This window comes from Carnobacterium sp. GW821-FHT04C06 (assembly GCF_059420345.1).
Map to the genome: position 1 here is coordinate 56,059 of NZ_JBWKTN010000004.1, position 57,671 is coordinate 113,729.

Sequence of the window (57,671 nt, forward strand, 5' to 3'; positions counted from 1 at the left end):
CAATTTCCACCATCCGTGCATAGAATGGAGCTGCTGAAATAATTAGGGCAGGTAACGCAGCGGTTGGTCCGATAATGCTTCCTACAAGTGCTTTGGTGAAAGGCAATAATAGAACAATTAAAATAATAAAAGGAATTGAGCGGAACACATTGACTAAGATCGCAACGCCCCAATACAATAGTCGCGCCAGTGGGTTGCTTTTTCCACTTGTTTGATAGAGTAGCAAGCCTAGTAAAATACCTAATACAAAGACCAATATCAAAGAACCTGCTGTCATTCCTAAGGTTTGAAGTGTCGCACTTTTGATTTTTTCTGGATCTACTTGTGAAAAATCAACGGTTCCTATTTTAAGATTCTGCATTTGTAATCACCTCAACTTCAACACGTAATGTTCGTAAATTTTTAATTGCATCGTCAATTTTAAGCGACTCTCCTGTTAATTGAACGTAAAGAGAACCGATGGCACCTTCTTGTGTCTGTTGGATACTGCCTTGAATAATGCTCAAATCAATGCCATCTTCTTTGACAACCTTTGAAATGATTGGCAATTTTGCTTGCTCTCCGTGGAAGGTTAGACGGACAACCTTGCCTTCTGGGTATTGCTGTACTAACTCCTCAACCACTAAATTGGTATCTCCAAGATCTGGATTGCTGTCTTGTTGAATGAAGCGCTTGGTCACAGCTTCTTTTGGTTTTGTAAAAATATCTAACACGTTTCCTTGTTCAACAATTTTCCCGTCTTCCATCACAGCCACTTGATCACAGATTTTACGAATCACATGCATTTCGTGAGTAATCAGTACAATTGTTAGGTTTAGTCGTTTGTTGATATCTAATAATAAATCTAACACTTCATCCGTTGTTTGTGGATCTAAAGCACTTGTAGCCTCGTCACAAAGGAGCAAACTAGGATCATTCGCAAGTGCCCGCGCAATTCCCACACGTTGCTTTTGGCCACCAGATAATTGAGCAGGATAAGCATTTTCACGACCTTCTAAACCGACAAGCTGAATCAGCTCTTTGGCTTTTTTTAAGCGTAATGCTTTTGGAAATTGTGCGATTTCAAGAGGAAACATAATGTTTTCAATCACGGTTCTTGACCATAATAAATTGAAATGCTGGAAAACCATGCCGATATTTTGACGTGCTTTACGTAGCGCTCCGCCTTTTAGGCTTGAAATCACTTGCCCATCCACTGAAACGGTTCCTGTTGTTGGTGTTTCTAATCCGTTAAACATGCGGATAAGCGTACTTTTCCCAGCCCCAGAATACCCAACGACTCCATAAATTTCGCCGCTTTTAATTGCTAAATCAACGCCATTTACTGCATTGATTGTTCCATTTTTTGTTTGAAACGATTTTTTTATTGCTTTTAATTCAATCATGTCATTAACCGACCTTTCCTCTTTTTTACTTATGGAAAAATAAAAAAACTCCCATCCCTAAATCAAGTTTCACTTGATTCAAGGACGAAAGTTTTGACGTTTCGTGTTACCACCTTGGTTTATTGATTCATCACTAAATCAACCTCAATCAGTACTTGAGCTTTACTGCAACTCGTTATACTGTGGCACTGTAACGGGTGCACCCGTAATAGATTTACGATTATTCGCTCATCTACTCTGCTCAAAGACCATCTTCAGTTCTACGTACATTTCCTCTTTTCAGCTACCGAGGCTCTCTTATTAAATGCGTGTCAAAACTTACTCTTCTTATCATTGCTTTGTTATTTGAATTGCTCTTAGTGTAGCAGACTGGAAAGTTATCTGTCAACCTATTTGTGGTTCTTTTTCAGATAGGGCATTAAATTCCGTTTCATCTACATCGCTTAATACGGCAATCCAGTTTTCACTAAAATCGGTACTATTTAAAGCTTCTGGATTTTCAGACAAGCCTTCATTTTTTCTAACTAATTTACCCGCAAAAGGCGCGGTTAATTCTGTTACTGCTTTTGCTGCTTCCACACCGATTAAGGTTTCGTTTTTTTCGATTGTAGCTGCTGTATCTGTTAAATCAACGAACATCACTTCACCTAAATCGTCTTGTCCTTTAATAGACAACCCTAAAGTATATTCATTTCCTGCTTTTTGAACCCAAAGTCCATTGTCGCTATATCTGATTGTCATGAATTATCGCTCCACTCTATTTCCAATTTGCTTCGTAATCTGCTTCTTTGAAACCTAAGGTCAATTTTTTTCCATCGGTTGTTAACGGACGTTTGATCAACATTCCATCTGAAGCTAGTAATTCGCAAGCTTCTTCTAAATCCATCTCATCCAATTTATCTTTTAAACCTAACTCACGGTATTTTCCACCACTTGTATTAAAAAAGCGACGTATTGGCAAGCCTGACTGCTCAATCCAAGTCTTTAACTCCGCTTTTGTTGGAGGTGTTTCTAATAAATTGATTGGCTGATAAGCGACTTCGTTTTGATTTAACCATGCTCTGGCTTTTTTACAAGTTGAGCATCTTGGGTGTTCGTAAAATTGAATCATTATTTGGTTCCTCCCGTTTGTCATTTTATTTAGTATAACATGAGGGTGCATTTCATTGTACTTATTTTAAAATTCTCGTTCTTCATCTGAGAACATATAACTCTTATAATGGTACCGCATCGACATAATCAAACCGATGCCCATCATATTGCCAAGTAACGCCGTTCCACCTTGAGAAATAAAAGGTAGCGGAATTCCTGTTAATGGCAACAGCCCGATACTCATTCCAATATTTTCCAATACGTGGAACAAAATCATCATAATAACACCCGTCGCAATGTAGGCATAAAATTCATTTTTTGTGTCAAAACAAATGCGAATCATTTGATAAATTAATAGGAAATAAATAAAAATCAATAAACAGCTGCCAATGAAACCAAAATTTTCAGCAACTGTTGAGAAAATCATGTCTGACTCTCGGACAGGTACATAGACTTCAAAAATGCCATAGCCTTTACCAAATACCTTCCCAGAACCAATTGCCTTCATACTTTGAACAAGCTGGTATGCTGCGTCTGCTGCATCGTGATACGGATCTAACCATGAATCAATTCGGTCAAATTGATATTCATGAAACCCCATTTTTAGTAAGAAGGGTCTATCGTTCATTACTAGCCACAATGCTCCGCCAAATATCCCAAAAGCAGCAATAAACAGAGGCGCAATAATACGCCAAGTAACCCCTGACATTAAGACCATTCCACCAATAATCGCTAAAAATACAAGCGTCGTTCCTAAATCATTTTGCAATTGAACTAACACTAATGGAACTAATGACGTCAACAACATTTTTCCTAATAATAGAAAATCCGTTGAAACCTGATGCCTTGCATACTCGCTATTGTGCTTTGTTACCACTCGCGCCATCATTAAGATAAACGCAACTTTCATGACTTCTGATGGTTGAAAGGTTAAAGGACCAATCTTGAACCAACTCTTTGCACCGGTTACTTTTTCGGTATCTCGATCGTATAAAAAGAGAACAAGAACCAGTAAAATAATACCGCCCCAATACGCAATGGGGGCGAGCTTCCATAACTGCTCGGAATCAAACTGCATAATAACAGCAATTGCTGCTGCACCAACAACATACCACGCAATATGCATGATGGTTGGTTTTAGACCGTTGTCTTGAGCGATTACGGTCGTTGAATAAATTGTTGCGATACTGATGACACACAACAACATAACCGATAAAATAATGCCGTAATCTATTTTAGACTCTCTTTTTCTTTCCATGTTATCAGTCATTTTTTCAAAAATCTCCTTGTTTTAAGCATTTATCTAATCATACCTTATTTTTATTGCTATTTCTATTAGAAACCAGAACTTCTAGAATGCATTTATTCCAAAAATTGGCTAGAATTCGATTCCTATATTATATAAGACTCTCTCTTTAAAAAAAAGAATCCTTTGCAATTCTTAGCAAATTCTTACAACATCAAAAAGAGTTTGTTCACATTTTATGAACAAACTCTTTTGATTGATTGAACGCACTTTACGTAGACTTTTCAGTTTCTTTTGCGGCTGGGTCGGGTGCTGGGTTGTGATCATGCTTGTACAATCCAGAGACTTCCTTGTACCAATCGAATAAATAGGTGATTAAGACTTTTAAAACAGCGTATCCAGGAATTCCTAAAATAACCCCTACGACACCAAATAATTTTCCTGACGTCAATAACACGATAATAATCGTTACCGGATGGATGTCTAAATTGCTCCCCAAAACCTGTGGAGAAATCACGCGACTTTCAATCGTTTGCTCAATTGCAAAAACAATTAAGACTTTAATTAACATTCCTGGTGAATCAACCAAGCCAATAATAACGGCTGGAACCATCGCTAAAAATGAGCCTAAGTATGGAATCAAATTCAAAAATCCAGCTAAAATTCCTAACGTTACCGCATACTCTAACCCACTCACCGCATATCCAACAATAAACATAATGGCAACAAAAAAGGCGACCGTTAATTGACCTCGAATGTATTGACTGATTTGGGTATTCATTTCTTTTAAAACGTTATAGGTCGTGTCCCGCATTTTACTTGGAACTAGCGGCATGATAAAATGCGGCAATCGTTTTCCATCTTTCAATAGATAAAATAAGATAAACGGCATTGTAATCAAGGCGACGATAATATTGGTGACTGTTCCAACAATACTTCCAATACTAGAAAAGGTTGAATTCACCATTCCATTTAATTTGCCTGCCGTAGATGAAAATAAATCTTTGTTTACTGAACTAATTTGAGTCTGTACTTGAGAAAACAAATCGCTATTTAGTAAGCCATCTACTTCCGTATTGATTTTTTTCCAATAGTCAGGCCAATTGTCAATAAAGCTCATCGTCTGCTTTTGCATCAATGGAATCAAAATAGCAATTCCCCACACAATCAGACCAATAATTAAGATAAAGACAATGGTAATGCCTAAATTTCTTGACACATGACGTTTTTCAAGCCAATCAATTAATGGATTAATCAAATAATATAAAATCCCCGCTAAAATAATTGGCAACCCGACAACACTAAAAAAGCTGCCAATAGGTTCAAAAAGATAACTCATCTTAGAAAGCGTAAAAACATTAAGTAAAATCAATAAATTGACTAATAAAACAGTCACAAACTTATTATTTAAAAACCATTTCCAAAACCAAGAAAAAGGTTTGCGATTTGTTTCTGTTTTTTCTGGATTTTCCATTGATTCCAGTTCCTCCTTTTGATTGTAATGTTAATCTTGATAGTAATGAATGGTCGTTCCTTCTTTTATCTCTGGCAAGGCGAATGGGGTTAAGTAGATTCCATTTCCAAGCATGTCCTCTGTTGGTACTTCTGTAAAGCTCAAAGTAATATGTCCAATGCTATTTAAATTATCAGAAGCTAAACTGCCTACCGCAGTAATCGTGTACACAGTGTCGTCAAAGGCTACCTTTTGTCCTACTTCTAAAGTAATCGCTTCTTTATCTGATGGAAAAGCTTGGATGACTGAAACTTCTCGAATATCTTCTGTTGCTTCTTCTCCAAATAAAATAATAATAGGATCTTTTTGACTGATGGCTTGCGTGCCAATACTCGTTACGGTTCCGGTTAACATGATGTGTTTCCTTCTTTCTATAATTCGTTTTAGTTCCTTTTATTTTAGCATAGAATGAATGGATTTGTTAGGCAGGGGCACTCAACTACGAGCTTCTATTAAGAAAATCGGTTTTCTAGTCACATTACAGTTCCTTTACATTCCCTAGATTTATTTGCCACAGGTTCTCGATACTGGTATTATTAACGTTGGATAATTAGGTAGCAAATCGATATCGGAGGAAACTATTATGTCATTGAGAACATCAATTAGAGATTCTCACTTATTATTAAAAAAGAAAGCTAATGAACCAAGTCTTACCCACCCCACGTTTTCTATCAGTAAACAGGAAGAAGACATTGTCACGAGTGTTTCACTGTCGAAAGAACATCCGGTTTATTTTAAAGAATTCTTTATTTTACATAGAGAAACTGGAAAGCGCTATACCTTTGAAACCATCGTCAGCCAAACGGATACCTTTTCTTTCCGTTTTAATTTAATAGCGTTTATCCATCAAGTATTATCAACTGGGGAACGTGCCCATTTTGAATTTTATTTTGAGATAAGCTATTTTATCGATGGTGAGTGGATTGAAAAACAAGAACCTCTTTCACTTGATTTATTTGATTACTTTGATTCCTATGGAATTACTCAATTTAAAGATCGTGAAGACTATATCTATCCTTATATTAGTCGTAAAACAAATGGGTTTTGCTTTACTGTAAATATTCCTGTTCGAAGCATTCGTTATATTCAAGATAGCCATATTACTCAGATTAAAACGAAGAAAAATAAAATAGCAATTTCTGGAGAAATTGTATCAAAAGCCATTGCCATCAACCGAATTGATACAGTTATGGTGGGTCGTAAATCAGGCTTAACCCATGTGATTCATTCAAATCATATGCTTGAAGAATTAGAAGCTGGGACACATTTGTATCGTTATGGATATGATCTTTTAATTGATGTAAAAGATTTTGCAATGGAGTTGCTTTTAAATGACTTGGCAGACGAAGAATTTGATCTCTATTTTGATGTGTATTTGAATGGACTTTTTGACCCGACGGTTGTTCGCGTTGCAAATCCTGAAAAAATGCATTCACAAAAAATTTATAAGCACACTTATTTTTCTTACGGCAATACCACGTTTGCCTTTTCACCTAAGTTTAGTACGCAATACCAAGGGCTAAGCATTTGTTCGACTCGTTTTGAAAAAGAAGTGTTTGATTACTTTAAAGAGTTATTATGGACTTTTTGGTTTATTCGTCCTTTTTATTTACGTCGAAAAATTTGGATTGTGGGCGAAAAACCTACGCAAGCATCTTCTAACGGTTTTGATTTTTATCGTTACTTACGTCAGCAGCATCCTGAAAAGGAAGTTTATTATGTCATTGATCCAGCTTCTGATGCTTATCAAAAGCTTCAGCCATTTGGTGAAGACCATCTTTTAAAATACAAATCTAAAGAATACATTTGGCACTTATTGATGAGCGAGACTTTGTTGACGGCCTTCGCCCCTTACGACATTTATCCAACCAGAACCAAGCCTTTATTAAACTTTGTTCGCGCTAAAAAAGTGTACTTGCAAAACGGCATCGTTGGCTTGCAAGATGAGACCAAGACGCTAGGTCGTGGCTCTCTTCAATTTGAAACAGATTTATTTTTGGTGAGTTCTAAAAATGAAAAACGACTCGTACAAGATGTTTTAGGCTATACTGATAAAGAAGTAGCTATTACAGGCTTGTCACGCTATGATCGTCTTTTTGATAATAAGGAAACGCCTGAAATGAAGCAGCAATTGCTCTTTTACCCTATCGATCATGAAACAGGTTTGCATTTCCAAACTGAGTTTATCGATGTCCTTGCTAAAAATTATTTGGCTTTGATTGCTAGCACTGACATGCAAGAGTTTTTAGCTCGTCATAAGCTTGAATTTGTCATCGCTTTACCTCATGCTTTTGAAACATATGTAACAGAATTTGAGGCCTTAAATTGCACTGTTCGTTTGCAACGTATGGATGATCCTATGACTTTAATCAAAGAAAGCAAACTGATGATTACCGATTACGCTTCAGAAGCCTTTGATTTTAGCTTCTTAACTAAACCGGTTGTCTTTTATCAATTTGAAAATAATTTTTACCAACAAAAAGACTCCCTTCAATTGCAGCAGGCGTACCAAAATGAATTGCCGGGTGAAGTAACCGTAAATGCAGATGATTTGATTTGTATTCTTGAGCGGATTGCCTCTGATAACTTTAAAATGAGCAAAGCCAATCAACAAAAAGCAAATTTACTGATTGAGCATAAAGATACGGCGTCAAATGAACGGATTTTTGAAGCAGTTACGCATTTAAAAAAAGGAATGCCTTTCTTATAATCATTTACACACGTTGAAATCGTCTATTTCAACGTGTGTTTTTTTCATAAGCCTTCTCCAATAAATTGTTAACCCTTTCAAAATTTTATGCTATACTAAAAGAGTTCAGATGAATACGCAAACATTGGGAGGAATTCAATCATGAAAGAGACTATTTATTTAGGAACTTATACCAAACGCGCTAGTGAAGGTGTTTATCAAATTACATTAGATACTGAAAAAAAACAATTAGAAAATTTAACCGTTGTCGCTAAGGCTGATAGTCCAACTTATCTTGGCTTATCCCCTGACTACAAGACGCTTTATCCTGTTGTAAAAATCGATGGAAAAGGCGGCATGGCATCTTACCGTAAAAATGAAAACGGCGAATTTATTTTCGTCAATGGCGTTACTGCTGAAGGCGCTCCGCCTTGTTACGTTGGAGTAGATGCAACTAGAAACTTCTTATATACGGCTAACTACCACAAAGGCGAAATTGCTGTCTTGCAAACAGCTGCTGATGGCACTTTAACGTTACTGGATACAGTGACCCATCAAGGTTCAAGTGTTCATGAAAATCAACAAACGCCTCATGCTCATTATGCCGACTTAACTCCAGATCAACACTATGTTGTCGCTTGCGATTTAGGAACTGATGAAGTTTATACTTACAGCGTTTCAACCGAAGGAAAGCTAACTGAAGTGGCGCGCTTTAAAGCTGCTCCTGGAACTGGTCCTCGTCATCTTGTTTTCCATCCAAATGGAAAAGTAGCTTATCTTTTTGGTGAATTAGCAAGCGTTGTCGTTGTCTTAAGTTATGATGCTGCGACTGGTCGTTTTAAAGAATTAGAAACCGTGCCGACAATTCCTGAAAATTTCACTGATTTTAACGGTGGCGCTGCTATTCGCCTATCAAAAGATGGAAAATTCCTTTACGCATCCAATCGCGGACATGATTCGATCGTTGTTTACGAAGTTCAAAATGACGGTGCTTCACTAAAACAAATTCAATTAATTAGCACAGAAGGTCAAATCCCTCGTGATTTCAACTTAACTGCAAGAGATGAGTTTGTGGTTGTAGGTCATCAAGAATCTGACAACTTAACCTTATTTGAACGTGACCCTCAGACTGGATTATTAAGTCTTGTTCAAAAGGATGTTTATGCTCCTGAATGTGTTTGTGTCTACGTTTAATAAAATTTCCTTTTTTATAAAACACTGAAACCTCTTGGTTTTCAGTGTTTTTTTACATACAAAAAACAATTCACTTCCTTTTTGTAAGTAAATAAGGTATACTCTATTTATCAGATAAAAAGGAGGTTCTTTTATGATCAACCAACTTCATCACATTTCAGCATTTACAAAAAATGCCACTGAAAATTATGACTTTTACGCAACTGTTTTAGGTTTACGTCTTGTAAAAAATACAGTAAACCAAGAAAATACAACGATGCGTCATTTATTTTATGGAGATTACGAAGGCACACCTGGAACCTTGCTGACTTTTTTTGAAATTCCAAAGCTAGGTCATCGTGTCGATAAAAAAAGTTATTTTTCAACGGTTTCATTAGCTGTCCCTTCTCACAGTCTAGATTATTGGCAACGTCGCTTTGCTGACTTTAAGATTCCGACAACACTAGAAAATAATGAGCTTTTAGTAGAAGACAACGATGGTTTTAAAATCGCCTTAGTTGAAATGGAGGAACAAATTGCGCCACACAAGGCTACAAAACACACTTCTATTCCTGCTAACAAGCAAATTATTCGGATTGCTAAAGTAAGCATTGTTGCAGATCAATTTAAAGAAACGCAACGCTTTCTTTCTGATTATTTAAGTCTAAAACAAGAAAATGACACTTTTTTTACGGAGCAATATTTGGATCAAACAACCGTCCTTGCCAGTCAGTCAAAAGATCGAACTCGCTTTGGCCGTGGAACAATTGACCACATCGCCTATGGAGTTGACAGCAACGATGAACTAGAAGGCTTCTATCAACAAGCGTTAACGGATCACTGGACTATTGAAGAATACGTCGATCGTGGCTACTTTAAAAGCTTGTATATTAAAGAGCCTAGTGGCTTAAGAATTGAATTAGCTACTCTCTCTCCTGGCTTTCAATTAGATGAATCCCTTGAAGAATTAGGAACCCATTTAGCGTTACCCCCATTTTTAGAAAAAAATAGAATAGCCATTGAGGCTCAACTGGAGGAAATAAAATGAACGAATTAAAAGGAATACACCATGTAACAGCAATGACAAGTAGCGCTGAAAAGAATTACCATTTTTTCACTGAGGTATTAGGGATGCGTTTAGTAAAGAAAACGGTAAATCAAGATGATATTCAAACATACCATACTTTTTTTGCAGATGATCGAGGAAGCGCCGGAACTGATATGACTTTTTTTGATTTCCCTGGGATTCCAAAGGGAACAAAAGGAACAAACAGTATTTCAAAAACTTCTTTTCGTGTTCCAAGTGATAACGCGTTAGACTACTGGTTAGAGCGTTTTGATCAACATAACGTGACTCATACGGGCCTTACATCTCAATTTGGCAATAAAAGCATTCAATTTGTCGATTTTGATGGTCAGCAGTATCAATTGATTTCTGATGAACACAATCCTGGTGTTCCTGCAGGAATTCCTTGGCAAAAAGGTCCTGTTCCCTATGATTACGCTATTGTTGGCTTAGGACCAATTTTTCTTACAGTTTCTTCTCTTGATGCAATGCGTTTAATGCTTGTTGAAGTGATGAAAATGAATGAAATTGCTCAAGAAGAAAATGCCTATTTATTTGAAGTTGGTGAAGGTGGAAATGGCGGTCAAGTGATTGTGGAGCATCGTGACGATTTACCACAAGCAATGGAAGGGTTTGGCAATGTGCATCATGTCGCTTTTCGAGTTGAAGATCGTGCTGCTCTTGAAGCTTGGATTAGTCGGATTCAAGATTATAGTTTGCCTCAATCAGGTTACGTCGATCGTTTTTACTTTGAGTCCCTTTACGTTCGAGTAGGTCCGCATATTTTATTTGAGTTTGCAACCGATGGTCCTGGCTTTATGCAAGATGAGCCTTATGAAACAATGGGGGAAAAATTATCATTGCCGCCATTTTTAGAAGCTGAACGTGCAGAAATTGAAAGAATGGTACGCCCATTTGATACAACAAGGAGAGATTAAGATGGAATATATTTATCAAGAAGGCCTTCAAACTGCTCCTCCTCTACTGTTGCTTCATGGAACGGGGGGAGATGAGCACTCTTTAATTGATTTGGCCAATGCCTTGTCTCCAGACTCAACCGTTTTATCTTTACGTGGAAGGGTTTCTGAAGCAGGGGCAAATCGTTTCTTTCGTCGGTTTGCTGAGGGGAAATTTGATTTAGTTGACTTAGAGGTACAAACCGATTACTTGCTTGCCTTTTTAATTGAATTTTCTAATACCCACAATATCGCCCTTTCCGATTGGGTGGTTGTAGGTTATTCTAACGGGGCTAATATTGGCGCGCATCTTTTGTTAGAACGAATGGAGAGTCCAAATCGAGGGATTTTCTTTCACGGGATGTCTCTTGGAAAACACGAAGCTGATTTTGACTTAGCTAAAAAAAGTGTTTGGTTTTCGGCTGGAATTAACGACCCTATTGTTCCACAAGAGGCAACGAAAGCTCTTGTCGATGCTTTTCAAATGCGACACGGACAAACCGACGTTCTCTGGACCAAACAAGGACATCAACTGACCTATGAAGAAGTTGCCTCTGCTAAGGAATGGCTTGCAACTAAAGGAGCACTAAAATGATTCATTATCGTAGCCAAGATCTTTCAAAGAAGCAGCAGTACAAATTTTTAAGTGGCAGTGTGATTCCGCGACCAATTGCGTGGCTAACAACCCAATCAAAGGATGCTGGTGTGTTAAATATTGCTCCCTTTAGCTTTTTTAGTGGTGTTTCTAACGAGTTGCCCTTGCTTTCTATCGCTATTTTAAGAAGAGATGGCAAATGCAAGGACTCTGCGCGAAATATTTTAGAGACTAAAGAGTTGGTGGTTCATATTGTGGATGAAACGCTTGTCACTGAAATGAACCAGACTGCTGCTTCGCTTGCTTTTGATGAGAGCGAACTCGCCTTAACATCTCTTACTACGACCCCTAGTAAAACGGTAGCTGTGCCAAGTATCGCTGAAGCTAACATTCGTTTTGAAGCTACTTTGCATCAGCACATCCCGGTAACCAATGAGGATGGACAAGTGATTACCGATCTTTTTTTAGTAAAGGTTACTGATTTTTACTTTAAGGAATCTGTATTTGATCAAGAGCGTGACTATATTTTATCTGATAAACTACACCCTGTGGCGCGTTTAGCAGGGAACCAATACGCTACTCTCAAAAAAGAATACACGATTACTCGACCTGAGTAATAAGAAAGACTCCCTTCAACGTGTGAAGGGAGTCTTTCTTATTAGTTAATTAAGCTATTGCCTTCCTTATCTTCCAACCATTTTTCTTTTAATTGACTGAAAGGAATCGCTGCATCAAAATAAAATCCTTGATAAATATCGCAACCTAAATCATCCAGAAACTTTAATTGTTCGATTGTTTCAACACCTTCTGCAACCACCTGAATGTTGAGATTGTGGCTTAATTGGATGATTGCGCGAATAATTTCTTGCGTCTTCCAACTGACTAATGCCTCTTGAACAAAAGATTGATCAATCTTTAACGTGTCAATGGGAAAAGCTTTTAAATAGGCTAATGAGCTGTAGCCTTTTCCAAAATCATCTAAACTCAGTTTGATTGCGAGTTCTTTTAATTTAGTCACATTTTTTTGTGCCTTCATCAAGTCTACAATTTCTTTTTTTTCAGTAATTTCTAATTCAAGTTGGGATGGATTAAGCAGTTCTTTCTTTAACTCCTTGATAATACCTTCAATATAATGTTCATTTACCAAGTCTTCTGCATTGATATTCACTGAAATAGAAAATTCTTTATGGATAAGCGTTTCAGAATTGAGTTTTGCAACAACTTCTTTGATCAGATACGCTTGCATCTCAGCCATTTTCCCTAAACGAATTACTTCATTTATAAATTCAAATGGAGAAACAATATCAGCTTCGACTTTTAAACGCATTAAGGCTTCTGCACCAATGATTTTTCTGGTTTGTTTTTCAATTTTAGGTTGGTAATAGACACTATATTGTTTTTGTATGATGGCCTTTTGAATCGCTTTGATTTTATGAAGTTGTTCCATTAACCTGCTCCTTTCTGGCGCTTTTCTTATGTAGTGAAGCTACGTATTATCATAGCATATTTGCTTTTAATAAAACATTCAAAAGTGAAGAAATCAAAAAAAACTTGTTATCTTAGGATAACAAGTTTTCCTTTTAAATTAGGCAACTGTATATGAAGCAACTTCTGTGCTTGCTTTTGTTTCACCAGTAACTGTAAGATGATAGTCGGCTACTTTTTCCATATTCGTAATAACAACAACCATCGCATTGTCTTTACCTGCCGCTTTTAATTGCTCTAAGTCAACAGTTGAAATCAATGTTTCTGGCGTAATTAGTTGTCCTTCTGTCACGACTGTATCAAATGGCGCTCCATTTAATTCGACTGTATCTAACCCCATGTGCAATAGAATTTCTACGCCATTATCCATCAAAATCCCCACAGCATGCTTCGTTGGAAAAACACTTAATACTTTGCCGTTTACTGGAGAATAGATTTTTCCGTCGGTTGGAATTACTGCATAGCCATCTCCCATCATTTTTTGTGAAAAGACTGGATCACTAACCTTATCAATTGCAATCACTTCGCCGTTTGCTGGTGAAAACAATTTCCCTTTTAATTCTGAGACTTCTTTTTGCGCTTCTTTTTTCTTAAATAATCCAAACATCTAAATCCCTCACTTCATTTGTTTAAATTTTATCTAACCCGTCTAGGCTTACACTTTATCATACCATAAAGTGACCATTGTTGAGAATCAAAAAACGAGCAATTTAACAATTCCTTAATTGCTTTTTAAATCAATTTGATTTAGCATTAAAAGTAGTCAAATTTAGGAATTAGGAAGGAATTTCTCAATGAAAAACAAGTTGCTTTTTTTTACGTATGCTGTGGTGAATACAACTTTATTTTTACCTTATTTTTTATACTTGCTAATCGGCAATCATTACCCTACTTTTTTAAACGGTTGGTTTCCATTAATTGTTTTTTATGTGTGTAATTTAACTGGCACTTTTTTGGTTCGTTCTTTTGGAAAAAAGGTCTCCACTAGAGAATTGTTGCTCTTCTTTTTACTCTTAGCTTCTGTTGGCTCTTTCTTAGGGCTATTGGTTTCTATAAATGCTTTATGGCTAGACCTATCAGCTATTTTACTCGGCTTGTCTTGTAGTCTTTTATTGCCACTCTACTTAACGATTCAATACCATGAACGCCGACTATTTCATCGGTCTTTTTCTGGAAAAGATTATGGCTTTGCTTTTTTAACCATACTTTTGTTCATGCCTTTAATTATTCTTTTAGTAAAAGTAAACCTTCCTGAATTAGCCTTTGGTCTGTATGGAATCGCTTTTTTAGTTAGTTTCTTTTTACTAAGAAACTTGCCGCATTACGATCATGGAAAAATGCCAAATACCTCATTTGATAGTCGTTTCTTTCTTTTATTTTTAGTTTTAGCAGGTATGACTTTTGCTGTAAAATCCCTGAGAGTGTTAGCTGATAATCATTTTAGCTTGATTTTAATGACCTTGCTTGCCATTCTTTTGATTGGAGTGTTTTATTTAATTCAACACTCTTCCTTTAAATTTAGCTTACCTCGTTATGTTTATCTATTCAGTTTTTTACAGGGAATGTTAACAAATTTCTTTATTTTATTTGGAACATTTTATCTTTTCTCTTTACAAAAAGGAGTATATCTCTATTCATTTATCTATCTAGCTTACGGGTTAGGAATTATCAGCTCGTTATTTATAGGCTCTAAAGTTTTAAATTTGTTTCCAAAAGTAGAAAAAGTAACGCTTTGTGGTATTTCCTTGTTAGTGGGAACCGGATTGATTTTTATTCCAGTTTGCATTCCAGTTGGTGGATTTTTAATTGGTTTTTTTAGTAATCTTAATAGTTCATTGCTTAATAAAGTTGCTTACACAAAAACCACTGGACTTAAGGATAGCAGTTTATTGGTGAAAAATAGATGGGGAAAGTTAGGGAGTATCTTTCAACAAAGTCTTTTATTTTTATTGTTTATTAGTTTTTGTCATTTCTTTGAAATCCCTATTCTTTCTTTACTAGAAACAATTACAGGTAAATCCCTTGCGCCTCATTTAACGAGCATTGTATTTGTTTTAAGAATAACGGGCGGAGTTATTTTATTTGGAATTTCTGTTTGTTACCTGATAACTATCTATTTTTACGAGAAGGAATTGAAAACAAAGCAAGCCCCTATTAATTAGTTTTTTTAAGGGTTATGAGAAGAAATTTTCTGCTTCTTATAGTATGCTTATTAGGTACTTACTTAACTAGGAGGCGAAAGCTCATGAAGAATTTTTTTAAAACCTTATTATTACTGAGTGGCATCTTAATGATTGTCTTAGGTTTTTGGTTTATTTTCAACCCAAGCGGTTCTCTGAAAACAGCTATTATCTTGATTGGGTTATTATTAGCAGCAAACGGTGTGATTGAAATCTTTTCTTATATTCAAGAACGTAGAGTATGGAATATATCCAATTGGGTTTTATTTGATGGGATTGCTTCTCTTGTAGCCGGTGGCTTTATTTTATTCGATACAGCAATCGCTCAAAAAACATTGGTCTTATTATTTGCTATCTGGGTTTTATTTTCAGGTATTATGCGTTTAATGACTGCTGTTGCAATGAAGAATTTCCCTGGATGGACTTGGATTTTAACCTTGGGTGTTATTGCTGTAATTGTAGCAATTATTTCTTTCTTTAGTCCCATTTTGATTGGAATTGGGATTGGCTTAATTTTAGGAGCATTCTTTATTATCCAAGGATTTAGCTGCATTATGGTTTATCTTGCAATTAAAAATTATCGTTAAACAAAGAATCGTTTGTCTTTAGAGGCAAACGATTTTTTTATGAATTATTTCCGGGGAAATAATCTACGGTTTTTTTTAAGGTTTAGGATTTCTTAAAAATCTATAAATATTCATTATTTCATTAGGAATATTTACAAAAAAAGCTTATACTAATAGTTACTGAGCCTATTTTAAAATAGGAAATAATTTTGAGAGGAAGATATATCACGTATGATTGAAATTCTAAAAGCCGTACTTTTAGGAATCGTTGAGGGAATTACTGAATGGTTACCGATTAGTAGTACAGGTCATATGATTTTAGTAGACGAATTTATTAAGTTAAATACTTCTGCTGCCTTTAAAGAAATGTTTTTTGTTGTTATTCAATTAGGAGCTATTTTAGCAGTTGTTGTCCTCTATTTTCACAAGTTAAATCCTTTTTCCCCTAAAAAAACAAAGGAGGAAAAATCAGACACCTTCTCCCTTTGGTTTAAAGTAATCGTAGCTGTATTACCTGCTGCTGTCATTGGGTTAAAGTTTGACGATATGTTAGAAGCAAAGTTCTATAACTTTCAAACCGTTGCATTCACATTAATTATTTATGGTATTTTATTTATTGTTATTGAAAATTGGAATAAGGACAGAAAGCCGGCAATTACTACCTTCAATCAATTGACTTATAAAACAGCCTTATTGATTGGTGTTTTCCAAGTGTTGGCCTTAATTCCTGGAACTTCACGTTCAGGCGCGACCATTATTGGTGCAATTATTTTAGGAACATCCCGTTACATTGCTGCTGAATTTTCATTCTTCTTATCAATTCCAGTTATGTTTGGTGCAAGTTTACTAAAACTTGTGAAATTCGGGTTCCACTTTACTGGTATGGAATATGCTATTCTGTTTACCGGCATGATCGTGGCCTTTGTCGTATCTATTATCGCAATTAAATTCTTAATGAGCTATATCAAACAAAATGACTTTAAAGCCTTTGGGTACTATCGTATTATTTTAGGTGTAATTTTGATTGGGTATATGGTCTTATTTAAATAAGTACGTCAGCTATTTAAGCAGTAGGAATTTCATTCTTACTGCTTTTTTTATTTTCTAAACTTTCTAAAAATTATTAATTATTGAAAAACATAATTATATTAATTAGTCTTATATACAGGAAAATCCACATCCATTCCACTTCTACTATATATATTTACTAGTATCTATAATTCTAAAAAAATAGGTCACATAATATTTATATAGATTTAAAAAAATGGAACGAAAGATGTTTTTTTAGGAGAAAAATATGATATGACTTTCTTATTATTTCCCTTGATCAAATAGTAAATACAGAACTAGCATATACGTTACAGTTCCCTAAAAATAGCTATAAGAAAACCTCAAATCATTATTTATTAAAGGTTTGAAATTCTTTTAAAAAGGTTTCAAGGATATTTATACTAATGTTAGAAACTATAACAATTTGATTTAAAAGTGTTTTCAACATAAATATATGTTTTTTATTTTTATTCATTTAGATTTTTTTCATTATACTTATTGTGCTACAATAAAAATAACATCCGTTAATTTTATTAGGATGGAAAATAAAAAGGAGTGAATTAAAATGAAGAAATGGTGTTGGTTAGTTGGATTAATCTTGTTACTTCCTATTGGTAGTCGTGCTGAAGAGAGTCAACACATACCCATAGAAGGGATTGTTGAAAGTAGCCAAAAAGAAGAACTATCAATCAGTAGAGGAATGCCTATAGACAACAAAGGAAAATCAGAATTATTTGATGAAAATGAAATTTTGAGTATGAAAAAATTTCAGGAAGAATATTGGGAAATTAGAAATAAAGATGTCACTGAAGATGTATATAAGATTGAACCAATAATTGGACCTAAGCAATACACCTTAGGAGAATTCAATAACAAGACTCTGGATAATTCAACTGCATATGTAAATCTGATAAGAAAATATTCTAATATGTCTCCTGTGAATTGGACTAAAGAACGAGTTGAAATTGCTCAACATGGAGCAATCGTGAGTTCAGCGTTGCGTGTTCTGACACATAAACTGGATCAATTTGAAAAACCTAACGCAATGAGTGACGAGTTTTGGAAGCAAGCTGTATACGCTACGAAGTATAGTAATTTAGGAAAAATGATATACAGTAACGGTGATCCAAATACACTTAAATCATTTTCTTTAAATAAAATGACGGATTTATATATGTATGATGCTGGAGTAGCTAATACTGATGTTGGCCATCGAACAGTCATTTTAAATCCGTACTATCGATCTATAGGTTTTGGCTATGCGGAGCTCAGATTACCAGAAGAAAGAAAAGCTGAATTTTCAGCTGCTATGTTTGCCCAAGGTGATGGAGAAGTTACTGTGGCTAATGACTTTATAGCTAGTTGGCCACTGAAACAAACCTTTCCTATTCAATATATGAACAATGACTTTAGGTGGTCTATTCATTTTTATAATCAAGGATATAATTTTGATCGTGAGAATTTAAAAGTAACTCTTACAAATAACCAAAATGGAAGGAAATGGGATTTTTCAAATAAAGGTAGTGATGGAGAATATACAGTTACTAACATTTGGGGTTACAATTCACTAGTTTTTATGCCTGAAAATATTAGTTACTCTGAGGGAGATTCCTTCACTGTTAAAATAGAAGGCTTGACTGGTGAAAAATCACAATATGAATATAGTACAAAATTATACGATTTGAATAAAGAATATGTCGTCGAAAAGATTAAAGGTGAATTTGGAACTGCTTCTTGGGAGTGGAAGGAAGATACACAAACATTGGTATTTGGTGAAGGGGATTTCCCTAACTCGGGTGAACCTCGAAAGAATATCGCTAACGTCATTGAAAATGACTCTAGATTAAATGGAAAAAAAATCAAACAGATTCGTTTTTCTAAGCCTGTTGTAGCTCACAAGAACTCTTCTCATTTATTTTCCAATCTAAAAAGCTTAGAAAAAATTGAAGGTTTGAATCATCTTGATACTTCTAATGTTACTACGATGGAGTCCTTATTTCAAAATACCTCTTCTCTGACTACTTTAGATCTTTCAGTTTGGGATACTTCTAAGGTGACTAAAATGAACCATCTATTTTATGGGGATTCCTCTTTAACGACCTTAAATCTTAGTGGATGGAATACCTCTAATGTTACTACTATGCAATTTATGTTCTATGGAAATTCCTCCTTAAAAAATTTAGAGATTGCTAATTGGAATACTTCTAAGGTGACCAACATGAATTATTCATTCGGAAGAACCTCTTCTTTAACTAGTTTAGATTTGACTAATTGGGACACTTCACAAGTTACTAATATGTCTTCTATGTTTTATGGAAACTATTCATTAATTAGTTTAAACCTTTCCGATTGGACCACTTCTAAAGTGACTAATATGTCTTCTATGTTTTCTGGAAATCATTCCTTAACTAATTTAAATCTTTCTAATTGGAATACTTCTAAAGTGACTGATATGTCTTCTATGTTTTCTGACAATCGTTCCTTAACTAGTTTAGATCTTTCAGATTGGGATACTTCTATGGTAACTAAAATGAATGATATGTTTAATACAAGTAATTCTTTAAATAGTTTAAATCTTTCTAACTGGGATACGTCTAAAGTCACTTCAATGGTCCGTATATTCAATAACACAAGTGGATTAGATACCATCCATTTAGGAAATAAAACTCTTTTACACTCTAATGTAGGTCTTGGTGAAAAAACAAGTCATCCTTACACTGGAAAATGGCTAAAGATTGATGATACCTCTTCGTCTTCAGTCCTTCATAATTCGAGTCTTGAATTGATTACCAATTATGATGGAAGTCAACCTGGTATCTATACAAGAGAAAAAGAAACTAAATAATTAATCTACTGGATAACCTAAGTTCAATATTGAACTTAGGTTATCCAGTTCTTTATTTTTCGATAAGATTTAGATAAAAAAGTAGATATACACGAAGGAATTCATGTATATCTACTCGTTTTTATAAAATTTAATTCAATAATTGAATTCCCGCCTTCGATTTTTCTAATCTCTCTAAAATGGTTTCGTAATTTTTAGTAGCAAAATCATAGAAAAGCAAATCGATTGCGTATAGTTGTGTTAGTAGGGAACTGGTAGCAGCACTTCTTAAAGGTGCTTCACCACTAATGCCTGTTTGTAAGGAAATCATCGACAATTTCTTTAAGGAATTCTCGCCTAGCTCTGTTAATGAAATAGTTTGAAGTCCAAATTTTTGCGCTGCCTTCATCAAATGAATGACTTCTTTTGTTTCTCCACTATTAGAAATCCCAAAGAAAATCGCCTCTTTTGGAGCTGTTGACATTGAAGCCACCAAGGAATGTGTATCTAGCGTGCTCATGACATGTTTGCCAATTCGACTGTACTTTTGTTGGATATCTAGCGCCACTAAATGAGAGGCTCCTAGTCCATAGGTATAGATAATGGGGCTTTGATTGAAAGCTTTGGTTACTTCTTCCACTTGAGCGGTCTCTAGTAATTTACTGGTTTCTCTTAAAACATGTTCAGTTGTTAATAATAATTTTTTCTTCATTTGTTCAAATTCTTCGTCTGGTAATATCTCGGTGTATAACTTTTCTTCAATCATTTTTGATTCAGCCGACAATTGGAGCTTTAATTCGGTAAAGCCTTTTAGACCGATTGAATGGCAAAAACGAATGATTGCAGCTGGACTTGAATTGGCTGATTTCCCTAATTGAGTCGCATTCATTTGGATAATTTTTTGGGGATCCTTTAAAATTGCTTCGCCAATTTTTTGTTCTGATTTAGGTAATGAAGCAAGTTTTTCTTGGATAACAAATAGAATATTAGGTTGCATAAAATCCCTCTCTTTTTAACTTTAAAAGACATCTGAACCTTACATTCACATGTCTTTTAAGTTTATTCATTTATCCTATCATTAATTTATTAGAGAAACAATCCTAATTTTATAGTTCAGTTGGTTCCATTGCTTCTTTTGGAACACCAAAGAAATACGTAGCAATAAATCCACCTGCGTAAGCTGCTAATAATCCTAAAATATAGCCAATCCATTGTCCATTTGCAATAAGAGGAATTAAAGCTACCCCACTTGGACCAATGGCAATTGCGCCAATTCCACCGAGAGCTCCAATTACAGCTCCACCGATACCGCCACCAATACAAGCGGTTACAAAAGGTCTCCCTAATGGTAACGTCACGCCGTAAATCAATGGCTCACCAATTCCTAAAATACCTACAGGCAATGCACCTTTAATCATGTTGGTCAATTGCTTGTTCTTTTTACATTTCAACCACAGTGCGCAGGCTGCTCCAACTTGACCGCCACCAGCCATAGCTAAAATAGGCAATAATAACGTCATTCCAGTCGAACTAATCATTTCAATATGAATTGGGGTTAAGACTTGATGTAATCCAAACATCACCATCGGTAAGAATAAAGCGCCTAAAACAAAACCTGCAAATGCGCCACCAATGGTTAAGACCCAGTTGATTGCACCTACTAGCGCTGTTGAGATTGCTCCTGCAACAGGCATAATTAAGAAAATCGTCAATAAACCAATCACTAATAATGCAATCGTTGGTGTTACAATAATATCAATTGCTTCTGGAATCACTTTATGCAGACGTTTTTCAAGTAAAGCAATCAGCCAAACTGCTAGAATGACACCAATAATCCCACCTTGCCCAGGTGAAAGTGTCCCACCGGTTAAAATATTAGGCAATGGCGCTTCAGGTGTCATACCGCTTAGATAAACGATCCCACCAACGATTCCACCTAATGCTTCAGTTGCACCAAATTCTCTAGCTGCATTGATCCCAACATAAATTTGCAAGTACGTAAACAAACCGTTTTTAATAATGTTAAGGACAAGAACACTATTTGCCCAATTATCGCCACTAATCGTTCCAGCCACCAGCATATTCGATAAAACAGCTGCTATTCCGCCAATAATACCTGCACCAACAAATGCTGGAATCATCGGAACAAAAATATTTGAGATTGATTTTAAAGCTCTTTTAAAAGGTGTATTATTTTTCTTTTTCTGTTTAGCTTTAGTTTCACGAGCCAGTTCTTCAGCTGCCTCTAAACCTGTTTTATTTCCTTTTACAGGTTGATTGGTTTCTTGGATCATGATTGGATCACCTAAGCGAACGCCTGCCATTTCTACCATTTTATTGGCTACTTTATTCACTGTTCCAGGGCCAACAATGACTTGTAATGTATCATCTTCAACGACACCCATCACGCCATCAATTGCTTTTAATCCAACTAAGTCAACCTTCTCTTCATCATTTAATGACATTCGTACACGAGTCATACAATGAATAATTTTATTGACGTTCCCCATTCCACCAACTTTTTCATAAATCTCTCTTGCCAAACGCTCTTCTTTTAATTCAGCCATTTTCTATTCCCCTTTTCTTTCTAAAGTGGTTAAATCGTTTTGCGAATAAAGCCATTTGCTTTTGTTAATTTTTCAGTTGCCTCTTCTTTAGTGCTATCTGTCAAAATCATTACAATTGCTAATTTCACCTGCTGGTCTGCTTCAATAAATGTAAGACTAGCCTTTTCATAGCTACATTCAGTGGCTTGCATGATGATTCGTTTTGATCGTTCTTCTAATTTTTCATTCGTTGGTTTTACATCTACCATTAAATTTTGATACACTTTTCCAATCCCAATCATCGAGATGGTTGACAGCATATTCAGAACTAATTTTTGCGCGGTTCCTGATTTTAAGCGTGTTGAACCGGTTAAGATTTCAGGACCTGCATCCACTTCAATTGGGTAAGTTGCATATTGACTAATTTCAGCTTCTTTATTACATGAAAGTGTTGCGGTTGTAGCGCCTACTTTAGTTGCGTACTCTAACCCACCAATCACATATGGCGTCCGTCCACTGGCAGCAATTCCGATTACAATATCATCAGCTGTTAGGGAAATTGCTTTTAAATCAGATTCTCCAAACTCTTTTGAATCCTCTGCTCCTTCAACAGCTACCGTCATGGCTGCCATTCCACCCGCTATTAAACCTTGAACCATCGATGGATCTGCACTAAAGGTTGGTACACATTCGGCTGCATCTAGTACGCCTAACCGACCACTTGTTCCAGCTCCCATGTAAATTAAGCGTCCGCCTGCTTTAAATGATTTAATAATGTTATCAATGACTGTCGTGATACTTGCTAATTCTTTTTCAACAGCTAAGGCTACTTTTTGGTCTTCTTGGTTCATAATACGAGCGACCTCTGCAGTTGATAGTTCATCCAATCGCATGGTTTCTTCGTTTCTTGTCTCTGTTGTTAATTTCTCTAAATTCATTTTATTTCCTACTTTCAATTCATTGATTTTAGTTTAAATTGCTGACCTGCAAGACACCAATCGATTAAATCTAAATCAGTCTCTACAACTTTTGCAATTGTATTCACTTTTTCGTCTGCTTTTAAATCTAATTTGGTAATCTGAATCTCTCCCATATAGCGCCCATATAATTCGTTATCAATTGTGATACTTCCTTTCGAGCGGGGCTGAAGATTTTCTTCTGGTTTGATCTCTACTCTTGGCTTAAATCGTGCTTCCGCACTTCGTAGAACGTCTCTAGCTGGATCCATTCGGTTCCAATGATTTCCAGTAATTAAATCTAAATAAATGGGATTGTGGCTCACTTGCGTATACTTTAAAATAAGCATTTGTTCTTGATAATAAGCTTTAAACTGTTCTCTTGTTTCATCTGTTATGGAAGGATCTCCAATATAAATATCATCTACCGATCCTGTTTTAGTCAATTCAATGCTACATGCTAGCGGATGCTTAAAACGATGATCTTCTATAGTTGGCAACTGTTGAAAGAGGGGCCCTCTTAATTTCCCATTGCCTGGTACAAAAGCCATTATTCTAAAACCTAAGCTTTTTAACCAGTTATTTTTTTCAAGAAATGTAGGCATGTCTAAGCCTGTTTCTGGTCGTGGATAATAGTTATGCCAAGCTTCCATATTTTCAAAATTTGCTCCATATTTTCTTAATTCATGAACGTCTTCTTCACTAATGGTACTTGCATTGAGAGCCACTTTTAAATGATTGCTGACGGATGCGATGGTTTTATTGGAGATTGCATAATCCATTCGTAACCCTGTAATCCCAGTTGCTAAAATTTCAATGGGTCGATCAAAGGATAAGCCGATCTTCGTTAAGGCTTCACCAGAAATATCCACCATTAACTCCATGTTCAGTTTTTTAGCGAACGAGCTTAGTTTTGCTAAGCGCTTACGATAATGGCTGACGTTGTCTTCTGGAATATGAAGAGATGAGAAGATTCCAGAGAATCCGCTTTCATTCATTTTATAAAGATACTGCTCTGTTTCCTCTGTTAACTCTTCACCTAAAAAGATGGAAATACCTAACATATTGTCCCTCCTTAAAAAATCTTTTCTTTACTTGAACATATCATAACTCTTTAGAAATGAAATTTCAAGTAATTTTGAAATTTTATTTTAAAAAAACGAATTAATTTCTTTTGAAACTAGAGATTAAAAGTATTTTCCAACTAGTTCAAATAATAAAAACGATAATTAATAAAATTTAATTTTACTAAAATTTGAATTACTCGTCTAAAAGAAAACTTTCTATCTCCTTTAATTGATATTCATTCTCATTGAAAAAATCATCTTTTGTCTTAAATATAGACATTGATAGTAATTATCACTATCAACTAATTAGAATCATTATCATTTAGTTTTTGATTTTGGTATGCTTGGTTTATCAAAAAATAGTTTAGGAGGAATTTTTAATGACTTTTCTTAAGAACAACAAAGCCATGACTGCGACTATCCTTAGCGGGATTCTTATTTTAGTAGGATGGCTATTCAAAATAAATCATTTCGAAACTACTGCAATCATTATTTTTCTCACTTCATTTGTCATTGGAGGATTTAAACAAGCTATGGAAGGCATTCAAGATACTTGGGTCAACAAACACTTAAATGTTGATATTTTAATGGTCTTGGCTGCCATCGGTGCGTCGATTATTGGTTACTGGATGGAAGGTGCTTTATTGATCTTTATTTTTTCATTAAGCGGTTCGCTAGAAGAATACGCAACTGAAAAAAGTTCAAAGGCCATTGCCAGTTTAATGCAAATGCAGCCAGAAACCGCACTTAAAGTCCAACCCGATGGTTCATTTCTGGAGGTTTCTATTAATGAGTTAACAATTGGCGATACCTTATTTGTACCAAAAGGAGGCAGTATTCCAATTGATGGTCTATTAAAAACGGACAATGCTTTAATTGATGAAGCAACCATTACTGGAGAGCCTATTCCTGTTTCTAAAGATACTGGCGCTGAACTGTTTGGCGGAACGATTAATTTAAATGATGCGCTGACAATGAGTGTCACTAAAATTGCAGACGACACTCTTTTTGCTAAAATTATTCGATTAGTAAACGAAGCTCAGAACACCCCTTCAAAAACAGCTACCATGATCGAACGTATTGAAAATATCTATGTAAAAATTGTTTTGATTTTTGTTCCGATTATGATTGCGGTCTTCTATTTTATTTTCCAATGGGGTTGGAACGAATCTTTTTATCGCGGCATGGTGCTATTAGTTGTTGCGTCGCCTTGTGCTTTAGTCGCATCCGCAACACCCGCTACGCTAGCAGCCATTTCAAATGGTGCAAAACGCGGAATTTTATTTAAGGGTGGCGCCTATTTAGAAAATTTTAGCCAACTAAAAGCGATTGCCTTTGATAAAACGGGAACCTTAACAAAAGGCATTCCTGTTGTAACAGATTCCTTTTTTGATGAACAAATAGACACTCAAAAGGTCTTAAATGTTTGTGTGGCTCTTGAAAAAACGTCTACTCATCCATTAGCAAAAGCAATTGTGACAAAATTCAATGATCAAACGACTGAGACTTTGGAAGACATCATTATTAAGGATATTACTGGACACGGTCTAGAGTGTGTTGCTTATAATCAATTGTGGCGAATTGGGAAAAAAGATTTTATTTTTAATGAGGAAAATCTCAATCGACCTTTTTTATCAACAGCCGAAGCTTTGCAGTTAGAAGGAAAAACCGTTACGTATATTAGTTGCGACCATCAAATCGTAGGCTATATTGGACTTCTTGATGTAGCAAAAGCAGATGCAAAAGAGATGATTGCCTTCTTTAAAAAGCAAGGTATTCACACCGTTATGTTGACTGGTGATAATGAGCAGACTGGAAAAACGATTGGAACAGAATTGGGAATTGATGAAATTAAGGCGAATTGCTTACCAGAAGATAAAACTGCCATCATCAAAGAACTTAAGGAACAATATGGAACGATTAGTATGGTAGGCGATGGCATCAATGACGCCCCTGCTTTGGCAAATGCTTCAATTGGAATTGCCATGGGAAATGGTACAGATATTGCAATGGATGTGGCTGACGTTGTACTCATGAAAAATCAACTGGATAAATTGACTTATAGTTATCAGCTTTCTGAAAAACTAAAAAAAGTTACGTTGCAAAATATGATTTTTTCAATTTCTGTTATCTCCTTATTAATTTTATCCAATTTATTCCAAATGATTAATTTGCCACTTGGAGTTGTAGGACATGAAGGAAGTACCATTTTGGTTATTTTAAATGGACTCCGCCTGTTAAAAACGTTAAAAGCATAAAACGACCGACAGATAAAAGAATTTTTTATCTGTCGGTCGTTTTTCTAGTTGAAAAATGCTTGGTAAAGTGCTTTTAGTGCCTTGTCTTCATCTACTTCTTGAACGCCAAACATCATGCTGACTTCTGAAGACCCTTGATTGATCATTTCAATATTGATTCCATGTTCCGCTAATGCCTCTGATGCTTTTGCCATCGTTCCTACATTACAGCGCATCTCTTCTCCCACAACCATCATTAAGGCTAAGTTATGTTGAATCACAACTTTATCAGCATGTAAATCTTCTTTTAATCGATTTAACAACTCATTTTCCTGACTTTCTGAAAGCTGATTGCTACGAAGAATCACTGTCAAATCATCAATGCCAGAAGGAGTGTGTTCATAGCTTAAACCAGCATCTTCAAGAATTTCGAGCATCTTTCGTCCAAAACCAATTTCTCTATTCATCAAATATTTTTCAATATAAATACTGCTAAATCCTGGTGAGCTTGCAATTCCAACGACAGCTCCTGGGCTTTTTTCTCGTGTGGTGGCAATTCTAGTTCCAACTGCATGTGGGTTATTCGTGTTTTTAATTTGAACGGGTACGCCCGCCTTAAAGGCTGGGTAAAGAGCTTCGTCGTGAAACACCGAAAATCCAGCGTAAGAAAGTTCACGCATTTCTTTATACGTTAGTGTCTCAATTTCTTGAGGTTTGTCTACGACATTAGGATTTGCTGCATAAATTGCGTCTACATCGGTAAAATTTTCGTAGAGCTCTGCTTGCAGTCCATTGGCTAAAATAGCCCCCGTAATATCTGAACCCCCACGGGAAAATGTAATTAATTTGCCTTCTTTTGTATAGCCAAAAAAACCCGGAACAATTAAAACACCTGCTTGCTTTCTTAATTCATACAGACGCTCATAGGATTCTGGAAGCACTTGTGCATTTCCTGGCTCATCTGTGACAAATAACCCCGCTTCCATTGGGTTGACATAGGTCGCTTCAAGCCCTTCATGGTTGAAGTAGGCTGCAATTAATTTTGCGTTATTGTTCTCTCCGCTTGCCTTAAAAGCATCTAAAAAATAGTCTGGCTGGGATTTATCCCCTAATGCAAGTGTTTCTAAATCCCTTTTAATTTCATCAATAATTGCTAAATCTAAGTTCAAATCAACCGCCATTTCTTCATAACGCGCGATTATTTTGACTAAAACAGGTTGATAGGCTTCATTCAAAAGTGCTTTTGTGCCGCAATCAATTAATAAATCCGTTACTTTGTCATCAGCTTTTGAGCGTTTACCTGGAGCAGATACGACAACCACCTTACGTTGCGAATCCTCTTTTACAATCTGAAATACTTTTTTTAATTGGGTTGCCGAAGCTAAAGAACTCCCACCGAATTTAATCACTTTCATTGCGTCACATCCTTTTTCTCATTTTTTTTTAACATACTTATCATTTTCCCTCTTTTTTACGAAAGAATCAATCTTTTTTTGCATTAAAATCCACTTTTTTAGTATTTTATCGAAAATTGATCACGATATTCAAAAAATAGTAGTTTTCCATTCAATTTTTAACAAAAAAATAAAAAGAAAACGATAGTCCCTCTTCGTTTTATTATAATAATATTCATTAGATAACTTCTATTTTCTCATCAATTAGATTATAATAGAAAGAGGTACTTATCTTTGTAACGGGAAGGTGACATCATGGCAAAAAAGAAACATTTACAAGTTATTCTTGGTTTATCTATGCTTGCAGGAATTACCGGCTCATTCTTTTTAAAAAATCAAAAAGTTCAAGCTCCTACGCTTTCAACTAAATCTAAATTTATCGGATCTTGGAAAGGTCATTTTATCAATCAGTCAACCGAAACAATTTTAGAGATTTCACCCAAAATGGAATTCTTTTTAAATAACCTCCCAATTGAAGGGCATTTATTAAAACAAAGTAGTTCTAAACTTATTTTTGAAGATCACTATGGCTATCAACTTATTTTTACTTTAACAAGCAACGATACGCTAGATCTTTATGACGATGCCGAAGAAAAAATTTACGCGCTTCAACGTGTTGTCGCTAACCAAATAGAAAATGAAAGTTAAAAAGCGCCTCTCTGTTATAGAGTAGCGCTTCTTTTTATTCTACAAGTTTCGTTTGGTAAATACGGCTACTTTCGCCCCAAGGATGGTAGCCTACTCCTAGATAGTCAAATTGATACTTTTCATAGTAAGAGGTATGGTCTGTACATAAATACAATGTTTCAAACCCTAATTTTTTAGTTTCAGTTTTAACGTGCTCGATCAACAATTCTCCATAGCTATTTCCACGAAATTCTTCTTCAATATATAGCGCACAGAGCCATGGATATAAGTCCATCCGACTAATAAAATCATTTGGAATCAATCCTGCACACCCTACAATCGTCTCGTCTTTTAGCAATAAATACCATTGTGGCAACTTTGATGGTGATGTGAGACAAGAGGTAATGCAGTCTTCGTACAACAAATTCGTCTCTTCACTTCCCCACTTTTCTTGAAAGTAGCAAATGGCTTTCTCCGCGTACGACGGATTCTCTCTAATCGATACATACTTCATTTTATTCTCCCTTCAACTTTCAATAGCGACCAATTCCATCTTCATTCCTTCTGGATCTTGGAAATACAAGGCATAGTGATGAGGCCCGCCTGCAAATGGATACTCATCATCGTACAAAAGCGTTCCACCAAAGGACGGTATCTGTTTTCTTAAAGTATCTACTTGTTTTTTTGTTTCAGTTGCAAATGCGACATGATTCAAACCGATCCCACCTTTTACGTAAGGCGTTTCAATCATTTTACCATCTCCAATTGAAATCACAAAATAAAAGTTTTCTTTTTTCCAGCTGATCCCCGTAGCCCAATTTTGGTATTCTTGATACCCTAAGGCTTTTAAAAATTGGCTCCAAAAGGCTTTTTGCTTCGGCAAGTCTTTGACGTATAAATCAAGATGATGTAACATTTGGTTCCTCCTTTTAGCCCCATTTCTTTTTAGTATAACAAAAAAACAAGATAAAACCATTTAGGTTTTATCTTGTTTCAAGTTTAGTCTTCTAAAGCTTGTAATTTTTGATTGTCATCAAGTTGTGAGACATCATCTAAATGTCTTTTTTGTAACCAGTTCATTGAAAGGAATAATAATCCACTGAAGACAACGAAGATTGCCAACAAGATCAATGCGCTACTTACAAAGACACCTTGTCCTAATCCACCACTGATTGCTTCTCTAAATCCATAAATTGAATGAGACATTGGCAAGTATGGGTGAATCGCTTTGAAGAAGTTATTTGTTAATGGAATTGGGAATGTACCACCAGCTCCACCAAGTTGAACAATCAATAAGACCATTCCGATGAAACGTCCTGGGTTATCAAATGTCATGGCTAATGTCATAATCAAGAACATGTAAGCAATTGAGGTTACGATTGCCATTGTCATAAATTGTGCTACAGACTCAACATGTAAGCCTAATGCTAGGATTAAGCCTGCTTCAACCACTGCCATTGCAACTGCTGCAACTAAACCGATTGAGAATTTGCTTAACCACCATGAGAAGCTTGATTGACCTGTCATTGAAATTTTACGGATTGGGAAGATAAAGTTGAAGACTAACGCTCCAACATATAAAGCTAATGATAAAACGTATGGAGCAAGAGCTGCACCGTAGTTTTCAACATGGCTGTATTCTTTATGAGTCAATTTATCTGGACTCGCAAGCATATCGAAGGTTTTATCTGTTGCTGTAATTCCGTTTACTTCTTTAGCACCATCTTTTAATTTAGATGATAATTCTTTTGTACCGTCTTTTAATTGACTTGAACCGTCATTTAGTTGAGTCACGCCACTGATTAAATCTGGTAATTTACCAGAAATTTGACCAATTCCGCCGTTTAGAGCGTTGGCTCCACTATTAAGAGCGCTAGAGTTTGCTGTTAATTGAGAAGCACCTGCTTGTAATTGGGCTACGCTGTCTGTGTAAAGTTTAACTCCTGCACTGACTTTGTTGCCTCCTTCTGCTAATTGACCAACACCTGCTTGTAATGTTGGGGCAACTGCATTCAATTGAGTTGTTCCATTAGCTAGAGATGCTGCTCCATCTGCTAAAGTTGGTGTATTTTGACCTAATTGGTTTAATCCTCCGCTGATTTGTGTTGCACCTGGAATTAATTTTTGTGACACACCATCTTTAATATCTGTATATCCATTTACCATTGCTGCTGCTTGAGCTAAAACTTGTGCTTGTTGTTCAGCTGGCATACTATTAAATGCTGCTGGATCCAATGCACCTGATAATTTTTGAATTTGATCATCTGCTGGTAATTTTTCATTAAGTGCATTTGCTCCAGCTACTAAGCCAGTTGCTCCTTGACTTAATTTTTGAACACTTTCATCAACTGTTGCGGTTCCTGCTTTAATTTGATTTGCACCGTCTGCTAATTGTTGTGATTGTTCTGGTAATGCTTGTACTTTTGAGTTAAGGTCATTTAAGCCACCGTTAAGGGCAGTTACACCACTGTTTAACTCTTCATTTTTAGCAACTAATTGATTGCTTCCATCGGCTAACTGACCCACACCTGCTGTATAAGCACCAACGCCATTTGCTAAGGTTTGTGAACCATCGTTTAATTGACCGACACCTGTTTGAAGTGGGCCAACGTTAGAAGCTAATTGACCGATTCCATCATTTAATTGTTTTGTTCCGTCATCTAGTTTTTTAGAACCATCTGCCGCTTGTGTAAAGCCGTCTCCAACTTTTTCAATTTGACCGAAGATTGATTCTGCATAGGCTTTTGTTACATTAGCTGAAACTTCGCTTTTTAATTGCTTAGCCGCCGTCTCGCCAATAACTTCACCGATATAGTTTAATGAGCCATTTGTTTCATAAGTGATATTCATTTTCTTTGGTTCTTTGTCTAATAGTGTTGAAGCATTTTTAGAAAAATTCTTTGGTAACGTCACGACCATATAGTACTTACGATCTTTAATACCTTCTTTAGCGGCTTTTTCTGAAACGAAATGCCAATCTAATAAATCATTTTTCTTTAAATTCTCAACTAGTTGATCCCCGACATCTAATGTTTTCCCTTGATAGTCGACTGATTCATCTAAGTTTACAACTGCAACAGGTAATTCACCTGTTTTACCATATGGATCCCACACTGATTTCAAGAAGAATCCTGCGTATAAGATAGGAATAAACATAATCACGACAAATGAGATTAGTAATAATTTATTGCCGGCAAGTTTTTTCCATTCATTTTTCATCATTTCCATTGACGTTTTTCAACACCTTTCTTAGTAACCCTTTTTTTTCAGCTAAATCGTTCCAATTTAAAATTGGAATTTCACGAAGTCCTAACGTTTCTTGGATCAAATCTTCAACTGTCTGCTTCCCTAAATAATCCGAGTAATACTTGTCCGCTTCGTGAAATACATCCATTAATACCAAATCTCCTTGATTGGCAACAGGCTGCATATCTTGAAATACCATGTTGATTAAACCTGTATTTGGATACGTGATCACAGGTCCTTCTAACGCTTCAATAATTTCCAATATCGTTATTTTTTCAGGTGCTTTCGCCAGTGAAAATCCACCATTGATACCTGATACTGATGTTACAAGATTATTGACTACCAACTTGCGCATTAATTTTTTCAAATAGGTTGGTGAGCCTTGTAACCGATAATTGATAATGTGTGAAGAAACGGGTATCTCTTGATCTTGGGTTGCTAATAACGCAATCACACAGACAGCTTGTTCCAAGCCTTTTGTCAGCTTCATGATTTCGCCTCTTTTCAGCTTTAAAATAATGCCTCTAATCAGATACATTCGCTATCTATTAGAGATATTCTATATCCATGAATAAATTTACTCCTTTTTGAACTAAATTGCAAGCATTTAAATCAACTTTTTTTATTTTTTTATGTATTTATAAAAAAAAAGAGGTTAAAATCACTTATTTTTGTGATTTTAACCTCTTTTTTAATCGATGGTTTCTACTTTGTCTGCTTCTTTTAAAATAGCACCCGCTGTTTGAAGAATATCAAAGGGCGTTTTTTCATTTGCCATCACAACAACGCCATCGTTGCCATCCTTTGAAATCAATATTAAACTATGATATCCACCAAGCACACCGTGGCTATATTTTGTTTTTTCTCCAAGGTACATGCCAAAACCGTATGAAGATTCGGATGATCCTGGCGTTTGCATTTGATCTAAACTTGTTTTACTGATTAATTTTCCATCCACTAACGCTTGGTTGAATTTAACTAAATCACCTGCTGTCATGTACATATTTCCAGCTCCAAATTCTTCAGACAGGCTTCCTTTAGTGATAGGAAGTGGCTGATAGGCTTGATTTCCTACTTTTTGGTAAGCTACCGTATGAAAGAGGGCTGTATCAAAGCTATCGTAAAAACCGGTGTGGGATAAATTGGCTTTTTCGATAATATTCTTAGTCACGTAGGTGGTGTAATCTGTACCTGAAGCACGTTCAACAATTCCTGCTAATAGCGTATAATCGTCATCGGTATAATGCCAGTGTCCGTTATTAACAATTTTTAATTGGTCTAACACCTCTTGAACTGCGCCATTGTGGGTCACTTGTTGCCCTGTTTTCTTCATTCCAACGATTCCTGACGTATGGGTTAATAATTGTTTAACTGTGATGACGCCATTGTCATTAATAGTAGGGTAATACTTTTTGATAGGATTGGTTAATTTTATTTTTCCTTCATCTACTAATTTCATAATAGCCGTTGCCGTAATACTTTTTTCAATCGAGCCTATATAGTAAAGGGATTGAAAAGTATTTAATTGATTCGTTTCTTTATTAGCATATCCGTAGCCTTTATTTATCAAGACTTTTCCATTTTTAATGACTAGTAATGTTCCGTTAAATTCTTTTGGATGGATTAAATTTTCAATTTTAGTAGTTAATTCAGGAGTTTTATTTCCATCATTAGGATTATCAAGATTTGGTACTAACTTTTCTGAATCATTCGTTTCCAGTGCTAAGCCATTTTCTTTTAACTTGTATAGTCCAATCTTTGAATGCGAGGCGCTTGCTGCAAAGCTCTCTTTTTTGTGAGGTGTTGCAAGGAATACTCCACCTATTATAACTAAACTTAAACCTATGATTGCTAAACTAATTTTCCGCATCCTTCTCACCTCTTTCCCTATTATAAACTCTACACTTCCAGATAATTACTTAATTTTTTTTAAAATTTCTTTACATTCCAACGTGTACTAGTTACAATAGTACACATAATACAAAAACAACTGTACAAAAGGAGTCTGACTATGATTAAAATTGATCCCCGCAGCCCTCATCCTTATTATGAACAAATCATATCAGCAATCAAACAGCAATGTTTAGCTAAAATATTATTACCAGGCGACAAGCTTCCGTCTGTACGTGAAATGGCTGGAACTATTTTAGTAAATCCAAATACAATCAGTAAAGCTTATCAAGAATTAGAGCGTCAAGGTGTGATTGAAACGTTAAGAGGAAAAGGAACCTATATAGCTGAACGGCAAACAAATCCCATCAATACCGAATTAGAGTTAAAACTTCAAAAACAATTGGAAGAATTTTGTATAGAAGCTCTTTACTTGGAAATTCCCAAAGAAACATTAACAGCATGGATTGAAGAAAACTATAAAAAACTCAAAAAGGAGTAAGCCAATGGACATTCAACATTTATCAAAAAAAGTTAGTGCCTCATTTTCATTAAAGGATATTCATTTCACCTTAAAAACAGGAGAAATCACGGGTTTGATTGGTCGGAATGGAAATGGAAAATCAAGTTTATTTAAAACCATGGTTGGACTTTATCAAAAAGATGCTGGTTCCGTTTTAATTGATGGGAAAGAGATTGAAACGGTTCCCAAACAAAAAGAACATATTTTTTTACTACAAGATTCTCTTTCTTATTTTGATTCATTAAAATTAAAAGAAATTAGCAATTATTACCACATCGTCTATCCAAATTTTGATCAAGCCTTATTTCAACGAGAACTCAAAAAAATCAAACTAACGTTAGATGAACGTTATGGGAAATTATCAAAAGGTACTAAAACAATGGTTCGTTTAATTAGTGCTTTTGCTACAGGAGCTAATTATCTCTTGTTAGATGAGCCGTTAGATGGGTTGGATACAATTCAAAGGAAACGTGCGTTAGCCTTTATTTTAAAACAGGCTGCAACAAATCAAGTGAGTATTCTAATTGCCTCTCATCAACTTCAAGAACTAGAAACTATTGCTGATCGAATTTTAGTTTTAAAAAAAGGAACTTTAACAAAAGATTTCTATTTAGAACACTTACGTTCAACGGCTATTAAAGTCCAATTTGTTTTTGTCACAAAAGACATTCCCTCTGTTATAAAAGATAACGCTACTCTTTTATCTGTTGAGGGGCGTGTTTTGACTTACTTATTTGAAGAATTGCCTCAAGAATTAGAAAATGAAATTAAAGAAACGAAACCTGTATTATTTGAAAGACTACCTGTTTCTATTGAAGATATTATTCGTAGTCAATCCACCAAAGATGCAGATTACCAAATGATGAATTAGGAGGAACGAGTGATGAATAAAGATTTGAATAGCTTACTTTGGAAACACCATTGGAAATTATTGAGTTTATTTTTTGTAACAGTAGTTGGAATTTACTTATATAATGGTCTTAATCAGGTGAATAGCTGGAACGAGAATTATCAATCAACAATTGAACAAATCAAATTATCTGAAGGCACGGAAACGATAAAAGATTATGATTTTTCCTTATTTTATACGCCGGGGCAATCTTCAAATAAAATTTTTACTACTTTTATTAATGAACCCTCCCATATTTTATGGATTGCTATCGCACTATTAAGTTTTGGTTTATTCTTTTTAGATAAATTTTCAGATTTCGATCAATTTTTATTTGCTAGTCGTTTTTCGAAAAAAATGATTTTTTCAACAAAAATGATTTTTGGTTTTAGTACCCTTCTTGGCAGCTTAATCATTGGAAAAATAATTTTTATTGGATTACTTTACATGCAAATTCCGAACGAATTTTTCAATGCAACATTTTTTGAACTTTTACCTAACCAATTATTAAGCTTATTATTTTATAGTTTAATTTTTTCCATGATGATGTTTTTTGCTATCATCATCGGGGATGTGTTCTTTCTATTTTTTGTTAGCATTGGATTTTCAATTAGTATTGGCTTTTTTATGAATACCTTTCGCACCCTTTTTGATAAATGGAATTATTACCAACATGGTTCAATTTCTATGATTGCAAGTAATTCATGGGTTTTTAGTTTATTTAAAGCTCCAGGAATTCAAGGGGAACATCCTCCAATTTGGTATTATTTAGTTTATAGTGTGGCGACTGGATTATTAGTGGCGTTATCTTCTCATTATTATAAAAAACTCTCGTTAGAAAATAACGGTAAATTTATTTTATTTTCAACATTAAATAAGCCTCTTATTCTGATTGTCAGTCTTTATGTCCCTTTTATGCTAGTAAGCAACTGGCTCTATGCTGATTTTTATAATCTTCAGCTTACTCGCTTCTTCTGGCTTAATCATTTACTGTCCTTTGGATTTGGTGTCGCTTTTTGTGGCAGCCTTTCTTGGTTCCTTCTATTCAAGAAAGAAGCTTTAAAAAAAAGAAGCTTTTAATTAAAAAAACGCAAGGCTCTTTTAAAAGAGCCTTGCGTTTTTTCTGTTTTTAGTTGTTAGCTCACAAAGACTTAGTGGGCAATCAAATAGATATCCTTGAAATACATCACAGCCTAGTTCATGAACTTGTTTTAATTGAGTTAGCGTTTCTATACCTTCTGCTACCACTGATAAATTCAAACTATGAGCCAATTTAATCGTCGATTCGATAATTTTCATTGCTTTTAGTTCGGTTGAGCGAATGAAAGCTTGATCTATTTTTAAGCAATCAACGGGTAATGAGTGTAAATATTGCAAAGAACATGAGCCTTGTCCAAAATCGTCTAAACTAATTTTTATTCCTAATGCTTTTAATTGAACTAAATTTTGATTAGCTCGTTCCAAATCCTGTATCTCTGGTCGTTCAACAATCTCAAACTCCAAGCGTTCTGGCGCATTTAAATTAGCTTGCAAATAATGGCAAAGTTTTTCTATATAAGTATCATCTGTCACATCACTAGAGGGAATATTAACAGCAATTGTTCGTTTCTTAAAAAAAGGATTTGTATTTAACAACATCACGATTTCTTGAATCAAGTAATTTTGTAAATTACGGCTATCTTTTGCTGTTAGAAATGAGAAAAAAAGATTTGGTGTTAAAATACGATTTCCTATCTTTAACCTAATTAATGCTTCAACACCCACTGTTTCTAATTGGTTACGACTCACTTTAGGTTGAAAATAAACTTGATATTGTTGATTTTGAATCCCCTTTATAATTTCGGTATCCGTAGTTGCAGAACACACTGTCATTCCTCATTTCAATAATGATATTCTAAAGCTCATTTTACCCTTATTATATTATAGAAACCTGCTAGTAATCGCAACTATTTACACTTTTTTAGAACTATTTTTATTTAGTTCTATTCATTTAATAAATTAAAAAAAGACAATCCAAATCGACATACGATTCAGATTGCCTTTTTTAAAAATTAAGCCATTCTTTTTTTTTCTTTTCATATTCATCTGTACTAATAATGCCTTCATCATACAATTTTTTTAAATAAGTCAAATCATCTGTGATAGAATCTGATCCTTCATTGATTTGACCATTTCTAGTTAGCATCATGATTCCTGCAATCACCCATAAAATCCCATGAATTGAAGTTATTGAAAGTCCACCTAAAACCAAAACAGCAATTCCCCAACCTGAATGCCCTTTTTTGATTTTAAAAGCTGCAATAAAACCTACAATAGACGTTGCGACTAAAAAAATGACAACAACAATTAAGACTCCAATTAAAAGAGCACTTTCCGAACCATCATAATAGTTTGTATTATAATAATCCGTATCATACGTTTGATTCATTTGAGAAGATATCCCAATTCCCGCTAAAGCTGTAATAATAATAAGCACAAAAGCAGATAAGGCATTAAAGATAGCTCCTATCAGTGTTAATAGATATTCAGTTTGTCGATTCATCGTGTTCTCTCCCTCCATCTTTTTCCGCTTCTTCAGTTACAAAACTCTCTTCTTCTACTACAAGCGGCTCCATTTCATCAAAAATTGCTTCATTAGTGGTTTCAGTAAGTTGTTGAGCTGCTTTTAGTCCTTTTAGCTCTTGTTTTAATAGATAAATTTCCCGATCATGATCCGAACTATTTTTCACTAATTTTGATTCATTAATCCCTTTAACAATTGCTTTTTTAATGATAAAATACCACATAAAAATCATGCCAACAATTAGTACGATATAAAATAATGCTAGAAACACAAAGAAATATGCAACTATCAGTGATTCCATTTAAATTCCCCCTTATCTTTTATTATTCTATTATACCTTTTTTCATAGGTGTCGTCATTTTTTATTTGTTCCATCAATCATTAAAAAAAAACAGACCTGTTTCGCAATGAAACAAGCCTAGCGTTGCTTATTCTATTTGTTTGCCATTTGAAGCAATGACACCTTGATACCAATAATAACTTTTCTTTGGAATGCGACGCAACGTTTTTTCATCGTGTTCGTCACGATCAACAAAAACCATCCCATAACGTTTTTGATACCCATTTAACCAGCTTAACAAATCTGTGTAACTCCATGTGCAGTAGCCTAATACTGTCACACCATCTGTAATAGCTTCTTGAATGGCTTTTACATGACGTTTTAAATAATCAATCCGGTACTCATCATTAATTGTGTCATCTGGTTCAAGCTTATCAAAGGCTCCTAAACCATTTTCAGTAATTAAGATTGGCAATTGATAGCGATTTTCTATCCGTCGTAAGGCTACATGTAGCCCTTCTGGGTCAATCGTCCAGTCCCAATCTGTTGTTTCAGTAAATGGATTGGCAGTCGTTTTAAATAAGCCAGGAATACCACTGTCTTTACTGCTTCCTTTTTTTCCAGTAAAGTTTGGTTTTGCTTCACCAACGCCCCCATTTAATGGATTGTACTCTACAGTTGCTGTTTGATAATAGTTTAACCCCATAAAATCAGGTGTTGCCGCTTTTAATAGTTCTAAATCTCCCGGTAAAATAGTTGGTGCAATGCCTTCTTTGATCAAGTAGTTCATTGCTACTCTAGGATATTCGCCCCAGGCATAAACATCCATCCAAAAGTGCGACAATAGTTCTTCCGCATTTTCAGCAGCTAAAATATCTTTGGGATTGGGTGACTTTGGATAAACCGGGGTATAGGCAAAACTTGGTCCAATCAACGCATCTTCAATCGATAAAGCTCTGAATGATTGAATTACCTTTGCATTAGCCACATTTGCTATATGATTGACTTCATAGAATCGTTTTTCATCTCGAACTGCAGGTGGATGAGTCCCTGTTTTGTAGCCTTGTCCCACAAAAACATTTTGTTCATTTAGAGTTACCCAATGTTTCACTCGATCACCATAACGCTTAAATAAAATAACTGCATAATTATTGAAATCTTCAATTACTTCGCGACTTTCCCAGCCGCCATAACGTTCCATTAATGTTTGCGGGATGTCCCAATGATACAACGTAACAACTGGCGTAATTTGATAAGACAACAATTCATCAATCAAACGATCATAAAATTCTAACCCTGCTTCGTTGATTTCTCCGGTTCCATTTGGTAAAACTCGGCTCCATGCAATTGAAAAACGATACGCTTTTAAACCTTGCTCTGCCATTAATTTAACGTCTTCCTTATAACGATGGTAGTGGTCAACTGCGACGTCTCCATTAGTATCTTGAAAAGTTGCCCCTGGAACTTTCGCATAGACGTCCCAAACAGACTTGCCTTTCCCATCAACATTCCATGCTCCTTCAACTTGATAAGCCGCACTTGCGCTCCCCCATAAAAAATCAGTTGGAAAATCTTTTAATTGAATATGTTCCATTCCAATCACTCCTAATAATAGACTATACTTTTATATTTAAATTATAGATTATTGCACAAAAAAATGCTAGTTAGAACTGTTGTTTCTAAAAAATGAACTTCTTTCTATTTCTTAGTCCTTATTCTACTAGTAATAGGTGAGTCCTTTTATCCTAATTAAAACTACTTCATTACTGAACCTAATATTTATTAAAAAAAGATGGACGAATCCCTCTCATCCTCATTTAACTATTAATTAATTTTGGTTAAAAAAAGTACTTTTATTTTTCCTGTTCTTTTTTTCTTAACAAAATGTTTGACTGGAAAACCTCATACATAAACCAATATACTTTACTTTTATACCTTCACATTTACTTTTGTTCTTAACTTTCGAACATTTTTTCATCGAACAATTCTATTAGTCGCATAAAATAAGCTTTTGTTCATATTTCCGTCTCTATTTTTCTTCTGAAAGAAACTTTTTCTAAAATTAGTTTATTTTCATTCTGAAAAAATGATTAACTCGCTTTTCTCTTTAACTATCACAACTATATTTGTTATAATTTAATAATTAAACTAGCTATTAAACGTCGAATCAAACATCAAATTCGTAATTTTTTTATTCATATTCGCTCTTTTTTAATTATTTTTTTATTTTACGACACATTTTGTTCACAAAAAAACTTCTAAAATAAACAAAAAAAACGTGAAAGAAATCACACGTTTTATTATTCTTACATATAACCTAAATAATTATTTTTATGTATAATTCCAATGTAAAAAAAGCATTTTATTCAAAAAAAAAACGGTTAATCCTTATAAAATAAGCATTTATATAAAAAAAACACCTCTGAATTATTCAATTATTATATAAATCAGTTTTCCTTTTGGTCTCTTCAAACACTAATCTTGAGTTATTTTTCACATTTATTTGGATTATCATTTTTAGTTATTATATTATTTATGGATATTATTCTATCTAATAGCTGGATTCACGATGATAATAAGATTAAAATTTCAACACAAATAGCTAACCTTTATGCTATAATATTGAACAGTAATTGATTACTATAATAAAAAAACTTCAATGTTAAGAATACACACAGAAGTTTTTGGAATAAATTCAAAGTTAATTGAACTATATATAGCTGATATTGCCGTAGGTCGAAATTGACCCTTCTGCTAAACTCACTAATTCTTCAAGTAACATATTTATTCCTCCCCCCCAAAAAAAATAATCTTTACTTTTTGGAAATATTAAAAATAGAGATAGCAAAACATTTGTTTTACTATCTCTATAATATAACGTTTATTAATTAAAATCAACTATAGAAGGGAATTTTTTATCATGATTATCTTAGGAGATAAAGTTAAAAAATTAAGAATCGAGAAAAAATTAACACAAAGTCAATTGGCAGAAGGCATCTGTACCCAAGTTACCATCAGTAAAATTGAAAATCACAACAATATTCCAACTATGAATATTTTAAGCAAAATCTGTGATCGTTTAGGTGCAGAAATCAACGATGTTTGTATTGTTGAAGGAGATTCAAATACAAATTACAATCTCTTTAAAAAAGTTGATACTCTTTGTAACCAACTACAACATAAAGAAGCTTATGATTTATTAGTAAGTAGCATCAACGAAGATGAGCTAGACAATATTCACGATAAAAAACTTTATTACTACTATGTTGGGATTACTCGTTTAATTGGTTTCAACGAATTTGAAGAAGCTTTGCACTACTTTAATTTAGAATTAATCTTAGAGCGTTCTTCTAATCTTGATTTTGTGGATGTTTTAGTTACAAATTCAATTGGAATTGCTTATGATTCAAAAAATGACATTAAAAAAGCTAAAGTTTATTTCGACAAATCAATTGATGATATTCAAGAATTAAACAAAGTTGAAGCAGATAACTTTACTAAATTATTGAAGATTTATTACAACGCAGCTAAATTCTATTCAAAAATTGAAATCTACGATAAAGCTATTAGCTTATCTGACATCGGAATTGACTTGTTACAAAAAGACAAATCATACTACATGCTTGATTTCTTGTACTATGAAAAAGGCTTTAACTTATTGAAAAAAGGCAATAAAAAAGAAGCAGAAGAATTCTACTTCTTAGCAATGGCTTGTGCGATTATGAATGGCAATGACAATATTGTTACTGGCATTAAAGAAGATATCAAACAATATAAATTAACACCTTACAAATTCTAAAGAAAAAACCTTCTCAACTTTGAGAAGGTTTTTTTCTTTAGTTTATTTTTTTTAAGATAGCTTGTGCAGTAGCTAGGTTCATTTGAGGTGCTTTCCGTAATTCTGCTACTACTTGTTCGATTTCATCACCAGTTGCGCCTGCGTGGATTGCCAGTGCCTTTGCTTGTAGTGACATATGACCTCTTTGGATTCCTTCTGTTACTAACGCTTTTAATGCTGATAAATTTTGCGCTAATCCAACTGAAACAATAATGCTTGCAAGCTCTGTCGCTTGATGAATTTGCAATAATTCTTGATTTGCTTTCACAAGTGGCAAGACACTAATAGCGCCACCAACGGTTCCCACTGGCATTGGCAATGTCAATTCTCCTACTAAATTTCCAGCTTCATTCACAAACCAATTGGACATCCCTTTATAACGCCCTGTTCGACTCGCATAAGCATGAGCACCTGCTTCAATCGCTCTTGTGTCATTCCCAGATGCCATCACTACTGCGTCAATCCCATTCATGATGCCTTTATTATGAGTTGCTGCTCGGTAAGGATCCAAGTGAGCATAATGGGTTGCTTCTGAAATTCGATTGGCAACTTCTGCTCCACTGTATTCCTGAGTTGCTAGAACCGTTACTGGTATCTCACATTTAGCCGTAACCAAAGAAGCATCGCCATAGTTGCTTAGAATTTGCATCAAGGTGCTTCCTTTAATCCAATTGGTTATCGGTTCAGCTGTTGCTTCTAAAATTGTATTGATTGTATTGGCTCCCATGGCTTCTTGAACATCTACAATTAGGTGAACGGTTAAATATTCAGGTACTCGCTCTTCATTTGTAATGATTCTTGTTTCAACTCGCTTCACGCCTCCTCCTCTTTTAACTATAGAAGGATGTGCACGGGATGCGATTTCTATGATGTCACTTTCTTTATCTTGAATCATTTTTGCAGCTGCTTCGATATCTGGAACATCTTTAAAAATCAATTGTCCAATCATCGCACGTTCGTGAATTTCAGTTGTAAATCCACCGCCACTTCGAATCATTTTTGCCCCATTGCTACTTGCTGCAATCACAGAAGGTTCTTCTGTCACCATCGGCACAATCACATCTTTCTGATTCACTAAAAAATTTAGTGCCACACCTATTGGCAATGGAAATTGGCTTAGTTGATTTTCAATCATATTGTCTGCAATTGTTGCATCTAATAGCTGTTCATCCATTAATAATTGTTCCCCTTGTTCGGTTAAAAATCCTTTTTCAGCTAATAGTTTAATTCGCTCTTGGCGGCTTTTTTGATAAAATTTTGAAATAGTTGAATCCATTTCAATTCCCCTCTTTCAACTAGTTTAGTGACGTTCAACAACCATGGCAACGCCTAATCCGCCACCAATACATAATGATGCCACACCTGTTTGTTGCTTCGTTTGTTTCAATTCGTATAGTAAGGTCGTCAATACTCGCGCACCTGATGCGCCAATTGGGTGCCCTAAGGCGATTGCTCCACCGTATATATTGGTTTTTGCTGGATCAATTTTTAAATCTTTTACAACAGCTACTGATTGTGAGGCGAATGCTTCATTCAATTGGAATAAATCAATTTCTGATAAGCTATAGTCGCTTTTTTTAACAGCTTCTTTGACTGCATAATAGGGAGCGTATCCCATAATCGCAGGATCAATTCCAATTTCAGCGGTTGCTTTGATGGTTGCTAAATAAGGAATTCCTTTCGCTTCTGCTCGTTCTTTGGACATTAACACTAATGCCGAAGCACCGTCATTGATTCCAGAAGCATTTCCAGCTGTGACGGTGCCGGTGCCGTCTTTTTTAAAGGCGGGCTTCAAACGTTCTAATTTTTCCATTGATGTATCATAACGAATCGTTTCATCTTTTTCCATTAAAGTGCCATTTTTTAGTAAAACGGGAACTATTTCTTCTTGAAAGAAACCTTGTTCTTCTGCTTGTTTAGCTTTCATTTGTGAGTGATAAGCAAAAGCATCTTGTTCCTTACGGCTAACTTGAAATTGTTCAGCTACATTTTCTGCAGTAATTCCCATGTGGTACTGACCAAAGGCGTCAGATAATCCATCATTAATCATACTGTCAACCACTTGATCGTTGCCAAATTTGTGACCAAAGCGATGATGCTCCATTAAAAATGGTGCCTGTGACATATTTTCAGTTCCGCCAACCACAACGACTTCTGCTTCGCCAAGTTGAATCGCTTGTCTGCCTAACATCACTGCTTTTAAACCGGAACCGCACACTTCATTAATTGTCATTGCAGGAACTTCAAAAGGAATGCCTGCATGGATAGCAATTTGTCTAGCTGGATTTTGCCCTAGACCTGCTTGCAGCACATTTCCAAAAATAACTTGTTGAATATCTGATGTCTCTATATCGGCTCTCTTTAATGCATCTTCTACAACAATTTTGCCTAGTTCAACAGCTGAAATATCTTTTAAACTGCCACCAAATCTTCCAAGTGGTGTTCGAACTGCACTTACAATTACAACTTCTTTCATAGCCCTCTCCTTTGAAAACATTTTGCCTTTATTATACCACTATTGATAGCCAAAACAACTTGTTGATTGTGGGTCTTTAAAAATTTATTAAAACCTTTAGGTTAAATAATGAAAACGTATTCTAAAATGAAAAATAGGGCTTTTTTTTAAAGATTTTACTAATTTATGATGAAATTTTCTTCTTTCGGTTGTCTTTTAAAGTTATTTTTAATAAACTGATAGTGTGAGTCAAAAATATATAATAGAAAAAGGTAATGATAATGAAGATAGGAATCGATAAAATTAGTTTTTATACACCTGCTTTTTATGTTGACATGGTTGAGCTTGCTCAGGCAAGAGGAATTGATCCAGATAAATTTACCATCGGCATTGGACAAGATAAAATGGCATTTCCACCTGTTACGCAAGATTCGGTAACAATGGCAGCTAATGCGGCCCTATCGCTATTAGATGACGTCGATAAAGAAAAAATTGATTTGATCATTCTAGGAACAGAATCAGGAATTGATCAATCAAAAGCTGGCGCAGTTTATATTCATCGCTTACTTGGCTTGAATCCATTTGCTCGTTCAATTGAAATTAAAGAAGCTTGTTATGGCGCAACTGCAGGCATTCAGATGGCAAAAGAATACGTTGCAAACCATCCTGAAAGCAAGGTTTTAGTTATGGGTTCTGATATCGCTCGTTACGGTTTAGATACACCTGGTGAATCCACTCAAGGAGCTGGTGCAGTCGCTGTCTTGATTACAAAAGACCCTCGCGTGATTGCCTTAGAAGATGACAATGTCTTTTTAACAGGGGATATTATGGATTTCTGGCGTCCTGTTTACTCAGAAACAGCCGTTGTAAATGGTAAATATTCAACTGAACAATACATTCAATTTTTTGAAACAATCTGGGCTGAATATCAACGTAAATTCACTTATTCATTAGCTGACTTTACTGCAATTTGCTTCCACCTACCTTATACAAAAATGGGACGTAAAGCATTAAATACGGTGATTGATTCAGTTTCTAGTGAGGATCAAGAACGCTTATTGGAAAATTATCGTTTAAGTACGCTGTACAGTCGCCAAATTGGAAATATCTACACAGGCTCTCTGTATTTAAGTGTGATTTCTTTACTCGATCACCAAACATCATTGAAAGCCGGAGACCGTTTAGGATTCTTTAGTTATGGCTCTGGTGCTGTGGCAGAGTTCTTTAGTGGAACACTCCAAGAAAACTTCCAAGATTATATTAACGCTAAAGGCCATCAAGATTTGTTAGATAAACGTAAAAAATTATCCATTTCAGAATATGAAGAACGATTTAATCAACAGCTACCAACGGATGGTTCAACAATGAAAATTGAGAGTACCGATGATCCTGCTGAGATTGTTTTAACTGGAATTACAGAGCACATGCGTCAATATTTAAAAAAATAAGTAAAAAGTCCAATTAAGATTTTTCTTAATTGGATTTTTTTTAGGAATTTTAAAAACATTTTTTTAGATAGCAGTTGTTATCGAAATCTAGTATACTTAATGATTAGGGGGTGCAAAATGAAAAAGAAAACATACCGCAATACACCAGCTTTTACTTTATTGGCATGGGGATCCTTTATTTTCTTTATTGTCTTAATCACAATTGGTCTTTACACGTTAAAAGAACCATTGATGGTAAAAGGCTATTACTTAATGGGAACTGTTGGAATCATTTCTTCTTCTTTCACTGTAGCAAAAGTTGTTCGTGATAATCAAGAAGATGAAGAACGTTATAAACAAATGTTTAAAGCTGTAGATGAAGATGCTCATTAATAGTATGAAAACTGTCGCTAAAGATGCAACTTTTTTAGCGGCTTTTTAGTTTCAATTCTTTCTTCTCACTCCTTTTTCCGTTATAATCGAATCAAGACTTTTTTTAGGAGTGATACTAAATGATTCATATCGAAAAAATACCTAACGGTTCCTTACAAGAGAATTGCTATATTATAGCGGATGGCACAGATGCTTTAATTATCGATCCTGGTTCTGACGCAGAAAGAATCATTGATACCATTCATAAACTAAATGTAATTCCTCAAGCCATTTTATTGACTCACACTCACCATGATCATATTGGTGCCGTCGATCAAGTACGCGACGCTTTTTCAATCCCTGTTTATGTTCATGAATTGGAACAAGATTGGTTGAATGATCCTGAAATGAACTTATCTGCACAATTTACAACTATTCCTGTTACTGCTAGACCTGCAGAATTTGAGTTTACACTGTATCAAGAGTATCATTTTGGAAAACTTCATTTTACAGTTGTACCAACACCTGGACATTCATTTGGCAGTGTGAGTTTTATATTTAATGATTTCGTAATTGCTGGAGATGCTCTATTTAAAGGCAGTGTCGGACGACCAGATTTGCCAACAGGTAACTTAGATCAACTGCTTACAGCCATTAAAACTGAATTATTCTCATTGCCACCAGAAACAGTTGTTTATCCTGGACACGGTGATGAAACCACTATTGCACAGGAACAAAAAACCAATCCATACTTTAATTAAAAAAAAGCTTCCTTAAATTTAAGGAAGCTTTTTTACTAGACTTGTTCTAAATAATTTTTATAATAGCTAGCATATTCTTTCATCCCGAGTCGTTTAAATACTTCAAGTGAAAATAAACATTTTTCTTCTCCAGAAGTTTTATGGCCATTTTTAATTAAGAGAATTCCGTTTAAAAATTCAATCGTTACCTTTTCAAAAAAGGCAGTTTCTTTTACTCCAATTGATTCAATCGTCTTTAAGTACTTCTGTGCTTTTCTATTATTATGTTGATCAAAACAACACAATACCATATTAATTAGCATTCGCGCTAAGTCGTCTTGGTTTGCATTTAAATCGCGATACAGATAAACTTCTTTTAAGGCTTTTTCAATTAAAAATTCTAGTGTTTCTAAGTCATAAATAAACATCATATTGGTAAATAAACGCAGTTCATAATAACCCCAATATTGAGTATTGAAGAGATAATATTTGATTGGCAACACTTTTTCTTCATCAATTTTTTCATTTTTCACTCGGCAAATTAGAGAATAAACAAGTAAATGATTGTGTAAAAAGAAAATATCTTCAGTCGTTTCTAGCTCTTGTATGAGTTCACGATTTAATTTTTCTAACTCTTCTAAATCAATTTTTTGAAAAGCCGTTATAATTCGTTCCTCTACTCTTCTTTTTGAAGACAATCGGTACCCATTTTTTATATAATCAATCTCGTCGTATTCAACATTTAAATTGTCCAATAATTTAAAAAATTTTGTCACTGAAATATTTACTTTTTCTCGTTCATATTTTGATAAAAAAGATTTTGTCATTGTATTCCTACATGCGTTTTCTAAAGAATAATTTTTATTTTTTCGAAGCTTTGAAACTATTTTCCCATACGACATTTTATCACCTCTGTTATATTTTTAAGAAAAGAAAAGACTTTTTTCTAAAAGAATAGTTATCTTTTTTTTAACTATAGAATCCATTTAAAATTCAAACATTTTGTTTTAATTTTCTTTGGTATAGTTCCATATTCCCACTATCAAAAGTAAGATTTTCCAACAATTTTTTTGAAAAATTAAACTTAAAATAAGACAAGCAACATCACTTTCTACTCAGTGGTTTATCTGTATTTTTAAATAATCTTTTCTCTCTTCATTTAAACATTTCTTTTTGAGAGCTTCTTTCTTAGTGTATTATATGACACAGAAAAGTAATTTTGTTATATATTTAAATTCTATAAATTTTAAATATAATGCTGTTTATTTCGTTAGTTTTGACATGATTCGTTAGTTTTTTATTTAACGTATTTTATTTAATTGTTTAATTTAGAGGAATTAAATAAAATAAAAAAGCTAGAAATACTGTTTTAAAACAGTACTTCTAGCTTTTTTATTTGGTTTAACTGTAAAATATGGATTTAAATTTAATTTATTCCCATTTTTCTAATAACTTTTTGATTTTCTACAATGACAGTAAATCTTTTTCTATCAACTAATTAATTTTAAACCAATCGTTGAAACTAAAATAATCCCAATAAAAAATAAGCGTAAAACACTTTTCGAATCACGGTAAAATAAAATTCCAACAATCGTGGTTCCCACCGTTCCGATTCCAGTCCAAATTCCATAACCTGTTCCCATTGGAATCGTTTGAAGCGCATAGGACAACAGCATTAAACTAATCCCCATTAACAAAACCGCAAAGAAAATAGCGTCTTTTTTACCAATGGCTAATCTTTTTAAATTTATCACTCCAATAATTTCAATTAGTCCCGCAACAAATAATGCCAACCAATCCAATTGTAACCACTCCTTATACCTCTTTTTTTGTTTCAACCATTTTCAACCCAACAATTCCTACCAATAGTGAAATCATTAAAAAAGCTTTTAAAGGATAAATTGCTTCATCGAATAGCCAAATTCCAGTTAAAATCGTACCTACCGTCCCAAGACCTGTATAAACTGCATATAAAGTCCCCATTGGCAACTCTTTTGCAGCCATCGTAAATAATCCGTAGCTTAAAATGACACTAATAATCGTAATTGCCCATTCCCCTAAGCTAGTGGCATGTGCCAAGCCTGTTACCCAGCCAATTTCTAAAATTGCTCCTAAAATTACTAATAGCCAACTTTTATTCATAATTTCCTCCAATAATCTCATCGTTTCGCTTTCTATCTTAACACATTTTTGCTTATGAAAAAAATACTTGAGCAAAACTTCCGATGAACAAGATTCAAAAAAAATTTATTTGAAGAAATTGCTCCGTATCATGAAAAATACTTAAAATACATTTATATAAAAATTAAGTCTGCTATATTGCTATATTCAATGAAGTAAAAGTGTAACCTACAGAAATTCATCATATTACCGAATATGTAAATGACGATAACAAAATATATTACAACATAGGAATTTACGCTTCTTATTTTGAGTAATCCATATCTACAAAAAACTAAAACTGATAAAGCATTAAAAAAATGTGCACATAGGGTTCTAAAATCAGAAACAAAACTAACAAATTGAATTTTCTTTCTAACACAGCCTGAGTAAAAAAGTTTCTTGAATAGACAATTTTTTATGTTAATCGTTAGTTTCTTATGAGTTAAACACCAGCAAAGAAAACCATTTAGACTCTTTTTTCCTTCGTTTTTAGTAATGTGCTAAATAATTTTCACCCGAAGTAAAACCTCCACCTCGTAATAAAATTTGATTTAACTTACCCCATATAGAACTCTCTTCTTTCCTACAATCTACTTATCATTTAATACTTTATATTTTGGTACTTTAACTAGCTCATATACTTTAGTTTTATCTTGATTTTCAACAGTATCGTCAAACTCAATCATTTGAATCGTGAAGTTCTCATACATTTTGATATACAACTGTTTTTTACTTAAATCATAAACAGAAGTATATTGTGTATACTGTCTATTCCTATCTTCTGGGAGGTCTAATTTAATTACCCCTTTAACAATATCGGATGTTGCTAAAATGTCACTTTTGGATTTAAATGGCATTTTTTTAACAAGGTATATGACACATATAAATAAAATGCTACAAAATCTGTAGCATTTTATTTTATACCAATGACCAAACTATCACGAGCTGCTTCTACAACTTCAACAGTAATCGTTCTCAAATTATTAATTTCTAAAATTCGATCAATTTGTGAAAATAAACGCTGAATCAATCGGAAATTTCCATTAGTTATTTTTATCATGCTAGTGATTGCCTCATAGTCAGAAAAATCTTCTAATTTAATTGGGATATCTAGTTCAGACCATTTATATTCTAAAATATGGTGAGTTTCATCTTTGCTGAGATTATCAAACTCATGAGCAAAGCCAATTCGAGAATAGAGCTGTGGATACCTAGAAAGTCTTTTATCAATGCCAGGCATTCCAATGAAAATCATTGCAATATCATTTTGATCGTAAATATTGCGTAATTGTTCTAAGTGCTGCAATTTCAAACGATCAATTTCATCTACGATAATTAAATCTACTTCAGTATATTCTCCAACATTCGAGTAATCTTCTTCTACAATACCAAGATTTACTTGATACATCAATTTAGTCATGGCTAACCTATATCCTAAAATATCTAACTCACTTGCTAATTTTGTTGGCTTTTCAGTAGGAGCCGTGTAAAAAAGTACATTGGCTGGCATAATTTCTTTTGTTGCATTATCAGCAATTTTTTTTACCCATACTATAATCAATTTGATAGCTAATTGTATCCCAATTCGCGTAATATCTTGAAGATAAAGTCTTTCCTACACCAGGTGATCCATAACAAATCCCAATATATTTATATTTTATACAAGCATTACAAAATTCCGCAAAGCGTTTATATTCTTTAGTTTCAATGAAGTTTGTTTTTTTAGTCATTAAAATACCTCTTCAATTTAGACTTTTTTGTTTTTTTACTTTCATTAGTTTGTTGTTTTATTTTAGTAGATATTAGCGTCTCGGCGATTGTGTTTGTTGCTGAAAGCTTTTTTTTCAAAATAGATTTACGTTTATTTCTTGCTAATTGTATCTCTTTAATATCTACTGTAAACGAAGAAAGCTCAGGTGCGATTGCTGTACATAAAAACTGATCTTTAAAAAATATTCGGATTTCCGCTAAATCTTTTGGTGTGTATCGAATAAGGATTGTTTCACCTACATAAGCTGCTAAATTAGGATTTGTATATCTAAATCCTTGAAAATGTATGCCATCAGAATGCACTTTTCTAGTTTTGGCAACCTGCAAGAGTAGCAAATCAAGTTGTTCAAGACTTTCAGGCATATTAGGTAAAAAGTTCAATTCATTCCATTTATTTATTGGACTATTTTTAATATTTTTGTGCATTCTATGATTGTACTCATTGAGAATAAAGTAAACGAGTTTTTCTTCAAACTCTTGAAAAGTTAATAACTTTTCTGTTTTACTATTTTTCGTATAGCCTGGTAAAGATTCTAAAAGCATTTGATTCACTGTTTGGAAAAAACGTTCAATTTTTCCTCTACCTCTTGGAAACCCAATTGTAGAAAAAATTAAATTGATTTTTAAATCAATCGTAATTTGTTCTAAATGATTAGACGTAAAGTCACTTCCATGATCGGTATAAAATTTTTCAGGTATTCCACAAATTGGCCAGTCAGCATTTTCTTTTTTCCATATAGCTTGATGGAGTGTTAAAGCAGTATTGATTGCAGATGGAGACTCAAATGTAAGATGATACCCAGCAATGGCACGACTGTAATCGTCCATAATAATGGTTAACCAAGGTCTAGTGCGTTGATTCTTTTCATCTAAAACTTCAATATCTAACAATGTATGATCCGCCTGCCACAGTTCATTTGAATGGTTAGATTCTCTAAGATGAATTAAATCAAACTTAGTCTTATAACTCTTGCTGCCTTCTTGCGATAAGGTTATCAAGTCCTTCGGAACATTTTTTACTACACGATAGACTTGATGGTAGCTCGGTTGAGGTAAATTATTCACTTTACACTCATTTAATACTTTCCGATGAATAGTAGCAACACTTATTCTCTTATTTTTTAAAACAGTTTCTTCTATAAGATTTTTTACTTTAAGACTTATTTTGGTTGTTCCTGAATCTGATCGGGTTTTATGAATGAGTCCCTTTAAACCATCATAATCATATGCCTTTTTCCATCTATATAAAGTTCTAATAGGAATATTTTCTTGTTTAGAGATATCTTTGATAGAAATATTACCTTTAATATAGGGTTCAATAATCTTAAATTTTGCAACTGCTTTTTTTCGATGACTTTCAGAGTAAGCTGTTAATGGTTTAAGCTTGTTTTTCTCCATTTTTTTCCTCTTCCTTCATTTTATCCAAGTAACGATAAATTGTTGTTCGAGAGACATTCCACTTTTCTGCAATCGTTTTTATAGGTGTTTGATTATCTACCAACGTCTTAAGTAAAGCTAAGTCTTGGGAAGACAATTTTTCAGGTCGTCCTCCAAAGCGACCTCTTGCTCTAGCTGCTGCTCTACCGGCTGCAGAACGTTCTAGAATTAAATTACGTTCAAATTCTGCAAATGCCGCAAACAAATGAAAAATGAGTTGACCTGTTGAGCTGGATTTATCCATTGTAATATTTTCTTGTATACTATGAAAACTCACCCCACGATCATTTAGTTTATTTACTATAGAGATTAGATCCTCCATATTTCTACCTAGTCGATCTAATCTCCAAACAACAATTGAATCTCCTTCTCGAGCAAACTCGATTGCCGATTCCAAACCAGGCCTTTTATTTTTTGCACCACTTATATAATCAGTAAAAATCTTTTCACATCCAAAAGATTTTAAACTGTCTTCTTGTAAATCTAAATTTTGTAATCCAGTTGAAACACGTGCATATCCAATATTCAAAATGATCTTCTCCTTCTTTTTATTTCTATTGTACCATAACTTTAATTAGATAGTTTAATTGAACATAGATTGTGTTACGGCTTTATGAACATATAATTGAGCTGAATCCTTAAAAATTTGAGAAAAAATAAGAGTGTGCAGAAAATGGTCATTTTCTGTACACTTATTTCAATACCTATTTCTAATGTATTAATGTCATTTATCGCACTTGATTATTTAAGTCATCTCTATCATTCTAAGCTAGGAGATTTTATCTTAACCAAGTGTCAACTAAAAGATTTAACTTGTCTCTAAAACCTTTAGTTGAATGCACTTTTTTTGAGTATGTTGGAAATAAATTAGGGTAACATTCTTGAGCTTCTTTGATTAACAAAGTTGTTTCAAGATCTTTTTGTAGCGTAAATTCTTTTTTTATTTCAATATTTAAGTTTATAAGTTCAGTCATTTGTTTTTTGATTTCATTTATCTCAATTGTTAATTGCTCATACGGGGCTTTTTCCTCAACTATCTTAAATTCCGTAATGGTCATAGTTTTTTCTACTGATTCCATTAAAGTTCCTTTATTCAAGCTTTTTTCCTTTTTTATAGATTCAATCAATAAAAGATTATCTAAAGAAAATAATCGCCTGTTCTTTTCATTTCGAATAAAATAGTCCTTATTACCGCTGTATCTTTCGATCGCCTTACAATAGACAATTACTTTTTCTTTTGTCAGTCTAACTTCCCTGGCTACTTGTTCAACTGTAAAATATTCTGTTGGTTCCATCTCATGGCTCCTTTGTTCTTTTTTCCTCTACCGAATCTTCTCTAAACACTACATTCATGTATCGAATAATTAAAGAAAAACTTGGGATAACTATAATGATTGAAAAAAGTATTAATCCGTACCAAAATAGGGGGTTAACAAGTACTAACAGTCTAAAAATAAGATCGATTACAATAATTAAACCAAATAAAATAATTAGTTCACTAGCCTTTGCCTCTCCCTTAAAGTCTAATGTTTTTCTAAAAAAAGAACTGATTAATTTCATCTATTTCTTCCCCTCCATTCTATCATTACTTTACTTTAGCCAGATCAGAGTCTGTCCAGTTTAAAATTTCTTTAGATTCTGAAATAAACATATTATATACCTTAGATACCTCACTAGTATCAGAATCTTCTTTACGTACATAGTTCAATAATTCATGATTGTATCGACTAAATGCAAAAAAGAATGATTCTAACTGCTGATCTAACATATAGTTATGTGTATAATATAAGCTTTTTGCACATGTAAAATAAGTGTTTGCTTGATTTAGATAACATAACCCTAACCCATCCGTTGTTCTTCCTTCTTTTATCAATAAGTGATAACTCCATTGAATCGTAATTACTCCATCAAAAAGTAATCCTTTTAATAGTTTTCCTTTTTCTTTCACTAGTATAATCACTTCCTATGTTAGAATAAAAGTTATCCTTAATCTTTCTTCTTTTACACTCTAGTTAATTAGACAAATTAGTTGAATTTAAATCCGTTGTAATAATTTTATTTACTTCTCTTATTCGTTGATACTCAGAAAATTGATACGTTGCTGCTCCTACACATGCTGTAAACAAACAAATCAAAAGAAAACGCTTAATTGATACTAATTTCATATATCCTTCTCCTTTTTAGATGCTTGACTATATGCTATTAAAATAATTTAAATCTGCTGATAATTGATCATTTTTTATTAATTCAGCTACGTATTCTCCATTCTGATTATATAATGGTAGCTGATAATTTCCATGTTGTACTTTTAAATAGGCTCCACCTTGACTAATCGTCCATAAAACCATTCGTTGATCTTCATACTTTGCTTTTAGAGACAATGCATGTAATAGCTCTTGAGAAGGAATCAACAAATGTTTCACTCCTTTTTTTTCTTTCCCAACATTAGGTTCTACTATATAAGGCCATACAAATAATGGAATATTTCCTTTATTATTTGCCTCATTTTCTGCAAATTGTTTAAATTCTTCTCCTGATAATTTCTGAGACAAACATTCCATAAAAAGTAGTCCCAAATCGTAATCTACCGCCCAACGTAAAACAGCCCCTTTATCTTCGAGTACTTTTTTCTCTAATTCTATAAGTTGATTTATTTTTAGTACAACTTCATCTGGTACCTCCATTTTTATTCCACTTCCTTTTATAGATATTCATTTTTACTATCAATTTCATTCAACTTCATTTGCGTTAATTTTTTTCTATTTGAATAACAGTTCTTTTTACTTACTACAATTCTTCCATGATACATTTCCAAAAAATGTTCATTTGTTGTCTCAACACATAGAATGTAACTATTGACCAACTCTTTTTCAATTTTTCCAATAAAAATACAATCCAGTGTCTCAAAAAACACCTGCGTCCCTAATTTCACTGTCATACATTCCGTCCTTCACTTTTATTTCAGTTTTGATACTATTCATTCACTGAATGTAATAGAACTGACTGATTGAGAAAAGTAGATTTTCCCTCGATTTCCATTGTCTTTTACTTCAAAACAATACGCAGCTGAAAGAAACTCTACTAAACTATTCCAATTAGGAGTTAACATAATCAACGTAAACTCTTCTGCTCGTTGTTTTTGATAACTAATTTTTGAGTCTTCTTTGTATGTGTAACCTACTAAAATCGTATTTTCGTGAATCTTTATTTTTTCTCCATTTGCTAAATGTATACTTAATTCCATTTTTCTCCAACCTTCCTTAATTTAAAATAACTAAAAGTCCCACTCATAATCAAAAATGTACTAATAGATACAATCATTGCCACTTTTTGTATAATTGTCCCTTTGTAGTAAACTTGAATTGTTCCTTTTAATTGAGTATCTACTTGAATCAAACCAATTTTATTTTTTTCAATAGGAAGTTTTTCTCCATTAAGAGTTGCTTCATATCCTTTATACCAAATTAATGGCAATTCCATCTTTTTCAGTTGCTGTTCTCCAAAATCAGTTGAAAATTGAATTCCTTTAGATAATCGAGTATAAGCTACTTGTTGATTCGTATTCAATTCAACTAATTTGTCACCTCTATGTTCAATAAATTCTTTTGAACTAGTTGCTGGCAAGTATTCAGATCCTGCTCCTAGACTAAATTGACTAACGTAATTTTTACCTTGATACGTATCCACAACTCCTGCATATTTCTGTTGGTACTCTTTATTAACTTGACCAATTTGTAAACACAAAATAATGAATATACCCACCACACTAAAGTAAAATTTCTTTTTTAATGGTTTCATTTCTAATTGACTGAAGTATATTCCCCCAGACACTACTAATAAACTCGTGCTAATCGCATTTAAACGCCATGAAAATTGGATAACGTCTAGGATTGAAAACCATTTGATAGGAAATACACTTGTAGTCATCAGTAAGAATACTAATCCAATACTTAACAAACTTCTCGCAAATTGGTTAAGTATTGTTTTCTTTCCTTTATAAAAACAACGGCTGAAAATAAGAATAACTGGAACAGCGCCTATCCCTACGATAAAATTCGGCGTAGTCGTATAAGGCTTCACTAAGCTGACAATAAATTGAGTAACTGAATAACCTTTTGAACTTGATAAATTGGCAAATGGATGCACTTGATAGTACCAATTACTCGCCCCCATTTGCTCTAACATTGGAAATAATGAAAATGCTCCTAACAAAATGGTCAGGCCAACTGACATACCCAAATAATACAAAATCATAGGATTTCTCAAGAAAACTTTCCATCGAATTGCGCAAAAAACAGCTACGATTATTGACATCATTACCACTGATAACACATGACTGTAAACAAGTCCTGTGAAACCAAAAGCTAAAAAAAACAATCCATTTTTTTGTTCTTTATAAAGCAATTGATAAAGTCCAATTACAACAAGTGGATAGAATAAAAATGCTAAATTCTCTCCAACGGCTCCCCGAACATAGTGATCAATCAAACGATAGCTAGAAAAAATATAACACCATGAAATAAGCCATGAAATTATTTTTTGTTTTGTTAGTAGATACATACAACTGTACATACTAACAACCATCAGTAGCTGAATGACGACAAGATATACTTTATACCCTAAGGTTATACTTCCACCCAATTTTAGATAGAATGCTAGCGGAAGTAAGAATAAGTCTGGATAAAACCAATTAGCTGCGTAACCATAACCATTTAAAAAGTGAGCATTAATATAAAAAGGGTAATTTTTTTGATTCAAAGAGTCTGACAGGCCCAATATTCGATTTAGGTGAAAACCTAAATCATCTCCACCCAAAACTGTATTGGCTGGCCAAAATAAAAACATTACACTGACTATGAAGAAGAAACTCAATAAAACCATCCCATATTCCCATTTTTTTATATCAAATTTCATTCCTCTCCCTCTTCTCTAAAATTTTTTATAGCCTGTTTTTTTTGTAATCTAGAAAAGATTTCATAACCAAGGCAACTTAAGATAGTCAAAATCGTTATCATTTGTCCTAATCGCAAACCAGGCGAAGTGTAGTTCCCTTCAATCTTTATTTTTTTAGAAGTTTTTGGAAGTTTCAAGCTCGTTAAATTATCAAATACTTGAGTCGCTTCTACTTTTTTTCCGTTTATTTTATAATTCCAGCCTTTGTCGTATGGAATAGTTAATAATAGAGCTTTATTTTTCTTTTCATTTATTGGGACAGTTCCTTCAAACGATTTCGTCCCTAATTGATCTAATTTTAATCCTTGACCTTCGTTCTTTTTCATTAATTTAGACCATTCCGTTGTATTTATTTTCATAAATTGAATCCCATATTCAGGGAATTGCTGCTGCTGATCCCAATTAATAGTTAGTGTCT

59 protein-coding genes, 1 pseudogene and 1 other annotated feature (2 of these 61 only partly in view) are annotated in these 57,671 nt (G+C 34.1%); of the genes and pseudogenes, 19 read left to right on the forward strand and 41 right to left on the reverse strand.

Annotated elements, in window-relative coordinates; all coding sequences use genetic code 11:
* The 7 genes from AC07SW_RS07640 to AC07SW_RS07670 form a co-directional block, all read right to left on the reverse strand.
* On the reverse strand, positions 1-361 hold the 5' portion of the coding sequence (locus tag AC07SW_RS07640; RefSeq protein WP_490427999.1) for a methionine ABC transporter permease. Its footprint begins 323 nt before the window's first position; only the first 361 of its 684 coding nucleotides appear in the window; it begins with the start codon at positions 359-361; its stop codon lies off the left edge, out of view.
* Positions 348-1,385, reverse strand: coding sequence for a methionine ABC transporter ATP-binding protein (locus AC07SW_RS07645; protein WP_034568496.1), 1,038 nt, complete (start codon positions 1,383-1,385; stop codon positions 348-350). The genes AC07SW_RS07640 and AC07SW_RS07645 overlap by 14 nt, the downstream gene beginning before the upstream one ends.
* A gap of 77 nt (positions 1,386-1,462) precedes the next feature.
* Positions 1,463-1,728 (reverse strand) — a binding site (T-box leader).
* 41 nt (positions 1,729-1,769) lie between these two features.
* Complete coding sequence (locus tag AC07SW_RS07650) at positions 1,770-2,126, reverse strand: glycine cleavage system H family protein (protein ID WP_119908395.1); 357 nt, start codon at positions 2,124-2,126, stop codon at positions 1,770-1,772.
* A 16-nt stretch (positions 2,127-2,142) separates the two neighbouring features.
* Positions 2,143-2,496 carry an arsenate reductase family protein gene (locus tag AC07SW_RS07655; protein WP_311778700.1) on the reverse strand — a complete coding sequence of 118 codons (354 nt, stop codon included), beginning with the start codon at positions 2,494-2,496 and terminating at the stop codon, positions 2,143-2,145.
* 66 nt (positions 2,497-2,562) lie between these two features.
* Positions 2,563-3,747, reverse strand: a complete 1,185-nt coding sequence (locus tag AC07SW_RS07660) for an FtsW/RodA/SpoVE family cell cycle protein (protein WP_135018120.1) — start codon at positions 3,745-3,747, stop codon at positions 2,563-2,565.
* Between the two features lie 247 nt (positions 3,748-3,994).
* Positions 3,995-5,197 (reverse strand): AI-2E family transporter, encoded by a 1,203-nt coding sequence (locus AC07SW_RS07665; RefSeq protein WP_119908398.1) that lies wholly within the window; start codon positions 5,195-5,197, stop codon positions 3,995-3,997.
* Positions 5,198-5,227: 30 nt separating this feature from the next.
* Positions 5,228-5,590, reverse strand: a complete 363-nt coding sequence (locus AC07SW_RS07670) for a PTS glucitol/sorbitol transporter subunit IIA (protein ID WP_119908399.1) — start codon at positions 5,588-5,590, stop codon at positions 5,228-5,230.
* A 229-nt stretch (positions 5,591-5,819) separates the two neighbouring features.
* Between AC07SW_RS07670 and AC07SW_RS07675 the strand changes: the two genes are divergently transcribed.
* The 6 genes from AC07SW_RS07675 (at position 5,820) to AC07SW_RS07700 (ending at position 12,332) form a co-directional block, all read left to right on the forward strand.
* On the forward strand, positions 5,820-7,946 hold the full coding sequence (locus tag AC07SW_RS07675; protein WP_119908400.1) for a CDP-glycerol glycerophosphotransferase family protein: 2,127 nt from the start codon (positions 5,820-5,822) through the stop codon (positions 7,944-7,946).
* Positions 7,947-8,087: 141 nt separating this feature from the next.
* Positions 8,088-9,119 (forward strand): lactonase family protein, encoded by a 1,032-nt coding sequence (locus tag AC07SW_RS07680; RefSeq protein WP_034568482.1) that lies wholly within the window; start codon positions 8,088-8,090, stop codon positions 9,117-9,119.
* A gap of 133 nt (positions 9,120-9,252) precedes the next feature.
* Complete coding sequence (locus AC07SW_RS07685) at positions 9,253-10,146, forward strand: VOC family protein (RefSeq protein WP_463684692.1); 894 nt, start codon at positions 9,253-9,255, stop codon at positions 10,144-10,146.
* On the forward strand, positions 10,143-11,102 hold the full coding sequence (locus AC07SW_RS07690) for a ring-cleaving dioxygenase (protein WP_463684693.1): 960 nt from the start codon (positions 10,143-10,145) through the stop codon (positions 11,100-11,102). Before AC07SW_RS07685 ends, AC07SW_RS07690 begins: the two co-directional genes overlap by 4 nt.
* 1 nt (position 11,103) lies before the next feature.
* Positions 11,104-11,715, forward strand: a complete 612-nt coding sequence (locus AC07SW_RS07695; RefSeq protein ID WP_135025176.1) for an alpha/beta hydrolase — start codon at positions 11,104-11,106, stop codon at positions 11,713-11,715.
* Complete coding sequence (locus AC07SW_RS07700; protein WP_463684695.1) at positions 11,712-12,332, forward strand: flavin reductase family protein; 621 nt, start codon at positions 11,712-11,714, stop codon at positions 12,330-12,332. Before AC07SW_RS07695 ends, AC07SW_RS07700 begins: the two co-directional genes overlap by 4 nt.
* A 41-nt stretch (positions 12,333-12,373) precedes the next feature.
* On the opposite strand, the gene AC07SW_RS07705 is transcribed toward AC07SW_RS07700, so the two are convergent.
* Both AC07SW_RS07705 and AC07SW_RS07710 read right to left on the reverse strand, forming a co-directional pair.
* The gene (locus AC07SW_RS07705; protein ID WP_463684696.1) at positions 12,374-13,162 is read right to left on the reverse strand and encodes an EAL domain-containing protein; all 789 of its coding nucleotides are present in this window, start codon (positions 13,160-13,162) and stop codon (positions 12,374-12,376) included.
* A gap of 138 nt (positions 13,163-13,300) precedes the next feature.
* Entirely contained in the window at positions 13,301-13,807 is a 507-nt protein-coding gene (locus AC07SW_RS07710; RefSeq protein WP_135018127.1) for a PTS sugar transporter subunit IIA, read from the reverse strand.
* 187 nt (positions 13,808-13,994) lie between these two features.
* On the opposite strand from AC07SW_RS07710, the gene AC07SW_RS07715 reads away from it, so the two are divergent.
* The 4 genes from AC07SW_RS07715 (at position 13,995) to AC07SW_RS07730 (ending at position 19,841) form a co-directional block, all read left to right on the forward strand.
* Positions 13,995-15,362 (forward strand): hypothetical protein, encoded by a 1,368-nt coding sequence (locus AC07SW_RS07715; RefSeq protein WP_494632577.1) that lies wholly within the window; start codon positions 13,995-13,997, stop codon positions 15,360-15,362.
* Between the two features lie 83 nt (positions 15,363-15,445).
* A complete protein-coding gene (locus tag AC07SW_RS07720; RefSeq protein ID WP_034568467.1) occupies positions 15,446-15,967 on the forward strand; it encodes an HdeD family acid-resistance protein in 522 nt (173 codons plus the stop codon).
* Between the two features lie 210 nt (positions 15,968-16,177).
* Entirely contained in the window at positions 16,178-16,996 is an 819-nt protein-coding gene (locus tag AC07SW_RS07725) for an undecaprenyl-diphosphate phosphatase (RefSeq protein WP_034568464.1), read from the forward strand.
* Between the two features lie 565 nt (positions 16,997-17,561).
* Positions 17,562-19,841: a BspA family leucine-rich repeat surface protein gene (locus AC07SW_RS07730; RefSeq protein ID WP_494632578.1), complete on the forward strand. Its 2,280-nt coding sequence runs from the start codon at positions 17,562-17,564 to the stop codon at positions 19,839-19,841.
* 130 nt (positions 19,842-19,971) lie between these two features.
* Here the strand turns inward: AC07SW_RS07730 and AC07SW_RS07735 are convergent, their stop codons facing one another.
* The 4 genes from AC07SW_RS07735 to AC07SW_RS07750 form a co-directional block, all read right to left on the reverse strand.
* Positions 19,972-20,817: a MurR/RpiR family transcriptional regulator gene (locus AC07SW_RS07735; RefSeq protein ID WP_494632580.1), complete on the reverse strand. Its 846-nt coding sequence runs from the start codon at positions 20,815-20,817 to the stop codon at positions 19,972-19,974.
* Positions 20,818-20,926: 109 nt separating this feature from the next.
* Positions 20,927-22,387: a PTS transporter subunit EIIC gene (locus tag AC07SW_RS07740; protein ID WP_135018130.1), complete on the reverse strand. Its 1,461-nt coding sequence runs from the start codon at positions 22,385-22,387 to the stop codon at positions 20,927-20,929.
* 29 nt (positions 22,388-22,416) lie between these two features.
* The gene (gene murQ, locus AC07SW_RS07745) at positions 22,417-23,304 is read right to left on the reverse strand and encodes an N-acetylmuramic acid 6-phosphate etherase (RefSeq protein ID WP_119908408.1); all 888 of its coding nucleotides are present in this window, start codon (positions 23,302-23,304) and stop codon (positions 22,417-22,419) included.
* Between the two features lie 14 nt (positions 23,305-23,318).
* Positions 23,319-24,386: a DUF871 domain-containing protein gene (locus AC07SW_RS07750; protein WP_494632582.1), complete on the reverse strand. Its 1,068-nt coding sequence runs from the start codon at positions 24,384-24,386 to the stop codon at positions 23,319-23,321.
* 383 nt (positions 24,387-24,769) lie between these two features.
* On the opposite strand from AC07SW_RS07750, the gene AC07SW_RS07755 reads away from it, so the two are divergent.
* Positions 24,770-26,647, forward strand: a complete 1,878-nt coding sequence (locus tag AC07SW_RS07755; protein WP_119908410.1) for a heavy metal translocating P-type ATPase — start codon at positions 24,770-24,772, stop codon at positions 26,645-26,647.
* A 44-nt stretch (positions 26,648-26,691) separates the two neighbouring features.
* On the opposite strand, the gene AC07SW_RS07760 is transcribed toward AC07SW_RS07755, so the two are convergent.
* Positions 26,692-28,041 (reverse strand): aspartate kinase, encoded by a 1,350-nt coding sequence (locus AC07SW_RS07760; RefSeq protein ID WP_034568454.1) that lies wholly within the window; start codon positions 28,039-28,041, stop codon positions 26,692-26,694.
* Positions 28,042-28,335: 294 nt separating this feature from the next.
* Between AC07SW_RS07760 and AC07SW_RS07765 the strand changes: the two genes are divergently transcribed.
* Positions 28,336-28,728, forward strand: a complete 393-nt coding sequence (locus tag AC07SW_RS07765; RefSeq protein WP_034568452.1) for a DUF4828 domain-containing protein — start codon at positions 28,336-28,338, stop codon at positions 28,726-28,728.
* A gap of 34 nt (positions 28,729-28,762) precedes the next feature.
* Here AC07SW_RS07765 and AC07SW_RS07770 read toward each other — a convergent pair whose 3' ends face one another.
* From AC07SW_RS07770 to AC07SW_RS07790, 5 genes are all read right to left on the reverse strand, one after another.
* Entirely contained in the window at positions 28,763-29,221 is a 459-nt protein-coding gene (locus AC07SW_RS07770) for a GNAT family N-acetyltransferase (protein ID WP_494632583.1), read from the reverse strand.
* A 12-nt stretch (positions 29,222-29,233) separates the two neighbouring features.
* Positions 29,234-29,623, reverse strand: a complete 390-nt coding sequence (locus AC07SW_RS07775) for a VOC family protein (RefSeq protein WP_494632584.1) — start codon at positions 29,621-29,623, stop codon at positions 29,234-29,236.
* A gap of 83 nt (positions 29,624-29,706) precedes the next feature.
* Positions 29,707-31,935 (reverse strand): YhgE/Pip family protein, encoded by a 2,229-nt coding sequence (locus AC07SW_RS07780; RefSeq protein ID WP_494632585.1) that lies wholly within the window; start codon positions 31,933-31,935, stop codon positions 29,707-29,709.
* Positions 31,916-32,443: an Rrf2 family transcriptional regulator gene (locus AC07SW_RS07785; protein WP_034568445.1), complete on the reverse strand. Its 528-nt coding sequence runs from the start codon at positions 32,441-32,443 to the stop codon at positions 31,916-31,918. Before AC07SW_RS07785 ends, AC07SW_RS07780 begins: the two co-directional genes overlap by 20 nt.
* Before the next feature lie 201 nt (positions 32,444-32,644).
* Positions 32,645-33,823 (reverse strand): serine hydrolase domain-containing protein, encoded by a 1,179-nt coding sequence (locus AC07SW_RS07790; protein ID WP_494632586.1) that lies wholly within the window; start codon positions 33,821-33,823, stop codon positions 32,645-32,647.
* A gap of 141 nt (positions 33,824-33,964) precedes the next feature.
* Here AC07SW_RS07790 and AC07SW_RS07795 point away from each other — a divergent pair, with 141 nt between their 5' ends.
* From AC07SW_RS07795 to AC07SW_RS07805, 3 genes are read left to right on the forward strand one after another with little or no spacing between them, the layout of a single operon-like run.
* Positions 33,965-34,345: a GntR family transcriptional regulator gene (locus AC07SW_RS07795; RefSeq protein ID WP_034568443.1), complete on the forward strand. Its 381-nt coding sequence runs from the start codon at positions 33,965-33,967 to the stop codon at positions 34,343-34,345.
* Between the two features lie 4 nt (positions 34,346-34,349).
* Entirely contained in the window at positions 34,350-35,237 is an 888-nt protein-coding gene (locus tag AC07SW_RS07800; protein ID WP_494632588.1) for an ATP-binding cassette domain-containing protein, read from the forward strand.
* Between the two features lie 12 nt (positions 35,238-35,249).
* Positions 35,250-36,335: a hypothetical protein gene (locus AC07SW_RS07805; RefSeq protein ID WP_119908417.1), complete on the forward strand. Its 1,086-nt coding sequence runs from the start codon at positions 35,250-35,252 to the stop codon at positions 36,333-36,335.
* Between the two features lie 21 nt (positions 36,336-36,356).
* Here the strand turns inward: AC07SW_RS07805 and AC07SW_RS07810 are convergent, their stop codons facing one another.
* The 4 genes from AC07SW_RS07810 to AC07SW_RS07825 form a co-directional block, all read right to left on the reverse strand.
* Positions 36,357-37,121, reverse strand: coding sequence for an EAL domain-containing protein (locus AC07SW_RS07810; protein ID WP_051915594.1), 765 nt, complete (start codon positions 37,119-37,121; stop codon positions 36,357-36,359).
* 178 nt (positions 37,122-37,299) lie between these two features.
* Positions 37,300-37,797 carry a DUF4064 domain-containing protein gene (locus AC07SW_RS07815; RefSeq protein WP_034568438.1) on the reverse strand — a complete coding sequence of 166 codons (498 nt, stop codon included), beginning with the start codon at positions 37,795-37,797 and terminating at the stop codon, positions 37,300-37,302.
* Positions 37,781-38,119 (reverse strand): hypothetical protein, encoded by a 339-nt coding sequence (locus AC07SW_RS07820; protein ID WP_051915593.1) that lies wholly within the window; start codon positions 38,117-38,119, stop codon positions 37,781-37,783. The genes AC07SW_RS07815 and AC07SW_RS07820 overlap by 17 nt, the downstream gene beginning before the upstream one ends.
* A 127-nt stretch (positions 38,120-38,246) precedes the next feature.
* Entirely contained in the window at positions 38,247-39,692 is a 1,446-nt protein-coding gene (locus AC07SW_RS07825; protein ID WP_311779636.1) for a glycoside hydrolase family 1 protein, read from the reverse strand.
* Positions 39,693-41,018: 1,326 nt separating this feature from the next.
* Between AC07SW_RS07825 and AC07SW_RS07830 the strand changes: the two genes are divergently transcribed.
* Entirely contained in the window at positions 41,019-41,897 is an 879-nt protein-coding gene (locus AC07SW_RS07830; RefSeq protein ID WP_034568434.1) for a helix-turn-helix domain-containing protein, read from the forward strand.
* 37 nt (positions 41,898-41,934) lie between these two features.
* Here the strand turns inward: AC07SW_RS07830 and AC07SW_RS07835 are convergent, their stop codons facing one another.
* Together AC07SW_RS07835 and AC07SW_RS07840 are read right to left on the reverse strand one after the other, a co-directional pair.
* On the reverse strand, positions 41,935-43,212 hold the full coding sequence (locus AC07SW_RS07835) for a hydroxymethylglutaryl-CoA reductase, degradative (protein WP_135022994.1): 1,278 nt from the start codon (positions 43,210-43,212) through the stop codon (positions 41,935-41,937).
* 24 nt (positions 43,213-43,236) lie between these two features.
* Positions 43,237-44,412, reverse strand: coding sequence for an acetyl-CoA C-acetyltransferase (locus tag AC07SW_RS07840; protein ID WP_463684709.1), 1,176 nt, complete (start codon positions 44,410-44,412; stop codon positions 43,237-43,239).
* Positions 44,413-44,672: 260 nt separating this feature from the next.
* On the opposite strand from AC07SW_RS07840, the gene AC07SW_RS07845 reads away from it, so the two are divergent.
* From AC07SW_RS07845 to AC07SW_RS07855, 3 genes are all read left to right on the forward strand, one after another.
* On the forward strand, positions 44,673-45,839 hold the full coding sequence (locus AC07SW_RS07845) for a hydroxymethylglutaryl-CoA synthase (protein ID WP_463684711.1): 1,167 nt from the start codon (positions 44,673-44,675) through the stop codon (positions 45,837-45,839).
* 117 nt (positions 45,840-45,956) lie between these two features.
* Positions 45,957-46,211 (forward strand): YiaA/YiaB family inner membrane protein, encoded by a 255-nt coding sequence (locus tag AC07SW_RS07850; RefSeq protein ID WP_051915592.1) that lies wholly within the window; start codon positions 45,957-45,959, stop codon positions 46,209-46,211.
* Between the two features lie 122 nt (positions 46,212-46,333).
* The gene (locus AC07SW_RS07855) at positions 46,334-46,951 is read left to right on the forward strand and encodes an MBL fold metallo-hydrolase (protein WP_279625191.1); all 618 of its coding nucleotides are present in this window, start codon (positions 46,334-46,336) and stop codon (positions 46,949-46,951) included.
* 35 nt (positions 46,952-46,986) lie between these two features.
* On the opposite strand, the gene AC07SW_RS07860 is transcribed toward AC07SW_RS07855, so the two are convergent.
* The 16 genes and pseudogenes from AC07SW_RS07860 to AC07SW_RS07935 all read right to left on the reverse strand — a co-directional run.
* Positions 46,987-47,832 (reverse strand): Rgg/GadR/MutR family transcriptional regulator, encoded by an 846-nt coding sequence (locus tag AC07SW_RS07860; RefSeq protein ID WP_119908421.1) that lies wholly within the window; start codon positions 47,830-47,832, stop codon positions 46,987-46,989.
* Between the two features lie 588 nt (positions 47,833-48,420).
* Positions 48,421-48,732, reverse strand: coding sequence for a DMT family transporter (locus AC07SW_RS07865; protein ID WP_034568424.1), 312 nt, complete (start codon positions 48,730-48,732; stop codon positions 48,421-48,423).
* Between the two features lie 13 nt (positions 48,733-48,745).
* The gene (locus tag AC07SW_RS07870; RefSeq protein WP_034568423.1) at positions 48,746-49,072 is read right to left on the reverse strand and encodes a DMT family transporter; all 327 of its coding nucleotides are present in this window, start codon (positions 49,070-49,072) and stop codon (positions 48,746-48,748) included.
* A 611-nt stretch (positions 49,073-49,683) separates the two neighbouring features.
* Entirely contained in the window at positions 49,684-49,950 is a 267-nt protein-coding gene (locus tag AC07SW_RS07875) for a linear amide C-N hydrolase (protein WP_494632590.1), read from the reverse strand.
* A gap of 56 nt (positions 49,951-50,006) precedes the next feature.
* Positions 50,007-50,823, reverse strand: a pseudogene (locus AC07SW_RS07880) (AAA family ATPase).
* The gene (locus AC07SW_RS07885) at positions 50,816-52,261 is read right to left on the reverse strand and encodes a transposase (RefSeq protein ID WP_494632591.1); all 1,446 of its coding nucleotides are present in this window, start codon (positions 52,259-52,261) and stop codon (positions 50,816-50,818) included. Before AC07SW_RS07885 ends, AC07SW_RS07880 begins: the two are co-directional and overlap by 8 nt.
* A complete protein-coding gene (locus AC07SW_RS07890) occupies positions 52,242-52,829 on the reverse strand; it encodes a recombinase family protein (protein WP_485399585.1) in 588 nt (195 codons plus the stop codon). Before AC07SW_RS07890 ends, AC07SW_RS07885 begins: the two co-directional genes overlap by 20 nt.
* Before the next feature lie 250 nt (positions 52,830-53,079).
* Positions 53,080-53,595, reverse strand: coding sequence for a hypothetical protein (locus AC07SW_RS07895; RefSeq protein WP_494632593.1), 516 nt, complete (start codon positions 53,593-53,595; stop codon positions 53,080-53,082).
* Between the two features lies 1 nt (position 53,596).
* On the reverse strand, positions 53,597-53,860 hold the full coding sequence (locus AC07SW_RS07900; RefSeq protein ID WP_494632594.1) for a hypothetical protein: 264 nt from the start codon (positions 53,858-53,860) through the stop codon (positions 53,597-53,599).
* A gap of 25 nt (positions 53,861-53,885) precedes the next feature.
* The gene (locus tag AC07SW_RS07905) at positions 53,886-54,248 is read right to left on the reverse strand and encodes a hypothetical protein (RefSeq protein ID WP_494632595.1); all 363 of its coding nucleotides are present in this window, start codon (positions 54,246-54,248) and stop codon (positions 53,886-53,888) included.
* Positions 54,249-54,312: 64 nt separating this feature from the next.
* Positions 54,313-54,465 (reverse strand): hypothetical protein, encoded by a 153-nt coding sequence (locus AC07SW_RS07910; RefSeq protein ID WP_494632596.1) that lies wholly within the window; start codon positions 54,463-54,465, stop codon positions 54,313-54,315.
* Between the two features lie 27 nt (positions 54,466-54,492).
* Positions 54,493-54,984 carry a hypothetical protein gene (locus AC07SW_RS07915; protein WP_494632598.1) on the reverse strand — a complete coding sequence of 164 codons (492 nt, stop codon included), beginning with the start codon at positions 54,982-54,984 and terminating at the stop codon, positions 54,493-54,495.
* A 17-nt stretch (positions 54,985-55,001) separates the two neighbouring features.
* Positions 55,002-55,238, reverse strand: a complete 237-nt coding sequence (locus tag AC07SW_RS07920; protein WP_494632599.1) for a hypothetical protein — start codon at positions 55,236-55,238, stop codon at positions 55,002-55,004.
* 39 nt (positions 55,239-55,277) lie between these two features.
* Positions 55,278-55,544, reverse strand: coding sequence for a hypothetical protein (locus AC07SW_RS07925; protein ID WP_494632600.1), 267 nt, complete (start codon positions 55,542-55,544; stop codon positions 55,278-55,280).
* Positions 55,535-57,214 (reverse strand): putative glycosyltransferase family protein, encoded by a 1,680-nt coding sequence (locus AC07SW_RS07930; RefSeq protein WP_494632601.1) that lies wholly within the window; start codon positions 57,212-57,214, stop codon positions 55,535-55,537. Before AC07SW_RS07930 ends, AC07SW_RS07925 begins: the two co-directional genes overlap by 10 nt.
* Positions 57,211-57,671 carry the 3' portion of a YfhO family protein gene (locus AC07SW_RS07935; protein ID WP_494632602.1) on the reverse strand. The gene runs 2,128 nt beyond the window's last position, so only the last 461 of its 2,589 coding nucleotides appear in the window; the start codon falls outside the window, past its right edge; it ends in the stop codon at positions 57,211-57,213. Before AC07SW_RS07935 ends, AC07SW_RS07930 begins: the two co-directional genes overlap by 4 nt.

Excerpts from the sequence above, each read along its gene's own strand:
- AC07SW_RS07650 (WP_119908395.1), bottom strand. The coding sequence starts at position 2,126 with ATGACAATCAGATATAGCGACAATGGACTTTGGGTTCAAAAAGCAGGA.
- AC07SW_RS07690 (WP_463684693.1), top strand. The coding sequence starts at position 10,143 with ATGAACGAATTAAAAGGAATACACCATGTAACAGCAATGACAAGTAGC.
- AC07SW_RS07695 (WP_135025176.1), top strand. The coding sequence starts at position 11,104 with ATGGAATATATTTATCAAGAAGGCCTTCAAACTGCTCCTCCTCTACTG.
- AC07SW_RS07755 (WP_119908410.1), top strand. The coding sequence starts at position 24,770 with ATGACTTTTCTTAAGAACAACAAAGCCATGACTGCGACTATCCTTAGC.
- AC07SW_RS07645 (WP_034568496.1), bottom strand. The coding sequence starts at position 1,385 with ATGATTGAATTAAAAGCAATAAAAAAATCGTTTCAAACAAAAAATGGA.
- AC07SW_RS07920 (WP_494632599.1), bottom strand. The coding sequence starts at position 55,238 with ATGACAGTGAAATTAGGGACGCAGGTGTTTTTTGAGACACTGGATTGT.
- AC07SW_RS07770 (WP_494632583.1), bottom strand. The coding sequence starts at position 29,221 with ATGAAGTATGTATCGATTAGAGAGAATCCGTCGTACGCGGAGAAAGCC.
- AC07SW_RS07710 (WP_135018127.1), bottom strand. The coding sequence starts at position 13,807 with ATGTTTGGATTATTTAAGAAAAAAGAAGCGCAAAAAGAAGTCTCAGAA.
- murQ (WP_119908408.1), bottom strand. The coding sequence starts at position 23,304 with ATGAATTTAGAGAAATTAACAACAGAGACAAGAAACGAAGAAACCATG.
- AC07SW_RS07875 (WP_494632590.1), bottom strand. The coding sequence starts at position 49,950 with ATGCCATTTAAATCCAAAAGTGACATTTTAGCAACATCCGATATTGTT.
- AC07SW_RS07655 (WP_311778700.1), bottom strand. The coding sequence starts at position 2,496 with ATGATTCAATTTTACGAACACCCAAGATGCTCAACTTGTAAAAAAGCC.
- AC07SW_RS07680 (WP_034568482.1), top strand. The coding sequence starts at position 8,088 with ATGAAAGAGACTATTTATTTAGGAACTTATACCAAACGCGCTAGTGAA.
- AC07SW_RS07850 (WP_051915592.1), top strand. The coding sequence starts at position 45,957 with ATGAAAAAGAAAACATACCGCAATACACCAGCTTTTACTTTATTGGCA.
- AC07SW_RS07660 (WP_135018120.1), bottom strand. The coding sequence starts at position 3,747 with ATGACTGATAACATGGAAAGAAAAAGAGAGTCTAAAATAGATTACGGC.
- AC07SW_RS07930 (WP_494632601.1), bottom strand. The coding sequence starts at position 57,214 with ATGAAATTTGATATAAAAAAATGGGAATATGGGATGGTTTTATTGAGT.
- AC07SW_RS07725 (WP_034568464.1), top strand. The coding sequence starts at position 16,178 with ATGATTGAAATTCTAAAAGCCGTACTTTTAGGAATCGTTGAGGGAATT.
- AC07SW_RS07835 (WP_135022994.1), bottom strand. The coding sequence starts at position 43,212 with ATGGATTCAACTATTTCAAAATTTTATCAAAAAAGCCGCCAAGAGCGA.
- AC07SW_RS07795 (WP_034568443.1), top strand. The coding sequence starts at position 33,965 with ATGATTAAAATTGATCCCCGCAGCCCTCATCCTTATTATGAACAAATC.
- AC07SW_RS07670 (WP_119908399.1), bottom strand. The coding sequence starts at position 5,590 with ATGTTAACCGGAACCGTAACGAGTATTGGCACGCAAGCCATCAGTCAA.
- AC07SW_RS07760 (WP_034568454.1), bottom strand. The coding sequence starts at position 28,041 with ATGAAAGTGATTAAATTCGGTGGGAGTTCTTTAGCTTCGGCAACCCAA.
- AC07SW_RS07820 (WP_051915593.1), bottom strand. The coding sequence starts at position 38,119 with ATGGAATCACTGATAGTTGCATATTTCTTTGTGTTTCTAGCATTATTT.
- AC07SW_RS07775 (WP_494632584.1), bottom strand. The coding sequence starts at position 29,623 with ATGTTACATCATCTTGATTTATACGTCAAAGACTTGCCGAAGCAAAAA.
- AC07SW_RS07825 (WP_311779636.1), bottom strand. The coding sequence starts at position 39,692 with ATGGAACATATTCAATTAAAAGATTTTCCAACTGATTTTTTATGGGGG.
- AC07SW_RS07730 (WP_494632578.1), top strand. The coding sequence starts at position 17,562 with ATGAAGAAATGGTGTTGGTTAGTTGGATTAATCTTGTTACTTCCTATT.
- AC07SW_RS07870 (WP_034568423.1), bottom strand. The coding sequence starts at position 49,072 with ATGAATAAAAGTTGGCTATTAGTAATTTTAGGAGCAATTTTAGAAATT.
- AC07SW_RS07895 (WP_494632593.1), bottom strand. The coding sequence starts at position 53,595 with ATGGAACCAACAGAATATTTTACAGTTGAACAAGTAGCCAGGGAAGTT.
- AC07SW_RS07665 (WP_119908398.1), bottom strand. The coding sequence starts at position 5,197 with ATGGAAAATCCAGAAAAAACAGAAACAAATCGCAAACCTTTTTCTTGG.
- AC07SW_RS07675 (WP_119908400.1), top strand. The coding sequence starts at position 5,820 with ATGTCATTGAGAACATCAATTAGAGATTCTCACTTATTATTAAAAAAG.
- AC07SW_RS07790 (WP_494632586.1), bottom strand. The coding sequence starts at position 33,823 with ATGCGGAAAATTAGTTTAGCAATCATAGGTTTAAGTTTAGTTATAATA.
- AC07SW_RS07735 (WP_494632580.1), bottom strand. The coding sequence starts at position 20,817 with ATGCAACCTAATATTCTATTTGTTATCCAAGAAAAACTTGCTTCATTA.
- AC07SW_RS07845 (WP_463684711.1), top strand. The coding sequence starts at position 44,673 with ATGAAGATAGGAATCGATAAAATTAGTTTTTATACACCTGCTTTTTAT.
- AC07SW_RS07740 (WP_135018130.1), bottom strand. The coding sequence starts at position 22,387 with ATGGCTGAATTAAAAGAAGAGCGTTTGGCAAGAGAGATTTATGAAAAA.
- AC07SW_RS07805 (WP_119908417.1), top strand. The coding sequence starts at position 35,250 with ATGAATAAAGATTTGAATAGCTTACTTTGGAAACACCATTGGAAATTA.
- AC07SW_RS07860 (WP_119908421.1), bottom strand. The coding sequence starts at position 47,832 with ATGTCGTATGGGAAAATAGTTTCAAAGCTTCGAAAAAATAAAAATTAT.
- AC07SW_RS07840 (WP_463684709.1), bottom strand. The coding sequence starts at position 44,412 with ATGAAAGAAGTTGTAATTGTAAGTGCAGTTCGAACACCACTTGGAAGA.
- AC07SW_RS07925 (WP_494632600.1), bottom strand. The coding sequence starts at position 55,544 with ATGGAATTAAGTATACATTTAGCAAATGGAGAAAAAATAAAGATTCAC.
- AC07SW_RS07780 (WP_494632585.1), bottom strand. The coding sequence starts at position 31,935 with ATGGAAATGATGAAAAATGAATGGAAAAAACTTGCCGGCAATAAATTA.
- AC07SW_RS07910 (WP_494632596.1), bottom strand. The coding sequence starts at position 54,465 with ATGAAATTAGTATCAATTAAGCGTTTTCTTTTGATTTGTTTGTTTACA.
- AC07SW_RS07705 (WP_463684696.1), bottom strand. The coding sequence starts at position 13,162 with ATGGAACAACTTCATAAAATCAAAGCGATTCAAAAGGCCATCATACAA.
- AC07SW_RS07830 (WP_034568434.1), top strand. The coding sequence starts at position 41,019 with ATGATTATCTTAGGAGATAAAGTTAAAAAATTAAGAATCGAGAAAAAA.
- AC07SW_RS07815 (WP_034568438.1), bottom strand. The coding sequence starts at position 37,797 with ATGAATCGACAAACTGAATATCTATTAACACTGATAGGAGCTATCTTT.
- AC07SW_RS07900 (WP_494632594.1), bottom strand. The coding sequence starts at position 53,860 with ATGAAATTAATCAGTTCTTTTTTTAGAAAAACATTAGACTTTAAGGGA.
- AC07SW_RS07885 (WP_494632591.1), bottom strand. The coding sequence starts at position 52,261 with ATGGAGAAAAACAAGCTTAAACCATTAACAGCTTACTCTGAAAGTCAT.
- AC07SW_RS07685 (WP_463684692.1), top strand. The coding sequence starts at position 9,253 with ATGATCAACCAACTTCATCACATTTCAGCATTTACAAAAAATGCCACT.
- AC07SW_RS07700 (WP_463684695.1), top strand. The coding sequence starts at position 11,712 with ATGATTCATTATCGTAGCCAAGATCTTTCAAAGAAGCAGCAGTACAAA.
- AC07SW_RS07715 (WP_494632577.1), top strand. The coding sequence starts at position 13,995 with ATGAAAAACAAGTTGCTTTTTTTTACGTATGCTGTGGTGAATACAACT.
- AC07SW_RS07765 (WP_034568452.1), top strand. The coding sequence starts at position 28,336 with ATGGCAAAAAAGAAACATTTACAAGTTATTCTTGGTTTATCTATGCTT.
- AC07SW_RS07750 (WP_494632582.1), bottom strand. The coding sequence starts at position 24,386 with ATGTTAGGTATTTCCATCTTTTTAGGTGAAGAGTTAACAGAGGAAACA.
- AC07SW_RS07800 (WP_494632588.1), top strand. The coding sequence starts at position 34,350 with ATGGACATTCAACATTTATCAAAAAAAGTTAGTGCCTCATTTTCATTA.
- AC07SW_RS07720 (WP_034568467.1), top strand. The coding sequence starts at position 15,446 with ATGAAGAATTTTTTTAAAACCTTATTATTACTGAGTGGCATCTTAATG.
- AC07SW_RS07915 (WP_494632598.1), bottom strand. The coding sequence starts at position 54,984 with ATGGAGGTACCAGATGAAGTTGTACTAAAAATAAATCAACTTATAGAA.
- AC07SW_RS07785 (WP_034568445.1), bottom strand. The coding sequence starts at position 32,443 with ATGAAGCTGACAAAAGGCTTGGAACAAGCTGTCTGTGTGATTGCGTTA.